At 39.3% G+C, this 57,671-nt stretch carries 57 protein-coding genes and 1 tRNA gene (2 of these 58 cut by a window edge); 28 read left to right on the top strand and 30 right to left on the bottom strand.

Features of this window, described 5'->3' with window-relative positions:
- The 11 genes from KV40_RS16200 to KV40_RS16150 all read right to left on the bottom strand — a co-directional run.
- Window positions 1–1,405, bottom strand: partial view of a hypothetical protein gene (locus KV40_RS16200; RefSeq protein WP_052055689.1) — the 5' portion only. 26 nt of this gene lie to the left of the window's left edge; 1,405 of the gene's 1,431 nt are visible here — the first part of the coding sequence; it begins with the start codon at window positions 1,403–1,405; its stop codon lies off the left edge, out of view.
- Window positions 1,406–1,580: 175 nt separating this feature from the next.
- Window positions 1,581–2,744 carry a glycosyltransferase family 4 protein gene (locus KV40_RS16195; protein WP_052055688.1) on the bottom strand — a complete coding sequence of 388 codons (1,164 nt, stop codon included), beginning with the start codon at window positions 2,742–2,744 and terminating at the stop codon, window positions 1,581–1,583.
- A 25-nt stretch (window positions 2,745–2,769) separates the two neighbouring features.
- The gene (locus tag KV40_RS16190) at window positions 2,770–3,648 is read right to left on the bottom strand and encodes a sulfotransferase domain-containing protein (RefSeq protein WP_036483570.1); all 879 of its coding nucleotides are present in this window, start codon (window positions 3,646–3,648) and stop codon (window positions 2,770–2,772) included.
- 61 nt (window positions 3,649–3,709) lie between these two features.
- On the bottom strand, window positions 3,710–4,567 hold the full coding sequence (locus tag KV40_RS16185; protein WP_036483567.1) for a sulfotransferase domain-containing protein: 858 nt from the start codon (window positions 4,565–4,567) through the stop codon (window positions 3,710–3,712).
- Between the two features lie 33 nt (window positions 4,568–4,600).
- The gene (locus KV40_RS16180) at window positions 4,601–5,641 is read right to left on the bottom strand and encodes a glycosyltransferase (protein WP_052055687.1); all 1,041 of its coding nucleotides are present in this window, start codon (window positions 5,639–5,641) and stop codon (window positions 4,601–4,603) included.
- Window positions 5,642–5,830: 189 nt separating this feature from the next.
- Window positions 5,831–6,883 (bottom strand): glycosyltransferase family 2 protein, encoded by a 1,053-nt coding sequence (locus KV40_RS16175; RefSeq protein WP_036483564.1) that lies wholly within the window; start codon window positions 6,881–6,883, stop codon window positions 5,831–5,833.
- A gap of 50 nt (window positions 6,884–6,933) precedes the next feature.
- The gene (locus KV40_RS16170; RefSeq protein ID WP_253274282.1) at window positions 6,934–8,253 is read right to left on the bottom strand and encodes a glycosyltransferase; all 1,320 of its coding nucleotides are present in this window, start codon (window positions 8,251–8,253) and stop codon (window positions 6,934–6,936) included.
- Between the two features lie 203 nt (window positions 8,254–8,456).
- Entirely contained in the window at window positions 8,457–10,307 is a 1,851-nt protein-coding gene (hepA, locus tag KV40_RS16165) for a heterocyst formation ABC transporter subunit HepA (protein ID WP_036483558.1), read from the bottom strand.
- Between the two features lie 21 nt (window positions 10,308–10,328).
- Window positions 10,329–11,270: a heterocyst development glycosyltransferase HepC gene (hepC, locus tag KV40_RS16160; RefSeq protein ID WP_036483556.1), complete on the bottom strand. Its 942-nt coding sequence runs from the start codon at window positions 11,268–11,270 to the stop codon at window positions 10,329–10,331.
- A gap of 23 nt (window positions 11,271–11,293) precedes the next feature.
- Entirely contained in the window at window positions 11,294–13,483 is a 2,190-nt protein-coding gene (locus KV40_RS16155) for a polysaccharide biosynthesis tyrosine autokinase (protein WP_036483553.1), read from the bottom strand.
- Window positions 13,483–14,634, bottom strand: coding sequence for a glycosyltransferase (locus tag KV40_RS16150; protein ID WP_036483550.1), 1,152 nt, complete (start codon window positions 14,632–14,634; stop codon window positions 13,483–13,485). Before KV40_RS16150 ends, KV40_RS16155 begins: the two co-directional genes overlap by 1 nt.
- Window positions 14,635–15,333: 699 nt before the next feature.
- Between KV40_RS16150 and KV40_RS16145 the strand changes: the two genes are divergently transcribed.
- The 7 genes from KV40_RS16145 (at window position 15,334) to KV40_RS16115 (ending at window position 22,471) form a co-directional block, all read left to right on the top strand.
- Window positions 15,334–16,692, top strand: a complete 1,359-nt coding sequence (locus KV40_RS16145; protein ID WP_036483547.1) for an ATP-binding protein — start codon at window positions 15,334–15,336, stop codon at window positions 16,690–16,692.
- Window positions 16,679–17,863, top strand: a complete 1,185-nt coding sequence (locus tag KV40_RS16140) for a glycosyltransferase family 4 protein (protein ID WP_253274280.1) — start codon at window positions 16,679–16,681, stop codon at window positions 17,861–17,863. The genes KV40_RS16145 and KV40_RS16140 overlap by 14 nt, the downstream gene beginning before the upstream one ends.
- 195 nt (window positions 17,864–18,058) lie before the next feature.
- A complete protein-coding gene (locus tag KV40_RS16135; RefSeq protein ID WP_036483544.1) occupies window positions 18,059–18,253 on the top strand; it encodes a hypothetical protein in 195 nt (64 codons plus the stop codon).
- A gap of 205 nt (window positions 18,254–18,458) precedes the next feature.
- A complete protein-coding gene (locus tag KV40_RS16130) occupies window positions 18,459–19,715 on the top strand; it encodes a phosphopantothenoylcysteine decarboxylase (RefSeq protein ID WP_036483542.1) in 1,257 nt (418 codons plus the stop codon).
- Between the two features lie 115 nt (window positions 19,716–19,830).
- A complete protein-coding gene (locus tag KV40_RS16125; RefSeq protein WP_036483540.1) occupies window positions 19,831–20,019 on the top strand; it encodes a DUF4089 domain-containing protein in 189 nt (62 codons plus the stop codon).
- Window positions 20,016–21,347: an AtzE family amidohydrolase gene (locus tag KV40_RS16120; protein WP_036483539.1), complete on the top strand. Its 1,332-nt coding sequence runs from the start codon at window positions 20,016–20,018 to the stop codon at window positions 21,345–21,347. Before KV40_RS16125 ends, KV40_RS16120 begins: the two co-directional genes overlap by 4 nt.
- Before the next feature lie 275 nt (window positions 21,348–21,622).
- A complete protein-coding gene (locus KV40_RS16115; RefSeq protein ID WP_036483537.1) occupies window positions 21,623–22,471 on the top strand; it encodes an MOSC domain-containing protein in 849 nt (282 codons plus the stop codon).
- Window positions 22,472–22,487: 16 nt separating this feature from the next.
- Here the strand turns inward: KV40_RS16115 and rpsF are convergent, their stop codons facing one another.
- Window positions 22,488–22,841, bottom strand: coding sequence for a 30S ribosomal protein S6 (gene rpsF / locus KV40_RS16110; RefSeq protein WP_036483536.1), 354 nt, complete (start codon window positions 22,839–22,841; stop codon window positions 22,488–22,490).
- Window positions 22,842–22,865: 24 nt separating this feature from the next.
- On the opposite strand from rpsF, the gene KV40_RS16105 reads away from it, so the two are divergent.
- On the top strand, window positions 22,866–23,075 hold the full coding sequence (locus tag KV40_RS16105) for a hypothetical protein (RefSeq protein ID WP_156114052.1): 210 nt from the start codon (window positions 22,866–22,868) through the stop codon (window positions 23,073–23,075).
- A gap of 350 nt (window positions 23,076–23,425) precedes the next feature.
- The gene (locus KV40_RS16100; RefSeq protein WP_036483881.1) at window positions 23,426–24,190 is read left to right on the top strand and encodes a fumarylacetoacetate hydrolase family protein; all 765 of its coding nucleotides are present in this window, start codon (window positions 23,426–23,428) and stop codon (window positions 24,188–24,190) included.
- A 20-nt stretch (window positions 24,191–24,210) separates the two neighbouring features.
- Here the strand turns inward: KV40_RS16100 and KV40_RS16095 are convergent, their stop codons facing one another.
- The 3 genes from KV40_RS16095 to KV40_RS16085 form a co-directional block, all read right to left on the bottom strand.
- Window positions 24,211–24,693 carry a Tic20 family protein gene (locus tag KV40_RS16095; protein ID WP_036483533.1) on the bottom strand — a complete coding sequence of 161 codons (483 nt, stop codon included), beginning with the start codon at window positions 24,691–24,693 and terminating at the stop codon, window positions 24,211–24,213.
- A gap of 83 nt (window positions 24,694–24,776) precedes the next feature.
- Window positions 24,777–24,974 carry a hypothetical protein gene (locus KV40_RS16090; RefSeq protein WP_036483531.1) on the bottom strand — a complete coding sequence of 66 codons (198 nt, stop codon included), beginning with the start codon at window positions 24,972–24,974 and terminating at the stop codon, window positions 24,777–24,779.
- A 352-nt stretch (window positions 24,975–25,326) separates the two neighbouring features.
- The gene (locus KV40_RS16085) at window positions 25,327–25,773 is read right to left on the bottom strand and encodes a bacterioferritin (protein ID WP_036483530.1); all 447 of its coding nucleotides are present in this window, start codon (window positions 25,771–25,773) and stop codon (window positions 25,327–25,329) included.
- A gap of 86 nt (window positions 25,774–25,859) precedes the next feature.
- Here KV40_RS16085 and glyA point away from each other — a divergent pair, with 86 nt between their 5' ends.
- The 3 genes from glyA to KV40_RS16070 are packed head-to-tail and all read left to right on the top strand — an operon-like array spanning window position 25,860 to window position 29,509.
- The gene (glyA, locus tag KV40_RS16080) at window positions 25,860–27,143 is read left to right on the top strand and encodes a serine hydroxymethyltransferase (protein WP_036483529.1); all 1,284 of its coding nucleotides are present in this window, start codon (window positions 25,860–25,862) and stop codon (window positions 27,141–27,143) included.
- A gap of 52 nt (window positions 27,144–27,195) precedes the next feature.
- Window positions 27,196–28,248 (top strand): glycosyltransferase family 4 protein, encoded by a 1,053-nt coding sequence (locus KV40_RS16075; protein ID WP_036483528.1) that lies wholly within the window; start codon window positions 27,196–27,198, stop codon window positions 28,246–28,248.
- 10 nt (window positions 28,249–28,258) lie between these two features.
- Window positions 28,259–29,509: a competence/damage-inducible protein A gene (locus KV40_RS16070; protein WP_036483527.1), complete on the top strand. Its 1,251-nt coding sequence runs from the start codon at window positions 28,259–28,261 to the stop codon at window positions 29,507–29,509.
- 66 nt (window positions 29,510–29,575) lie between these two features.
- Here KV40_RS16070 and KV40_RS16065 read toward each other — a convergent pair whose 3' ends face one another.
- The 4 genes from KV40_RS16065 to psbD form a co-directional block, all read right to left on the bottom strand.
- Window positions 29,576–29,788 carry a DUF2949 domain-containing protein gene (locus KV40_RS16065; protein ID WP_036483526.1) on the bottom strand — a complete coding sequence of 71 codons (213 nt, stop codon included), beginning with the start codon at window positions 29,786–29,788 and terminating at the stop codon, window positions 29,576–29,578.
- 365 nt (window positions 29,789–30,153) lie between these two features.
- Complete coding sequence (gene nblR / locus KV40_RS16060; RefSeq protein WP_036483524.1) at window positions 30,154–30,849, bottom strand: response regulator transcription factor NblR; 696 nt, start codon at window positions 30,847–30,849, stop codon at window positions 30,154–30,156.
- 46 nt (window positions 30,850–30,895) lie between these two features.
- Window positions 30,896–31,819 (bottom strand): NAD(+) kinase, encoded by a 924-nt coding sequence (locus tag KV40_RS16055; RefSeq protein ID WP_036483521.1) that lies wholly within the window; start codon window positions 31,817–31,819, stop codon window positions 30,896–30,898.
- Between the two features lie 251 nt (window positions 31,820–32,070).
- Window positions 32,071–33,129 carry a photosystem II D2 protein (photosystem q(a) protein) gene (gene psbD / locus KV40_RS16050; protein ID WP_036481215.1) on the bottom strand — a complete coding sequence of 353 codons (1,059 nt, stop codon included), beginning with the start codon at window positions 33,127–33,129 and terminating at the stop codon, window positions 32,071–32,073.
- 275 nt (window positions 33,130–33,404) lie between these two features.
- Here psbD and KV40_RS16045 point away from each other — a divergent pair, with 275 nt between their 5' ends.
- The 5 genes from KV40_RS16045 (at window position 33,405) to cysE (ending at window position 36,182) form a co-directional block, all read left to right on the top strand.
- Entirely contained in the window at window positions 33,405–33,674 is a 270-nt protein-coding gene (locus KV40_RS16045) for a hypothetical protein (RefSeq protein ID WP_036483518.1), read from the top strand.
- Window positions 33,671–34,366, top strand: a complete 696-nt coding sequence (locus KV40_RS16040; protein ID WP_036483515.1) for an energy-coupling factor ABC transporter ATP-binding protein — start codon at window positions 33,671–33,673, stop codon at window positions 34,364–34,366. Before KV40_RS16045 ends, KV40_RS16040 begins: the two co-directional genes overlap by 4 nt.
- Before the next feature lie 85 nt (window positions 34,367–34,451).
- Window positions 34,452–35,003, top strand: coding sequence for an NYN domain-containing protein (locus KV40_RS16035; RefSeq protein ID WP_036483513.1), 552 nt, complete (start codon window positions 34,452–34,454; stop codon window positions 35,001–35,003).
- 103 nt (window positions 35,004–35,106) lie between these two features.
- Window positions 35,107–35,179 (top strand) — tRNA-Glu (locus tag KV40_RS16030).
- Window positions 35,180–35,414: 235 nt separating this feature from the next.
- A complete protein-coding gene (gene cysE, locus KV40_RS16025) occupies window positions 35,415–36,182 on the top strand; it encodes a serine O-acetyltransferase (RefSeq protein WP_036483511.1) in 768 nt (255 codons plus the stop codon).
- Here cysE and KV40_RS16020 read toward each other — a convergent pair.
- Window positions 36,179–36,757 (bottom strand): Npun_F5749 family FMN-dependent PPOX-type flavoprotein, encoded by a 579-nt coding sequence (locus KV40_RS16020; RefSeq protein ID WP_036483508.1) that lies wholly within the window; start codon window positions 36,755–36,757, stop codon window positions 36,179–36,181. The genes cysE and KV40_RS16020 overlap by 4 nt on opposite strands.
- A gap of 23 nt (window positions 36,758–36,780) precedes the next feature.
- Here KV40_RS16020 and KV40_RS16015 point away from each other — a divergent pair, with 23 nt between their 5' ends.
- Complete coding sequence (locus tag KV40_RS16015) at window positions 36,781–37,236, top strand: SRPBCC family protein (RefSeq protein WP_036483505.1); 456 nt, start codon at window positions 36,781–36,783, stop codon at window positions 37,234–37,236.
- A gap of 43 nt (window positions 37,237–37,279) precedes the next feature.
- On the opposite strand, the gene KV40_RS16010 is transcribed toward KV40_RS16015, so the two are convergent.
- Window positions 37,280–38,971 carry a M3 family oligoendopeptidase gene (locus KV40_RS16010; protein ID WP_052055686.1) on the bottom strand — a complete coding sequence of 564 codons (1,692 nt, stop codon included), beginning with the start codon at window positions 38,969–38,971 and terminating at the stop codon, window positions 37,280–37,282.
- A 262-nt stretch (window positions 38,972–39,233) separates the two neighbouring features.
- On the opposite strand from KV40_RS16010, the gene KV40_RS35775 reads away from it, so the two are divergent.
- Entirely contained in the window at window positions 39,234–39,386 is a 153-nt protein-coding gene (locus KV40_RS35775) for a hypothetical protein (RefSeq protein WP_172657298.1), read from the top strand.
- Between the two features lie 77 nt (window positions 39,387–39,463).
- Here KV40_RS35775 and KV40_RS16005 read toward each other — a convergent pair whose 3' ends face one another.
- Window positions 39,464–39,874, bottom strand: a complete 411-nt coding sequence (locus KV40_RS16005; RefSeq protein ID WP_036483502.1) for a nuclear transport factor 2 family protein — start codon at window positions 39,872–39,874, stop codon at window positions 39,464–39,466.
- A gap of 97 nt (window positions 39,875–39,971) precedes the next feature.
- Window positions 39,972–41,540 (bottom strand): sodium:proton antiporter, encoded by a 1,569-nt coding sequence (locus KV40_RS16000; RefSeq protein ID WP_036483879.1) that lies wholly within the window; start codon window positions 41,538–41,540, stop codon window positions 39,972–39,974.
- A 581-nt stretch (window positions 41,541–42,121) separates the two neighbouring features.
- On the opposite strand from KV40_RS16000, the gene KV40_RS15995 reads away from it, so the two are divergent.
- Entirely contained in the window at window positions 42,122–44,344 is a 2,223-nt protein-coding gene (locus KV40_RS15995) for a glycosyltransferase (RefSeq protein ID WP_081942873.1), read from the top strand.
- Between the two features lie 20 nt (window positions 44,345–44,364).
- Window positions 44,365–45,012, top strand: coding sequence for a DNA-3-methyladenine glycosylase (locus tag KV40_RS15990; protein ID WP_253274279.1), 648 nt, complete (start codon window positions 44,365–44,367; stop codon window positions 45,010–45,012).
- Between the two features lie 88 nt (window positions 45,013–45,100).
- Here KV40_RS15990 and KV40_RS32220 read toward each other — a convergent pair whose 3' ends face one another.
- The gene (locus KV40_RS32220; protein WP_052055685.1) at window positions 45,101–45,616 is read right to left on the bottom strand and encodes a DUF6658 family protein; all 516 of its coding nucleotides are present in this window, start codon (window positions 45,614–45,616) and stop codon (window positions 45,101–45,103) included.
- Between the two features lie 354 nt (window positions 45,617–45,970).
- Between KV40_RS32220 and KV40_RS15980 the strand changes: the two genes are divergently transcribed.
- From KV40_RS15980 to KV40_RS15965, 5 genes are all read left to right on the top strand, one after another.
- Entirely contained in the window at window positions 45,971–46,819 is an 849-nt protein-coding gene (locus KV40_RS15980; RefSeq protein WP_036483500.1) for a M48 family metalloprotease, read from the top strand.
- Window positions 46,820–46,833: 14 nt separating this feature from the next.
- Window positions 46,834–47,376 carry a DUF456 domain-containing protein gene (locus KV40_RS15975; RefSeq protein ID WP_036483868.1) on the top strand — a complete coding sequence of 181 codons (543 nt, stop codon included), beginning with the start codon at window positions 46,834–46,836 and terminating at the stop codon, window positions 47,374–47,376.
- Entirely contained in the window at window positions 47,373–47,549 is a 177-nt protein-coding gene (locus KV40_RS34985; RefSeq protein ID WP_156114051.1) for a hypothetical protein, read from the top strand. The genes KV40_RS15975 and KV40_RS34985 overlap by 4 nt, the downstream gene beginning before the upstream one ends.
- Before the next feature lie 128 nt (window positions 47,550–47,677).
- The gene (locus KV40_RS15970) at window positions 47,678–48,412 is read left to right on the top strand and encodes a TIGR04283 family arsenosugar biosynthesis glycosyltransferase (RefSeq protein ID WP_036483499.1); all 735 of its coding nucleotides are present in this window, start codon (window positions 47,678–47,680) and stop codon (window positions 48,410–48,412) included.
- A 412-nt stretch (window positions 48,413–48,824) separates the two neighbouring features.
- A complete protein-coding gene (locus KV40_RS15965; RefSeq protein WP_036483497.1) occupies window positions 48,825–49,037 on the top strand; it encodes a hypothetical protein in 213 nt (70 codons plus the stop codon).
- A 38-nt stretch (window positions 49,038–49,075) separates the two neighbouring features.
- On the opposite strand, the gene KV40_RS15960 is transcribed toward KV40_RS15965, so the two are convergent.
- The 5 genes from KV40_RS15960 to KV40_RS15940 all read right to left on the bottom strand — a co-directional run bounded on the left by KV40_RS15960 (window position 49,076) and on the right by KV40_RS15940 (window position 55,122).
- Complete coding sequence (locus KV40_RS15960; RefSeq protein ID WP_036483494.1) at window positions 49,076–51,331, bottom strand: glycosyltransferase; 2,256 nt, start codon at window positions 51,329–51,331, stop codon at window positions 49,076–49,078.
- Window positions 51,332–52,034: 703 nt separating this feature from the next.
- Window positions 52,035–52,547 carry a hypothetical protein gene (locus KV40_RS36245; protein ID WP_036483492.1) on the bottom strand — a complete coding sequence of 171 codons (513 nt, stop codon included), beginning with the start codon at window positions 52,545–52,547 and terminating at the stop codon, window positions 52,035–52,037.
- 253 nt (window positions 52,548–52,800) lie between these two features.
- Window positions 52,801–54,075: a glycosyltransferase gene (locus tag KV40_RS15950; protein ID WP_036483489.1), complete on the bottom strand. Its 1,275-nt coding sequence runs from the start codon at window positions 54,073–54,075 to the stop codon at window positions 52,801–52,803.
- Window positions 54,076–54,481: 406 nt separating this feature from the next.
- On the bottom strand, window positions 54,482–54,748 hold the full coding sequence (locus tag KV40_RS15945; protein WP_036483487.1) for a hypothetical protein: 267 nt from the start codon (window positions 54,746–54,748) through the stop codon (window positions 54,482–54,484).
- Window positions 54,749–54,921: 173 nt separating this feature from the next.
- Window positions 54,922–55,122 (bottom strand): NblA/ycf18 family protein, encoded by a 201-nt coding sequence (locus KV40_RS15940; RefSeq protein WP_036483485.1) that lies wholly within the window; start codon window positions 55,120–55,122, stop codon window positions 54,922–54,924.
- Window positions 55,123–55,543: 421 nt separating this feature from the next.
- Between KV40_RS15940 and KV40_RS15935 the strand changes: the two genes are divergently transcribed.
- Both KV40_RS15935 and KV40_RS15930 read left to right on the top strand, forming a co-directional pair.
- A complete protein-coding gene (locus KV40_RS15935; protein WP_036483484.1) occupies window positions 55,544–55,888 on the top strand; it encodes a hypothetical protein in 345 nt (114 codons plus the stop codon).
- A gap of 176 nt (window positions 55,889–56,064) precedes the next feature.
- Window positions 56,065–57,162, top strand: a complete 1,098-nt coding sequence (locus tag KV40_RS15930) for a YcjF family protein (RefSeq protein ID WP_253274278.1) — start codon at window positions 56,065–56,067, stop codon at window positions 57,160–57,162.
- Window positions 57,163–57,296: 134 nt separating this feature from the next.
- Here the strand turns inward: KV40_RS15930 and glgA are convergent, their stop codons facing one another.
- Window positions 57,297–57,671: the 3' portion of a glycogen synthase GlgA gene (glgA, locus tag KV40_RS15925; protein WP_036483482.1), read on the bottom strand. 1,101 nt of this gene lie beyond the right edge of the window; only the last 375 of its 1,476 coding nucleotides appear in the window; the start codon falls outside the window, past its right edge; its stop codon occupies window positions 57,297–57,299.

Below are 57,671 nucleotides of genomic sequence, written 5' to 3'. Positions count from 1 at the left end.
CCGATTTTAATTGAAATAAATAATATTTCTGGCTCGCCAAACTAATGCCGATAAAACTCCAGAAAAACAAGCCTACTGCCGAAGTAAAAATAAAATTAAAGCCTATTTGAGCCAAAATTCCCAGGCTTATCGCTCTAGAGGCAATACCAAAAGAGTCGGCTTTGTTGTTTGGCTCGTAAAATAATTTGATTAGTAATAAACCGATTCCGCAAATTAGAGGAATAACTCCTAACCAACCAAAAATAAACAGCGTTGGTAAAATAGCACCGTCTTTCTCTCCAAAACCAGGTAAATCTATTTTGTATCCCAACCCTTTGCCAACTACTTCGGTAATTGCCGAATTAAATAAATCTTGATAGGCAGATAATCTGGTATTCAAACTGCTGTCGCCTTCGGCATCAGTTAGAGTTGTCAAACGCGAGACAATAGTATCGGAAAAAGGTTCGATATTAATCAAGGGAAGTACTACTAGCAAAATTAAAGTAATACCAATAATTATTTTAATTTGTTTGCTAGATTTAGCAGAAGATATAGTTACTAAAAGTCCTAGCAGCCAACCCATCCAGGCGGCTCTAGCTCTCGACAATAAAAGTGTCAGGTAGCCTAGAGCGTTAGCTGGTAAAAACCAAAGGTTGGCTTTAGTACCGATTAAAAGTAGCGTCCCTGCCATCATTGCTGTAGCAAAAGCTTGAGGAGAACCCATCGAACTCATAACTCTAATGCCAAACGGCTCTGCTATACCAAAAGATTGAACTTCGGCTTGCTCGAACCAAAATTGCTCCCAGGGAGGAGCAATAAAAAATTGGATTATTCCATACAGTCCCATAGCAATTACCCCCCACAAAAAGCTTTGCTTGATGACGCTGCGATATTGAGGGTAATGTTTCCAATTTACGTATAAATAAAATCCAAAACTAACGGGACAAAACCAATCTAAAAAATTAACTATCGCTGTATCTAATGGTTGTTGGATAATGCCGATTAGAAAACCATAAACTATAGCACCGAAACAAATGATAAACGGTAAATTTTGCCTGTAGTTACGTATTTTGGGCAATTCTCGAACTAACGTATAGCAAGAAACCAGAGTGACTAAAGTAGCAGCAAAATCCCAAGGACCTGGTGTTAAATAGCCGCTTTGGTAGTCAATTAGGCGACGAATCAACGAACCAAAAAATGCTATCCAAAAAGTAAAGCCAATATACAGGGCTGGGGCGCGAAAATAGAGAAAAGTGGCGACAGCCAGAGAACCGAGGGGAAATAGCAAAATCAGCAATTTGCCCAAGCCAGCTAGCAGCAACAGAGATAAAAAAACCGTAAAGCCGATAATTACTTTCCAGCCTAGTGACTCTCCTGAAGATAGGCTGGATTTTTTTTTCCGTTGCTTACTAATCAAACGTGGCATAAGGACAATAAATAAGTTTGAACGAAAGATTTAACAAGCTGCTAGTACCGTTAAAGTCAAAAGTCAAAAGGCAAAAGGCAAAAGGCAAAAGGCAAAAGGCAAAAGGTTTTCAAGTTTTTTGAACAGTTACTTTACTTACGCCATAGTCTGCTAGCCAACTGACTCTTGAAGTTTATCAACGATTGACCTCCTGATTTTGCTTTGCTTGTAGCTGCTGTTGATATACAGACAAACTTTGTCTGGCAATATGATTCCAGCTATATTGTTGGGCGGTTGCATGGGCGTTCTGCCGCAAGCTTTCTAAAAAGTTGCGATCGCCGATCGCTCGCTCTATGGCTCGCTCTAAGCTGGCGCGATCGCGCAAAGGTACGACAATGGCATCGTAACCATCTCTGACTGTTTCTAAGGCTGCTGGATGAGCCGTAGTTATGGGTGCCAAACCACACGCCATCGCTTCAATTAAAGACAGAGAAAAACCCTCAGAAAGGGTGGGAAACAGTTTGATTTGATGTCCTCGCAGTAGAGAGGGTAGAGCTTCATGACTGTAACGAGGTATTACCGTAATGCGATCGCGCACCGCAGGATCGAAGTCGGCATAAACAGGCTCGACTCCAGGGCATTCCCGACACTCCGTACCGAGAAAAGTCATCTTGACGTGGGGATATTTTAGCAGAATGCTGTTAATTGCTGGCGAACCATATTCAATTCCTTTTCGGGGAATATAAGTACCTATTTGCGCGATTTGTATGGTGTCATTTTGATTTTTAGATAGAGGTTCGAGAGGCAAGTTGAGAAAAGTTTCGGGAATTCCATTAGCTACCACACGAATATTTTGAGTTTTAAGTCCTAAATTATTAACGACGTATTCTCGCTCTTGCTGATTGAGTAAATAGACTAAATCGGCACGCTTTAAAGAGGTGGCTATTTCTGAAAGGTAAATACTGCCACGATATAAAGGATATTTCCAACTCAAGCGGCTTTTTCCCATGCGGGCATCTTGAAGAAGCTGTTCGTGTAGTAAGTGTTCTAACCCATGACTTCTCGTAACCAATAGCGGACGATTGCTGCTGAACTTTTGCCCGACTTTTACCCAAAACCAGATATCCCCCGTAGAAGCATCGACTACATCTAAACCAGTTATTGATGCAATACGGTTGGCGACAAATTCGGGAAACAAAACTCTTTTGACCAGACGATGCATTTTCTTAGGCAGATCGTTCATAGAAAAGTAATGTACTTCATGACCCAGCTTTTGGTATTCTTTTCCTAGTTTGACGATACTTCCCGCAGCCCCAGAGTTGGGTTCAAATTTTTCATGAATGGTCAGTAAAATTTTCATGACCTAAGATTATAATTATTAGTCACTATTTTTCTAATGCGGGTGTTTTGAGATTTAAACCCCACCGAGAAATATCGAATCCATAAGTTTGGTTGAGGCTTCTTAAATCTGCTGCTAATTCTCGCACAATATAGTCTTTTTGTTCTTGAGAAAGAGTGAAGTTGTTATGAGTTTTTCCGCCTAACAAATTATGAAGAGGCTGTTTATAACTAGAGGGAATTTGCCTGAGCAGACGATGAATTTTGGCTTTCATCGGTATATTTAGACCATACCAATTAACTCTAATTTTTTTGTTGCCACCGTCATTATAAATACTATTTAAATTTTGAAATTGATAATCTGAATCTATCTCTAAAAACTGACAGACTTTTTGCATTAAATTTAGAGGATTCTGTTTGAGGTCGTCAAAATTTAACAGTAAAATATTCTCACTAGAAAATCTTTGGTAATATTCTGCTATTTGCTTGGCATATTTAGAAGTATCTAGTATTTCTTTATCGAGTGCCTGCGTGGTGCGATCGGGATTTTTTTTGGTTTTATAGGCTATGCCATGAGCATAATGTGATTCTATTCTATCTATAGGATTTCTAAGAATATAAATAAACTTAAACTTAGCCCTATCTTTATATTTAGCTATATTCTCGGCAGAATTCATCACGTCGGTCAAACTAGTTCTGGTATAGTTTACCGATGCTTCTACTGCTATTTTGTGTGTATCCGATCGCCAATTCCACAAACTTTGATAATAGTCAAATCCTTTATTGAAATTACTTTGATAGGCAAAAAAATTTGGTTCTTTATAATTACAGGGAGCTGCTTGAGGGTGCTGTGCCAAATAATTAAATAGACTGGTAGTACCACCCTTCATCGTACCTATAATTAAAGCGAAATTATCGACTGTCATTTTTTAAATACGCTATTATATAAAGTTTTTGCATTACTAAAGTTAAATTAAACGTTTAAAATTATAGATTCCATTGAGAAATATCAAAACCATATTGCGATCGCAGCTGTTCTAAATCCGTTTGTAGTTCGCTTAAAACTAATTTTTTTTGTTCTGGTGATAATTTTATAGGTTCGCTTACTTGACGACCAAAACAACTGCGAAATATTTTTTTGGTTTTTATAGGAATTGAATCGCTAATCGCTCTTACATAGTCAGTTCTCCTGATTTTATACCAGCCTGGTAATTTTATGGTCGTTCTTGTCTTACCACGATTGTGAACTGTGTTTAACTCTTCAAAGTCATAATTATCATCTATTTCTAAAAATTGACAGATTTTTTTCAAAATTGATTCTGGCTGTTGTTTTAAATCTACAAAATCTAAGAGCAGAATGCTTTCACTAGAAAATCTTTGATAATATTCCTCGATCTGCATGGCATATTTTGTAGTTTCTAATACTTCGCGATTAACTTCTTCAGTGGGATCGTGTTTGGTTTCACCATATCCCCAGGCACGACCGTGAGTATAATGAGATTCAATTCTATCTATAGGATTTCTGAGAATATAAATAAATTTAAATTTAATTTTGTTGTTGATACTGTAGCGATAAATATTTTCTGCTGCCCTGACATAGTAAGGATGAGTCGCTCTGGTATAAGAAGTAGAAGCTTCCAAAGCAATTTTATGTACGGTAGGATCGTAATTCCACAAACTCTGATAGTAGTCGTAACCTAGAGCCAATTTAGCTTGCTCGGAAAAAAAACTTGGCTCTTTCTCTATACAGGGTGAAATCTGAGGATGCTTGGCTAAATAATTGAACAGACTTGTAGTCCCACCCTTCATAGTGCCTATAATTAAAGCGAAATTGTCTATCTGCATTGTATTATCAAAATTTTGTAGCGATCGCTAAAATTAATAATTTAATTTTCTAAGATTTATCCAATTTTTTTTTGCTGTATGCAAACCATAATCTTTTTCTTTATGGTGGCGAATAAAATTTAAATGTTTTATATATTTATAAACTATACCTGCTGGTATAAATCCTAAAAATTTATGGAGAATTTTGTATATCTTGGCACCGCTTTTAAGCATCGAACTATCGGGATTAAAATCAGGATTGAGAGCAATAGTCTTTTGCAACAGCATGCGATACTGCTTGCGATCGAGATAAATACAGCCAAACAACGCTACTCTAAAACAGGCTTGTGCTAGAGCTTTTTTATATTTCTCTGTTAGTTTATCGAGTTTTATTAGTTTTTTTTCTGCTTTTTTGATTACCATTAAACGATGATTCCAGAGTTTAGTCTTGTCGGCAGAAATCTTAGAATCGCTGTGATAGTATCTATATACTGTGTAGCAGTCGGGCTGATAGCTAAATTTAACTTCATTTATTGCTAGATTTAGAAAAAAATCTATGTCTTGAGCTGCTTGAAGATTTTCATCCCATCCTTCGCTATTAGTTATTACCTGTCGCTCGATCAATGGACTTGCTGTTTGAATAAAATACTCAAAAGAGAGTAGAAACTCGAGAATATTATCGTGAGACCTGCATATTTGCAGTTCGCTAAAAGAACTAGTTCCATCAGCGGCACAATACTCGCAGATGACATTACCATATACCAGATCTGCATCCGTATTTTCTAAAAAGCGAATCTGCTTTTCAATTTTCTCGGGTAATAGATAATCATCAGCATCTAAATACTGAATATATTTGCCCTTTGACAAAGCAAAGCCTCGATTTCTAGCATAGTTGGCACCTCTATTGCGTCCATTCTCCCAAATAACTTTATCTCCATAGCTTTTGATAATTTCTAAAGAATTATCGGTAGAACCATCGTCAATAACAATAATTTCTATATTTGGATAAGTTTGATTTAAGCAACTATCGATTGCCGCTCTAATCCATTTACTTTTGTTATAACAAGGTATAAGTACCGATACTAATTGGTTCATGTTGTTCTGTTTGTATAATTACCAAATTCGTCATCGACTTTTTGGTTATTAATTTTACTTTTTAGACAATCATAAACAGCGGTTAGATAAACCTGTTTTGGTTGTTGTCTGTCAGCAAACTTAAATTCATTGCTTCTGTTCCCCAAAGATAACTGCTATTTTTGATTGCATAAAGTTAAAGTTCTAATTTTAAACTCGTTCGAGAGTTTTTGGAGTTTGTCGTGCTGCAAATGCCAACTTCTGGCGATGATTCAGTTGTTGGCGAGCGTGACGATAGGTAAGATAGGGATTTAAAATATTTTTGTCTAATAATCTGAAAATTTTACCCAAATATTTGGGATTTAAACCCAGGCTCAAACGACGGCTGAGAGGAGAAATAATTTGTTCTCTTCGCCGCCATCCTAGCTTTTTGTATTTGGATTTGAAATAACCATCTGTTTCTAAGTCCCATTTTTGTCGTAAATGTTCCAAACTATTGACTGTCCAGGCGTTACTCCAACGAAGCATAAAATAATGAATGTCGCTTAATTCCAAACTGCCTTGAACGTAAGTCATTATCGAGTCTGGTTCAAAATAAACGGTTTCTCCTGCTGCAGTTACTAACATACAAAAATCGAGATGTTCTTTAGTATTAAGCATAGCTTCATCAAAAGTACCAATTTGCTCGAAAATTTTAGTACGCACTAACATACAGTGAAATTCCGTAAGTTCGGTAGGCATCCGCTTCAGTTGTGGTCTAACTTCAGCAACTTTTTGACCTTGTTTGTACATTTTTTCACGGATATGCTGTTTGCCGTTTACATCAGTGACAATATGAGATTCGCCTCCAGCAAAATGAACTATTTCATGTAGCGGTTTATTTTGACACATTAAAGGTCCGACAACTGCGGCTCCTGTTTCTTCAGCACAGTTGACCAGTGGCTGTAGCCAATTCGGGGTTAAAATTACGTCATTATCTATAAAAACTACGTACTTTGTTTTTACGTAGCTCAAACCTAAGTTTCGTGCCTTGTTGGGAGCGAGATAGCAGTCGGTTCGCACTAATTGAAAGTTTTTAACTCGTGCTTGAGTCTGAAGATAGTTGGCAACTTTGGTTGGTGAATTACCATCTACGTAGACTAGATCGAAGGGAATTTTGGTATGCTCGTAAATGCTTTCTAAAGAGTCTTGGGTACAGCTAAAACGTTCGCGAGGAACTACAACGATAGTTACTTGGGGTTGATTTTCTAAAGATATAGACATAGTTTTCTAGTTATTAGTTTGTCGGCTGTTAATGTTTAATCAAACTGAGGTTATGCTGTTATCAAATGTTCGAGCTTGGACTGAGACTTTTTCAATGCCAATTGCTCATAGATTTTTACTAGCTCGTCGTTAAGCTTTTCAATGTCATATTTTGCTTCGACACGGGCGCGACCAGCTTTTCCCATTGACAACCATTCTTGGGGATGTTCGATCGAATACTCAATTTTTTCCATTAGTGCCTCTACATCTCGTTCGGGAACCAGAAAACCAGATACGCCATGCTCTACAAGTTCGGGAATGCCGCCATGTTCGGTACTGACTACTGGTAATCCTATTGCCATTGCCTCTTTTAAAGTATTAACTGGAGCATCACTATCGCCGCTGTTCGCCCTGACACAGGGAGCGAGAAACAAATCGGATTTGGCGAGCAGCGCAATAATTTCCTCTTGATGTTTGGCTCCCAACAATTTTACAATGTGTCCAACTTGAAGTTCTTCAATTAACCTTTGTAAAGACTTTCGTAAAGGACCGTCGCCAACAATCTTGTATTCGAGGTTGTGGTAGGTTGCTGCCAGTTTAGCTACAGCTTTAATGCCATATTCAATGCCTTTTTTTTCTACCAAACGCCCCACTGTAATCAAACGAATTTTACCATCAGAAGCTATACGAGAAGGTCTATAGGCAAATTTCTGGCAGTCTATTCCCGAACCGTGAACGATAATTTTTTGGGGGTTACAGCCCAACTCGATCGCCCGTTGTTTAAAAAACTCGCAGTTAGCCATAAAAAAATCTCCTTCAACAAACAAACGGTCGTAAATTTGGCTGCCTTGTTGTTCGATTAGAGAACTGACATCAAAACCCCGAAAGGTAGTTACCAAAGTTCCTTGAAGTAAACCACAGTCGCGGTAGATTAGAGCTAGACTACCTAAAAGACCAAACTGACAATGTATTATATCGTATTGGCGATCGCTAAGTAGCCCAATTGCTTGATAAAACAAGCGTAGAGAATAAGCAGCTCTACCATATTTAAAAAAGTTAAGAGTGGGCAGACAAGTCCAGGAACCTCGGTAAAAATAAACAAAAAATAATCCTATTGCTTTCAAAATTCGCCAGAGATAGTTGACTGGCAATGAAGGTGAATAATGGGTCTGCTCCAACAAACGATACTTTTTTATAATGGGATGAATGCGCTCTAAGTCGTCTTCTCGATGAAAAATACCGATAGGATGGATGTGAACTTCGTGACCCCGCTCGATCGCACCGACAATTTGATTGACTATAAAAGTCTGAGATAGAACGGGAAAAGATTCGACAATATAGGCAATTTTCATAGATTGGTGTAATTTAGGATGAAAGTGCCACGAGGACATTCATTTAGGTTTTAACTAAAGTTGCACTGCTTAAAATAAAACTCAAATATGACCAAAAAGTGACGGGTTTCGAGCCAAGAAAATCTAACTAAAATAACGTAATGGCTCGCTTATAACTTTCATTTGCTATATTGCCGATCGGTTGTAGGCAGATTAGTTCGCTTGTTACTACCGCTTTGACTAATTAATTCTATAATCCTGGCTTAGGTTAGTTCGTGCTGCATCTGATGATACTTCCACAGTTTGCCTCGCTGCTGCAACAACTCTTCATAGGTACCTTGCTCGACAATATGACCTTGTTCGAGTACGACTACTTTGTCTGCTTTGACAATAGTAGAGAGTCGATGAGCGATGGCAATAACGGTTCGATCTTGAGAAAGTTTTTCTAAAGATTCTTGAATTAGCCTTTCGGTGACGGAGTCTAAAGCACTAGTTGCCTCGTCGAGAATTAAAATTTCGGGATCGCGTAATAAAGCACGAGCAATGGCAAGGCGCTGCCTTTGTCCTCCCGATAACCGCACGCCGCGATCTCCTAGTATGGTATTGAATCCTTCAGGTAGTGACTGAATAAATGACCAGGCATTAGACTGTTTTGCTGCTTGAATAATTTTGAGTTCGTCAATATCTTCTAACCCATAGGCAATGTTGTATCTTACTGTGTTGTTAAAAATAAAGGTTTCTTGGCTGACTACTGCCATGCGGCGACGCAAAGAATTGATTTCTAACCGACGCAGATTTACACCATCAATCAGTATTTCGCCGCTAGTGGGATCGTAAAATCTGGGAATTAAATCTGCTAAAGTACTCTTACCAGCACCAGAAGACCCTACTAAAGCAGTAGTTTTTCCCTTTTCAATAGACAGGGTGATATTTTTAAGCACTAAATCTTCTTCTGGTTGGTAACTAAAATCGACAGAAATAAAGTCGATACCTTGTTTTAAACCAGAAAACTGGATTTTTCCATCTTGCAGATAAGGTTTGTCGTCGGTTCTCAGCAGTTGTTTGAGGTGTTCGATGGTGCCTCGAAAACGATTGAGATTTTCTCTCTTAGCATTTATTTGAGATACCAAAGGCATCATCCGAAACAAAACAAACATAAACGTTAGTAGCGAAGCCGCTTTAAATTCGCCTCCAACAATAAATAAATTGAATGCCACGATAACCATAATAATCAAAATCGTGCTGGCTACCCCTTCTGCTATTGGCTGTACCGATGACGAGATCCCAGCAACTTTGTCTTCAGCTTCAATAATGTTTCTACTGGCTCGCACAAATCTTCTTCGTTCGTAATCTTGAGTTGCCGAAGCTTTAACAGTACGAATGCCGTTAATAAATTCAATCGCAACTGAGGTTAGTTTGCCGTTAGCTTGGGGAACGGCAAAACTAGCTTCGCGTACTCTGGCAATTAGCTTGGACAAACCTACAGACAACAAAAAATAAAACATTAAAGCGGTTATTGTCAGTTGCCAGGAAATCCAAAACATAGATACTACGTAAGCTAGCATCGTCGAGCTACGAGTAATCAACATTGAATAGATCTCGATCGCTTGTTTTAGCTGATTGATTTCATTAGTGATGCTATTGATTAATTCTCCCGAACGACTGCTGGAATAATAGCTCAGGCTCAAACTTTGAAACTGGTCGAAAAGACGCTGGCGAATGCGATCGCATAAATTAGATTGAGAAAGCCTGAGATTATAAGTTCCAAAATATAGGAGTGCAGATCTAAACCATACTGTTACCAGGATCAGTGCCGACAGACGATAAATTCGCGCTGCTGCGGTTGCTTCAGTTGCCAAAATCCGAACGTCAAACCATTCGATCCCCGTTTGAATTGGGGGTTCGTTGGGATTGGTCAATCCCTGTAAGAAAGAGGCAATTAAACCTACCGTACCTCCTTCAAAAATTGCTGCTAGCAAAGTACAGGTCAACGCCAGAATAGCAATTTTCCGAAAATGTTTGAGTTCGCGGACAATTATATAGTTATCTCGCCAAAATTCAGTGGCTTTTACTAAATTACGTAATAACAAGGGAAATTTCAAGCTTCTTTGCATCCTCATACAGTACGATCCCAATTAATAAGCACCAAAACCAGAAAAAACTCTAGGTACGGTTAGCAATAATATTTTTAAATCTCTTTTTAAAGTCCAGCTTTGCAAATACTCTAAATCGCATTTGGTGACGGCTTCCAATTCTAGTAAATTAGAGCGGCTTTCTACTTGCCATGCTCCCGTAATTCCTGGCAGTACATTGAGTCTCTCTTTTTTCGTTTCTCCCAGACGTAAAGCATCATATAGTGCCCAGGGACGAGGTCCTACCAAACTAAGTTCCCCTTTAAGTACGTTTAATAGTTGGGGCAGTTCATCGAGACTATATTTACGCAGAACCCGACCGACGGTGGTAACGCGGGGATCGTCTTCTCGCTTGTGCAATCCTTGCTGCGCGCTCATAATTTGATGGTGCTGTCGTTCGGCATCGATTACCATCGTGCGAAACTTATAAATTTGAAACAGTTTGCCCCTTCTACCTACTCGCCACTGACGAAAGAAAATAGGTCCTGGGGAAGAAATGGCGATCGCTGCGGCAACTGCTAGCAGAATGGGACTGAGTATTAGTAATAAAACTGCCGCGCCACACCAGTCCATCATTCTTTTAAATCGCCAATAAACGCTTTTTTGATTTTGAAGAATTTTAGGACAGGAGGGTATACGTAAAAAAATCTGTTTCTTAGTAGCCAGACAAGCATCAGCCCAAATTTTAATGCCCATCTCACCTAGTTTGGAATCAACACAAACTCGATCTATAGGCGAGCGTTTCAGACACTCTTTTAACCACTGTTGGCGTTTTAGAGCGGGCAAAGTGAAGCGATGGCGACTTTTGCTGGTTATTTTTTCGACCCACAGCTTTTTCTTGCGCCATTTCAGGCTACAGGGTGGCAAATCACCGTTAGTTTCCTGGCTGGGAGCTAGGTCGAGATTTAATACTTTAGAGGTGGTTAGCAAAATATTGTCAGTCACGATCGATTTTCTCCACAAATTATTTAAACTGTTTCGGGAAATAAATAGCGTTTTTTGTTTTTATACTGTTTGACTACCTCTTTTGAATCATTAGCAATTACGCCAATGACGTTTAATTTATCGAGCAAACCAACCGCCTGCAATAATTCCGAAGCTTTTACCTGATTGAGACGAGTCATCAAGATCGTTCCATCACAGCAGGAGGCTACTTTAATTGCATCGGCCATACCTATAGCTGGCGGTGTATCGATCAAAATTAAGTCGTAAATCTCTTCATAGTTGCGAATTAACTGTTTAAATTTAGAGGAGTTTAATAATTTAACTGGGTCGGAACTTATCGCTCCCGAAGTCAATACATCTATTCTTTCGTCTGCTAGAGTTACTTGGTTTATATTAGGAACTATTGTCTGTCCGATTAAAAAATCAGATAGCCCACTTTGATTATCGAGGCGAAACTTTTGGTGTATGGTCGGGCAGCGTAGGTCGCCGTCGATAATTAAAACTCGATTGTGATGGCGAGCGACGCTCATAGCCAAACCGACAACTAAAGTAGATTTGCCTTCTCCTTCTGAAGGACTGGTTACGGCTATAGATTTATACGAGGAATCGTAGCCAATTAATTGAATATTTTCGTAAATCAAATCGAGAGATTCGCGAAATGGGGGCCAATGAATAATCTCATCAAATTCGACCGAGCGAGAGAGCAAAAACGGTAGTTTGACTGTAAACGGATCGTCTGCTGGCGGTAACAAGCTGGGAGCAGTACCTAAAATAGGCAAATCGATTCGCTCTTGAAGTTGTTCGTAACTGTAAATGCGATCGTCTAAAGCTTCTCTAAAGAATGCCGCAACTCCTCCTAAAAAAGTAGCTACAATACCGCAAATAAGAATTTTTTGTGTGGTACTCGGTCCTGTCTCCTCTCCTAATCTTGGTGGCTCGACTATTTGCCAGTTAAAGCCTCCGCGGTCGATCTCTATGCCTAATTCCTGTTTGGCTGTAAGCAGTCTTTGTAGAGTATCTCTTTTGGTTTGCAGATCTTGGGCTAAGTTAGCATATTGAGCGATTATATCGGGGAACTGGTTGAGTTGTTGTCTGAGCTTTTGCTCGGTTTTAGCCAGAGCGCGATCGCGCTCTGACAACGCTGCTAAATCGGCTTTAGCTTGAGTTAGGGTTTGAATTAATTCCGTGTCGGAATCGACTGTTTGTTGCTGGGGTAAGATTGCTGGCAACGAGCCTGGAGTAGCCGTTCCCAAAATTCTTTCGGCTTCCTGTCTTAGTTGAGTCTGGGTGCTATCTCGGCGCTCGATTAATTCTCGAACGATGGGATTATCTTCGGTAAACCTATTTCTTTCTGCTGCTAATTGGGTTTCAATTTCCTGCAGGCGATCGAACAACAGTTGGTATGTAGAAGACTGGCTGAGGCGAGAGGCGGTATCGGCGTTATTGGCAGACAAACCAAATACACCCTGTAGCTGGTCTACACGTCCTTTTGTAGCTTGGTACTCCGCACTAATCGACGCTCTTTGCTGTTCGATATTGTTAAGCATCTCTGCCATAGTTGTGGCTTCTTTGTCTGGAGCGATCAAATTGTAGCGAGTTCGTAACTGCTTTAATTCAGCTTCAGCCCGATCGATAGTCTCTCGCGCTTCGGGAATTTGTTTGTCGATAAAACTCAAGCCTTCTTGCAAACGCTTATCTTGCTGGGCTAAATTGTAATCGAGATATACTTCCTTTAGCGCTTCTAATACTCTTTGAGTTTTTTCTGGATCTTCATCCGAATAGGCGACTTCAAAAATTTTGGTTTCGGTATCTTCTCCTTCGTCTTCTTTCTCGACAAGCCGATCTAGAAGCAGAGATTTCTTAATGGTTTCTACGTCTATATCTGGATATGTAGCATGTAGTTTTTCTACTGCCTGCTGAATCAATTCCGAGCTACGCATCAAATTTAACTGGGTAGCATAGTCAATCTGAATATCAGAATCGGCAAAAGTTTGCTCGGCATCTCTGGTATTGCTGTTGCCCTGGTAGTTGGGTTCGACCAAAAGCTGCATGTAGCTTTCGTAACTTGGTGCTTTACTTAAAGTTAGAGGGATTGCTACTGCCAAGACTGTGCCAAAAACTCCAGCAAACCAATATCGCCGTCGCCAGAGGATTTGTAACAGTTTTCCATAGCCTAAATCTCCTCGCTCTTCTTCCCAGTTAACTCGCTCCATTAATTTACCTCCACCAAAGCGCGATCGCTTTCTAAATCCAAGTTTAGTTCTATACTATCGATTACAGATTTACCGCAAAATTCTTCTATTGTTTGTCTGACTTGTTTGAAAAAAACTGCTTCGGAAAAATTATTGACGGCATGAGCGCGAATTTGATGATAATCCCACTGTTGTTGTTCTGCCATAAACAAGGCTGTTTGAAGTGCTTCGGGAGATTGCGGTTTAAATAAAATTCCCGTTTCTTTATGTACCTGGGTATCGAGAACTCCTCCCGCACCGTAAGCTACTACTGGCGTACCGCTGGCATTTGATTCAATCGGAACTAAGCCATAATCTTCCAGGGCAGTAATTACCACAGCTTTGGCTTTTGCCATCAAATGCGTGCGCCATTCGTCGTTCACAAAGCCGAGAAATTTTATATTGTCGAGAGCTTTGGCTTCAAGGCGTTTGCGCTCTGGACCATCACCAATAATTACCAAAGGTAGCCCCAACCAGTTAAAGGCTTCAATGGCGATATCCAAACGCTTGTAACTTATCATTCTGGAGGAAATAAGATAAAAGTCTTCCTTGCAGTCAGAAAAAATGAATTTTTTGGTATCTATAGGATAGTTGATTACCAGCGATTTTCGTGAATAGACTTTTTCTATGCGTTTGGCTACTGTTGAAGAATTTGCTATATACAAATCTGGTTCTTGAGAATAGATTAAATCTGCCTGACGCAAGGATTGTAATACGGGTTCGAGCGCTTTAGAATACTTTTTCAGTCCTCCATACTCCTCTAAATAGGTACGTGTGTCCCACAAAAAGCGAGTTATGTTATGACAAAAACAGATGTGCATCGCTCCCGGTTTTTTTCTAACTGCTTTAGCAAAGCTAGAGGTACTGCTAATGATTAAGTCGTAGTCTTGCAAATCTAAAAAGCGAAATGCAGGATAAAACAAAGGAGCAAATAGCCGAAAGCGTTTTCTAGTACCTGGAACTTGCTGTAAAAAAGTTGTATTGATTTGGCGATCGCCTAAGTCTACAGTTTTCGACGCATGATATACGGAAGTGTAAATATCTGCCCGATCGAAATATTTACACAGTAATTCAAATACCCTCTCTGCACCGCCTCTCTGAGTTAGATAATCATGTACTAAAGCTACTTTCATCTATAAATCTCGACTTAAAATTTCGTATTAGTAACACAATTTAAAAGCAAGTCGAGTCCTCCACGCAGTTGATAAAATTAACAAAATATCTTCTCTCAAACCAAAGTTTTAGAGCGGTTTAATCGTTGTAGACCAAATTTTACTCAGTATCATAGTTAACTAGTGCCTTAATGGCAAGTAAATTTACCGATCGACTCTCGGTAAATATATCTAACAAAACTTTAAAACAGCAGTATTTATAAGTAACTATAAAGTAACTTTTTAGTCATTGCCTATAGGCAAGCAGTTTGTAGTTTTTTTGAAATAAATAATATATGTAGTAATAGCTTCAATAATCATGGCAAACACCTGCTATAATAAGCGGTCGATCTCAATCGACGCGATCGCTTTTAATTTAATGATGTGTAAATCTGATTAAAATATAATACTTAAATAAATATACTTGAAGAGTATAAAGAGTATAAGTATACCTAAGATATATTTACGTACTCGTATTTTTATTTAGTATTGTTTAATAACTCTTGAGTAACTTAAAAAAAATTAAATGTATTACAGTTTCGTAGTAAAATTTTTAACCTGTGTACTAAGAGTCATCAATCAATCGACCATCACTGCTAGCCAGTCAATCGATATAGTTACAACAATTAGCAATTATTGTAAACCAAGCAATGTTTGATATCTTGTTTATTTTTACCAAAAATGATTGACAATTACTACGATTTCGATCGCGCGATTTCAATAATCGACGAAGTTATTAAACCCTCATATTTAAATAAAATACAAGAGATCATACTCAGACAGGTTTGGGAAGGTAAAACATATTCTGAAATTGCTACCAACTTCAATTATGAAATGGAGTATGTCAAAACTAAAGGGTATGAACTGTGGAAATTGCTTTCTAAGTCATTTGGTACGCAGATAAGCAAGAGTAATTTCGTGCCGTTTATGAGAAACCAACTTAACACTAGAACTGAAAGTAGGCTATTGCACGTTCAAAGCTTTGAAACAGTAGTTTGGAACACTATAGTGTTAAGTGATAAGCAACTACATTGGACGACTGCTCCTGACGTATCTAATTTTAGAGGTAGAGAATTAGAATTAGTTCGTTTGAATACATGGAGTCAAAATCCCAACTGTCGCTGCATTGTAGTTTCGGGAATGCTTGGGTGTGGTAAAACGAGTTTAGTCACCAAGTTTGCCAAACAGGTAAGCGATCGCTTCGAGTATATTATCTGGTTCTCGCTTACGGATGCGCCTTCAGTAAAATTTTTATTGGCTAACTATTTACATATTTTCGATCCCTCCTCAAATAAAGAGACAGATATCAATTCCGATAGCCTGCACAATTTACTGGCAAAACTTATTTATTATTTACGTCAACACAAATGCTTGTTGGTTTTAGATGAGCTACAGGCGATTTTAAAGGCAGGTGATTATACTGCTTCTTATCGTCAGGGTTATGAAGAATACGGACAGTTACTTCGTTGTCTACTCTCTACTCAGCATCAAAGCCTGTTAATTGCTACTAGCTGTATTAAACCGAAAATATTAGACTACTATTCTACCGATCGCGTCTTTTTTCTCAATCTTAAAGGACTTCAACAATCGAGCATCGTTAAAGTATTTAGTAAAAGACTGACGGCAAACTTGTCAGAAACAGAATGGCAAAACTTAAGTCAATACTGTCAATATAATCCACAAATATTAAATATTGTTGTTGGCAGTATGAAAAATTTGATGAAAGAAGATATTGCCTTGGTGTTGAGGGATATTTTTCGCCTAAAAGAAATAGAAGAGTTGTTAGATCGAGAATTAAATTATCTATCTCTCTTAGAAAAAGAAATAGTATATTTACTTGCTATAAGCTGTTGTGGTAGCACATTTAAGACTTTAGAGCGAATTATTTCTAACTCACAATCTCACTCTCAAAGACTAGAAAGCCTAAATTCTCTTAAAGAACGCCATCTAGTGCTACAGAAAGACAACTTGTATGTTTTGCAGCCTCTAATTAAAGACTATGCCAGACGAAAATTAATTAATTTGGGTGTTAAAAACTAATTTTGGCGATCGCACAATTAATATGCACCAACGAAAAATTCTGTTTATCGATCATACGGCTGTTTTGGGTGGAGCGGAACTCAGTCTACTGGACTTGGCAACTGCCTATCGGCAAAGAAGTCAAGTCATATTATTTGCCGACGGAGTTTTGCGATCGCGTCTCGAAAGTGCGGGAGTAAAAGTAAAAGTTATTGAGGTTTCCGAAAAAGTCTTAGAACTTCGCGCTTCTGGAGGTTTAAAAGCACTAAAAACCATACCAGAACTATGGTCATTAGCAGGTAAAGTAGCAGTAGAGGCAAAAGAATTCGATTTTATTTTTGCTAATTCTCAAAAAGCATTTATTGTTGCAGCACTAGCAACCTTAAGAAATAGCCCGCCCGTAGTTTGGTATTTACACGATATCTTAACAGCCAAACACTTTAGCGCGATTAATCGCCGCATTGCAGTTAGTTTGGCAAATAGATTTGCAGCCAAAGTATTGGTCAATTCTCAAGCTACAGGTAAAGCTTTTGTAGCTGCTGGGGGCAAACAAGATTTGACTAGCGTGGTTTACAACGGTTTTAACTCCGAACCATTCGATTGCGTTACCGATGGAGAAGCTCGGCAGTTGCGCGAAACTTTAGAAGTTGCCGATGCGCCGTTGGTAGGATTATTCAGCCGTCTGTCTTATTGGAAGGGACAGCACATTTTACTTTTGGCGATGAAAGAATTACCTGCACTTCATGCTCTGTTTGTGGGAGATGTATTGTTTGGTGAAGAAGAATACGTTAGTTACATAAAAAATTTAGCCAGCGAACCAGAACTCAAACATCGGGTTCATTGGTTGGGATTTCGCGATGACATACCTACCTTAATGAAAGCTTGCGATGCGATCGTTCATACTTCTACCGAACCCGAACCTTTTGGCAGGGTGATAGTCGAGGGGCAGCTAGCCCAACGTCCTACAATTGCTTCTGCTGCTGGAGGAGCCTTAGAGTTAATCGAAGATGGGGTTAGTGGCTTGTTATTTCCTCCTGGTGATGCGATCGCACTTAGCAAAGAGATACAAAAAGTAATTAGCGATCGTACTCTAGTCGATAAGTTAGCCGAACGGGGATACCACAGTGCTAAAGCTAATTTCAATTTGGCAGCAATTTTAGATAGCTTTGAGCAAGGAATATCAGAGATTTAGACGTTTCACAGGTAGAAGCAAGGCAATGCCTTGCCCGTACAGGTGTAAATAGCGTTACCCTGCAAACTCTAATTTGTATAGCCGAGCAAATTTAAATAAAACTAGACAGAATAAGTTTGTTAGTTTAGATGAAGCTTATGGGTATTTTAAAATAGTCTCGTACATGAAAACACTAGGTTTGCAGGAGGGTAGAAGATGTCTAATAATAATTTAAAACAAGCTATAGGATTTTTCACAGCAGCAATTGACGCAGTTTTAATATATAACTACAGTCAAGATTTGTCAGATATAAAGTTATTTATTTTAAGATTACTCTTAACAATATTTATTAGTGCAGGTGTCTGGTTGATAATATGTTTTGTAATAGATAAAGTTAGCGTAAACGAATAAAGTAGATTGATAAAATATTAGATATTTCTCGATAAATCTTATAAAGATCGCAAAGCTACAAATATGTTTTTATTTAAAATACCAACGTAGTTTAAATCTTTTTAAAGACGACCGTATATTTTGACTTAAAATGAAATTAATCGAGATTTGAGCCTAAATAAAAAATAGAATATTAGCTCGATCGCTTGTTTCAATTAATCGATCTATGACCGATTGGGAATTCAAACCACCAGCAGAATCAGACTTAGGCGATCGCGAAGTTGTTTTAGAATCAACTCATCTACAGAATCAACGCATTGCTTTACTGGTTACTGGCAGTATCGCCGCGCTCAAAGCACCTCTAATTGCTCGTACTCTGCGCCGTCGGGGTGCTGATGTGGTGGCTTTTGCTTCCCTTGAAGCTTTACGATACACGACTATCGATGCTCTGGAATGGAGTACCACCAATCGGGTTATTACCAACTTAACTGCTGCTGCCGAGCATCTCAGTGACGATCGCCCTTTTGCTGCTTATATCGTCGCTCCTGCAACTTACAATACAATTAACAAAATCCGCTATGGCATCGCCGATGGTGTAATTACTTCAGCAATAGCCTCGGCAATTGGCAGAATGGAGCGAGGTAAAACAGAGGTTTTAATTGCCCCTACCATGCACGGCAGTCTGCATAACTCTATTTTGACCGAATCGCTACAGCAGTTAGACACCATGGGGGTAAAAATAATACCACCTCGCGCAGCATACGGTAAAAATAACTTGCCTTCAGAAATGGCAATCGCCTCAGCAGTCTGTCGCGCCGTCAGTAAATCAAGTCTGAGAGATATTCCTATTTTAGTTACGGGAGGAGCAACCCCAGTACCTATCGACAATATACGCCTGCTTACCAATCGTTTTACAGGTAGACTAGCTGCTTATCTGACTGAAGAATTGTATTTGAGAAGAGCAAAGGTAAGCTTGATTCATGGACGGAGTAATTATACCCCTCCTGATTATCTTCCTTATTGTGTGGTTGATACTTACGATGAATACAAAACAAGAGTAATCGAAGAATTACAACAGCATCAGTGTAAAATAGCAATTTTTTCTGCTGCCGTTGCCGATTATCGCTCGGATAGCGTATTTCCTGGCAAAATTCCTAGTGGTAGCAAGCAAACTATTAATTTAGTACCGACTGCAAAAGTTATTAGCGAAGTTAGAACGCGATTTCCCAGTTTGTATATGGTGACGTTTAAGTATCAGGAAAATGTTTCGCACCAAGAATTGATTGCTATTGCCAATGCTAGATTGCAACAAGGCTATCAAATGGTGGTAGCCAATCGCGGAGAAGAAATAAGAGAGCGAGGAGAACAGGTAGCATATCTGGTAACTAAAGACAAAAAACCACAAAAAGCTGTAGGCAAAAAACAAATTGCCATAGCGATCGCCGATTGTTTAGAGACTATCGATCTGTCAGTATTAAATTGATGGGTTTAGACAAGCAGGGGTGCAGGGGGCAAGGGAGCAGGGGGCAAGGGAGCAGGGGGCAAAGTTAAGTGATTTTTTGTCCCTCATTAGTTAATAGACAAAACGCTATAACAAGATGACTGAAGCTAAACCCAACTATACGGAATACGTCAAACAAACAGCGGAATTGATGGGATTAAAACTAACTCCAGAATATTTGTCTGGGGTAGTAGATAACTTCACTCGCCTGAGCGAAGTTGCGGCTTTGGTAATGGAGTTCGATTTGCCCGAAGATATAGAACCCGCACCTACTTTTGAGCCATGAACCAGTATCGAGATGCGATCGCTCTATCTAGGGCAATTACTGACAGAGAAATTACCGTTAGTGAAACTATTGAGAAAACGTTACAGCAGATTCAACTACACAACCCCAAACTAAACTGTTTTACTACGGTTCTGGCAGAAAGCGCGATCGCGCAGGCGGAAAAAATCGATACGGCAATCGCCAGAGGTGAAAATCCAGGAATATTAGCGGGTGTTCCTTTTGCCGTTAAAAACTTGTTTGATATTGAGGGAATAACTACTCTGGCTGGTTCTAAGATCGAGCGCGAACATCCACCTGCTACCGCAGACGCTACAGTTATTGCCAGACTAAAACAGGCAGGTGCGATTTTAGTCGGGGCATTGAACATGGATGAATATGCCTATGGTTTTGTAACCGAAAACAGTCACTATGGCGCAACTCGCAACCCTCACGACTTGAGTCGGATTGCTGGCGGTTCTTCTGGTGGTTCGGCGGCGGCAGTAGCGGCAAAATTAGTGCCTCTAAGCCTGGGTTCGGATACTAACGGCTCGGTTCGAGTTCCTGCGGCTTTGTGTGGCGTATACGGCTTAAAACCTACTTACGGTTGTCTTTCTCGTCAGGGAATGCAGTTATTTTCCAGCAGTTTGGACTGTGTAGGAGCTTTTGCCAATTCGGTTCGGGATTTAGCCGTAGTTTTCGATATTTTGCACAATAATAACGCTCGATTATGCCTACCAGAACTAGATCGGGGAATTGCAGGATTGAAAATTGCGATTGCCGATGGTTACTTTCAACAGGGTGCCGAACCAGAAGCACTGGAAGCAGTGGAACGAGTTGCCCGACAGCTTGACGTTACCCAAAGAATTACTATACCCGAATGCGATCGCGCCAAAGCCGCAGCCTATATTATTACGGCGGTAGAGGGAGCAAATTTACACCTTAATAACTTGCAAACTCGTCCTCAAGACTTCGACCCTGCTACACGCGATCGCTTTTTGGCAGGAGCATTAATTCCTGGTTCCTGGTACGTACGGGCGCAACAATTTCGCCGTTGGTATCGCCAGCAACTGCAACAAATATTTACAGAAGTAGATTTGCTTCTCGCTCCCACTACACCCTGCACCGCTACACCGCTAGGAAAAGAAACAACGATAATTAATGGCGAAGAGATTTTAATCCGCCCCAATCTAGGTCGTTTTACTCAACCTTTTTCTTTTATCGGTCTTCCCGTACTCTCAATTCCCATTAAGCCAAATGACTCTTTACCTATAGGAGTTCAAATAATTGCCGCTCCTAATCGTGAATCGTTAATTCTACGTTTGGCTAATGCTTTTGGGCTTCAATCGTGAAATCTATTCACAAAAAAAAGTGGACGAATCAAAAATTTTGCCTTAAAAAACAGAGAGTAAGTAGCTCAAATTGATAAACAAAGTGCAATGACAACTTTGGCTTAATTTGCTGTTTTTTATGGTTAAGATCGTTTGCCAAATTATTACTGGCAGTTATTTCATAAGTCGCCTACAACATAGCTATCTATTTTGGCGATTTCGATCGCGAATTGAAATGAAATTAAACGCCTACGATAGGCTGCACATCTGTTCTTTTGCCAGTTTTACTCAAGCTTATGATAGTCTCAGAACTTTATATTTATCCGATTAAATCTTGTCAGGGGATTAAGTTAGAACGAGCAAAAGTAATGCCTAAAGGCTTTTTTGGCGATCGGGAAATGATGTTAGTTACTAAAAGTGGTAAATTTATTACCCAAAGACAATATCCTCGTTTAGCTAAGGTTCGGGTAAAGATAGATAACGAAAAAATAGTTTTATCAGTAGAAGATGAAACTATTCCACCTTTTAGTTTTACCCCTACCCTCACTGAAAATGAAGTAATCGTAGAAATGTGGGGCGAACAAATTGAAGCGAGCGACCAGGGTGATGCAGTAGCACAATGGTTTCATCGCGCTTTAGAATTAGAAGCTAGTAAAGAATGCCGTTTAGTCAGACAGTCTTTACATCATATTCGCCCTGTAGAACCAAAACACTTTACAGGTAAAGAACAGGTAAGTTTGGCTGATTCTTATCCCTATTTATTAACTACCACTGCTTCTCTTAAAGAATTAAATCAGCGCATTGTCGAAATTCATCAACAGCAAAAACAAGCGGTTCCTATGAATCGCTTTCGACCTAATATAGTTTTGAGTACCGCAGAACCCTTTATAGAAGATAGTTGGAAACTAATTCAAATTGGAGAAGTAAAATTTGCCGTAATCAAACCCTGTAGTCGCTGCATCATCACTACAATCGACCAAGAGCGGGGAGAAAAACATTCTCTTAAAGAACCTTTGCGAACTCTAGGTTCTTTCCGTCAATTTAGCGAACAGGGAGTCATGTTTGGTGAATACATGATTCCCTGCAACACGGGTATAGTCCAAATTGGCGATCGCCTAAAAATTTTAGAGGTTCGAGGTAAGTAATGGCTTTAGTTTAGTTTTAAACCGATACTTCTGTTTCTTCAGCTACGGGTTCGGATTCTGCTTCTGTAGCTTCAACTACGGATGCTGGTTTTAACTTGAGGGACAAATAGCGAATCACATCATCGCTCAAACGCATCATTCTCTCTAAAGTAGCAATTTGAGAGCCATCTGCCTGAAAGTTTTTTATAACGTAAATCCCATCTAAATATTTACCGATAGGATATGCCAATCTTCTTTTGCCTTTAATGTCGATCTCAATACTCTCAGCACCATTTTCGCTTAAAAAGCTTTGATACTTATTAGTTGTCTCGCCTACCTGCTCTTCAGAAAGGTCGGGACGCAAAATATACATTATTTCGTAATTATTCATCTAGTCAATCTCCTTATGGACAGTATGGCTTCTCGGCAAACAGGTCTGAGGGATTGGAAGCTAGTTTTAGTTGCCAACGAAAAACATCGTAATGTGGTTCTGCTCGATTCTAAAAATCCCAAAAGCAATCTAGATCGCAGTTACGCCCTAATTTTGCCAAGAAGCAAGGATTTATTATTCTATCTTAAATTTTCTCTTAAAAAAAAGAAATATTTCTTGCCAGGAAAAATTTGACATTTGGTAAGTTCGAACTTATCGTCCCGTAATTGAGTTTAAGACCAAATCCGATTTACAAAAAATACTTATTACCCTCACATAACCTATAAGTTAAGTGTTGCATTCAAACAGGATTTGGAATAAGTCCTTTTCCTTTTGGAGAAATTGTAATTGGGAGAGGTTCAATTCAATCCCATTCTAATTACTAGAGCCTAGAGCCTAAAGCCTAAGAATTTTCTAAAGCTGTAAATAAATTAAAATTTAATGATATATATGGACAAACCAAGTTAGATTAGCGCAGTCTATACAAATAGCAAGCCAGGCTACGTATATTATTATTGTTTTGTTATCTAATTCTTTATTTATTTATGCCACTACGTTACGTACGAATTAAAACTAAGCGCGAGCAAGTTTACTATGGTTTACTCCAGGCAAATCGTAGCATGGTGGTATTAGATGCACCTCCTTGGTTGGGAGGACAACAAACTGATATCGAACTAGAGCCTGAAAGCTATCAAATATTAGCTCCTTGCGCTCCTTCCAAAATTGTAGCGGTAGGTAAGAATTATCTCAATCACGCTCGCGAAATGGGTACTCCCGTTCCCCAGGAACCGTTACTGTTTCTCAAACCGCCTACGACAATTATTGCCAGCGATCGTCAAATTGTTTATCCTCCTCAATCAGAGCGAGTTGACTATGAAGGAGAGTTAGCCTTGGTTATTGGCGAACGCTGTCGAAAACTAAGCGCAGAACAGGCAGCTAAAGCTATTTGGGGTTATACCATTGCTAATGACGTAACGGCTAGAGATTTACAGAAAAAAGACGGACAGTGGACTAGAGCCAAAGGATTTGATACTTTTTGTCCTTTGGGACCTTGGATCGTCCGAGAATTGAGTAGTGAGAGTAAACTACAAACCTTTTTAAACGATAAACTCTGTCAAACAGCATTGATTACAGAGATGGTTTTTTCTCCTGCCGCGATCGTGGCTTATATCTCCCAAGTCATGACTTTAAACCCTGGCGATGTAATTTTGACTGGTACGCCAGAGGGAATAGGCTCGATGCAGCCAGGAGATATAGTTCGAGTAGAAATAGAAGGAATTGGTAGTTTATCTAATCAAGTAACGGGATAATAAAAACAGGTCGTTAGGGCTTATGGTACCTGAGAATAGACGGCATCAGAAATAGTAGGAATTTCTGCGTAAAGACCTAAAACAGACTGAACTATACCATAAATGCAGGCAGCAGCACCAAAGATAAACACAATGCTGCTGAGTATACCTAAAACTAAACCTAAAGAACCGAAAAGAGTGCTAAAAATAATTCCCAATAGTGCTAGAGCGATATCAATTAAAATCGCCTGCATAGTATTAAACCGAATAAAATGGCTAATTTTTTCATTTCTTACTACCGCTAAAAGCAAGACAAAGAAAATAATCAGACTCATAAAAGGGTTGATGCTGTAAATTATCGCTAACGGAGTAAGTATAGTCTGTAGCAAGCCAAACAAAGGCGACAATAAGGGAAACTGAGCTTGGATATATCCGCTAAAACGTAAAGATTCAAATAGCGGTATTAGATATACAAGTGCTGCAAACAAACGATCTTTGGTATCTGTCGAACCGCGCCAGGGCATATTTCTACCTCTTGTTATTACGAGCTATAAAATTGAATATAGCGCAGTCCAATAATAATTTAAGTAACAACAAATTGTTGCGTTCACTCAATATGAGTTACCCGAAATCCCATTTGACATTGATAAATAGCTGCTTGTTTATCCGTCGCTTTTTGTATTGCTTGACCACAGCCTAGTTGCCCTTGGTGCCATCGCGGTAAACCGCTACGATCTGCCATCAAACAAGTTTGACAAACTCGTTCTAAAGAAACTATTTGTTCTTCTGCAATCATTACAAACATAATTACATTGTTGAGGCTATTAGACTTTAATATTATTATTTTAGTTTTTGACTACTGCAATCTGTAGTTTTTGCCACATACCTTAATAGTTCAAAAGTTTTAACGGTTTGTTGCAATTTGAAAAAGTATTCAACAATGAACAAGAAACATTGTCCATAGAACACTACAAACGATAAATCTTTAATAATTGCTCATTGACGAGCGACCCACAGCCCTCGCAGAGGGCAAGCGCGCTGACGCGCTTGGCAGCTTTGCTGCCGTTCGGCGTAAGGCGCAAGCGTCCGACTTAAACTTTCGAGATTTCCTCGAAAGTCGCGGACTTGGGAACGCGCGAGTTTGCTCATTGATAAAACTATGTAGAAACTTTATAGTCACGTAACATTTTTCTCAACTCTAGCCCGTGCATTTCTTCACTACTAATCATAGTTCGGCTATATTCTTCTAAATAGATACTGGCATTTTCGACAACTGTTAATAGCTCTTTGTAAAGGCTTAAAGCTTTTTGTTCGTGTTCCCAGCTTTCTTTTAGAATATCTTCGATCGCATGGTGATAACTTTCTTTCACTGGAGCGATCTTTAGACTGGGATGACCTCCTTCTAAACCAGTAATTATTTCCCCTGCCTGTTGAGCGTGAGTTAGAGATTCGGCTGCTTGTCCTTTAAAAAAATCTACTAGGGGAATGCGGTTTGGTCCTGTTACCATTAGCGAGTAGTGTGTGTAGCGTACTACTCCAGCTAATTCGTACTCCATAATTGTATTGAGAATTTTGATTGCAGTTTCGAGATCGAGTTCTTTCATCCTTTGCGCTCGTTTACAGATTTGGTTATTAGTTATTGAGTATATTAAAATTACCAGTCTTTATTATTAATCACAAGGATTATTCAGTGACCAAAACTAATTTAGATTTTCTCGCGCAAACCGATCCCGAAATTACCGAAATTATCGATCTAGAAGTCAAACGCCAGCGATCGCACCTGGAGCTAATTGCTAGCGAAAACTTTACTTCCCCTGCGGTACTTGCCGCTCAAGGTTCGGTATTGACCAATAAATATGCCGAAGGATTGCCAGGAAAACGCTACTATGGCGGTTGTGAAATCATCGATCGCGCCGAACAATTAGCTATAGATAGAGCCAAACAACTGTTTGGTGCCGAGATGGCTAACGTTCAACCCCATTCAGGCGCACAGGCTAACTTTGCGGTCTTTCTGGCTCTTTTAGAACCTGGAGACAAGATTATGGGTATGGACTTGTCTCACGGCGGACATCTAACTCATGGTTCTCCCGTCAACGTTTCTGGTAAATGGTTTGAAGTGGTTCACTACGGAGTCAATAAAGAAACCGAACGTCTCGACTTCGATGCCATCCGCGATTTAGCCATCAAAGAACGTCCCAAACTAATTATCTGCGGCTATTCGGCATATTCTCGAACTATTGAATTTGATGAGTTTCGGGCGATCGCCGATGAAGTGGGAGCCTATTTACTGGCAGATATTGCCCATATTGCAGGATTGGTAGCAACGGGACACCATCCCAACCCCATTCCCTACTGCGATGTCGTTACTACTACCACTCATAAAACTCTGCGCGGTCCTAGAGGCGGTTTGATTTTAACTCGCGACCCAGAACTAGGTAAAAAACTCAACAAAGCCGTTTTTCCTGGCAATCAGGGAGGACCTTTAGAACACGCCATTGCCGCTAAAGCCGTGGCATTTGGCGAAGCTTTAAAACCCGAATTTAAAGAATATTCGGCTCAGGTAATTGCTAACGCCCAAGCGATGGCACAAACTTTGAGCGATCGCGACTTCAAATTGGTATCTGGGGGAACCGACAACCACTTAATTCTCGTCGATCTGCGCTGTATTGGCATGACGGGCAAACGAGGCGATCGCCTCATGAGCGAAATTAACATTACCGCCAACAAAAATACCGTACCTTTCGATACAGAATCTCCTTTTGTCACTAGCGGTTTGCGTTTGGGTTCTCCAGCAATGACTACTAGAGGTATGGGGGAGACAGAATTCAATGAGATTGCTAACATTGTTGCAGACAAATTGCTCGCTCCTGAAGACGAAGCAGTTCAACAGAATTGTTTGCGTCGTGTAGCGGCTTTGTGCGATCGTTTTCCTCTCTATCCTTATTTACAAATTCCCGTACCAGCGAGAATTTAATTTAAGAGGTTGGGGAACCCAATGTACTAATTTGAGAACCTACGAAACTTAGATGCCTGCGGAACTATTTCATCTAATTGCCTTTCTAATTTCTGTTACCGTCGTGCTGTGGACAATTCCCGATGTTAAGAATCTCGGTCTTAAATTAGGTATGGTAGATCGACCTAACGCCCGCAAAATTCACAAAGATCCAGTCGTTCGTGTCGGTGGAATCTCAATATTTATCGGCACGATTACCGCATTGTTAATTGTCTGGCGATTGGGCGGCTTTGCTTCTGTTTCTATGGGTAGAGAAGGTGAAATTTGGGCGGTAATTATGGGCAGTATTTTTTATTTTGCCATTGGTTTTGCAGACGATTTATTTAATTTAACTCCAATTTCACGCTTGCTAATGCAGGTAATAGTAGCTGCCGTTTGCTGGTTAATGGGGGTCAGAATTGATTTTCTTTCTGTTCCTTTTGATGGCTTGATTCAAGTTGGTTGGCTGAGTCTGCCCGTTACCGTTATCTGGCTGGTGGGAATGGCTAATGCCATCAATTGGATTGACGGGGTCGATGGTTTAGCAGCAGGGGTTTCGGGAATTGCTGCCGTAGTTATGTTAGTAGTTACTCTATTTATGCACCAATCAGCCGCTGCTTTAATCGCTGCGGCATTGGCTGGTGGTGCTTTGGGATTTCTACGATATAATTTTAATCCCGCTCAAATTTTTATGGGAGATGGGGGAGCCTATTTTATGGGCTTTACCCTGGCAGCAGTGGGAGCGATCGGTTTGGTTAAAACTACCGCAATTACTGCCGTACTGTTACCATATCTAATTTTGGCAGTACCAATACTAGATATGTCAGCGGTAATTTTATCTCGCATCAGTAAAGGAAAATCTCCTTTCATTGCCGATAAAAGCCATCTCCATCACTGGCTACTCAAAGCGGGAATTTCTCAAAGACAAACTGTGCTGTTTATTTACGCTCTAACTCTATGGGTGGGCAGTTTGGCAATGGGCTTTTCTAATATTCCTAGCGGTTGGGGATATGCTATCGGTGCGACTATGTTGCTTGTCTATATCGGTTGGCAGGTGTGGCGCAGCACTAAAAAACAAAACAATTAGCATTTTGGTAATGAGTGCAGAGATTATTTGTGTAGGTACAGAGCTATTGTTGGGCGATATTCTTAATACTAACTGTCAGTATTTGGCATTAGAGTTAGCTAGTCTGGGTATTCCTCACTATTATCAAACCGTAGTCGGAGATAATGTATCGCGCTTGCGAAAGGTCATTGAAACTGCTACTCAACGCGCTTCAATTTTAATTTTTACTGGCGGATTGGGTCCTACTCCTGACGACTTGACAACAGCCACGATTGCTGCTGTATTTGACGCTAAATTAGTAGAAAATGCAGTAATAGTTGCCGACATCGAGAAAAAGTTTGCTCAAATCGGGCGTAAAATGTCCCCCAGCAATCGCAAACAAGCATTAGTTCCCGTTGGTGCCAAAACGCTGCCCAATCCTACAGGAACTGCCCCAGGTATTATTTGGCAACCTCAATCCAATTTAACTATTTTGACTTTTCCAGGAGTACCTTCGGAAATGCGACGTATGTGGCAGGAAACTGCCGTTCCGTTTCTCAAAAGTCAAGGCTGGGGAAAAAATACTATTTATAGCCAGATGCTGCGTTTTCGCGGTATTGGTGAATCGGCTCTCGCCGAAAAAGTCGCTTATTTATTTGAGTCGGATAATCCAACTGTAGCTCCTTATGCTGGTAAAGGTGAGGTACGCTTGCGAATTTCAGCCAAAGCCCAAACCGAAGCTGAAGCGATCGCGCTAATCGAACCTGTAGCAGCTCAAGTTCGAGAAATTGCTGGAGCAGATTATTTTGGCAGCGATGAAGATACTTTGGCTTCGGTAGTAGGCAAACTGTTGTCTGAAGCAGGACAGACTATTAGCGTTGCCGAATCTTGTACTGGCGGAGGTTTGGGAGAAATGATTACTGCTACACCCGGAAGTTCGAATTATTTTTTGGGGGGAATTATTGCCTACGCCAATGAAGTAAAAGTTAATCTATTGAAGGTCAATACCAAAGATTTGAACCAAAAAGGGGCGGTTAGTGCCACTGTTGCCGAGCAAATGGCTTTGGGAGTCAAACAAACTTTATCTTCTGATTGGGGAATTAGTATTACGGGGGTAGCTGGTCCTGGAGGCGGTACGGAAAACAAACCTGTAGGGTTGGTATATATTGGCTTTGCTACTCCAGAAGGCAAAGTAGAAAGTATCGAACACCGTTTTGGCGATCGCCGAAGTCGTGACTTAGTGCGTCATTTTAGTGCTTGTAATGCTTTAGATTATTTGCGCCGTCGACTTTTAAGGGTTTGATTTTTGTTCGTGTCTTACTTGAACGATTTTTAGTTTGGCAATTGGCAGCAACTACTTTTGTTTTAACTAATAGCTAATATCTGTTTTAGTTTTACCTTCTAACCAATCATAGATTCGATCTAGTTCTTCTAATGTTACTAAACCATACTGCCACAAAATCATGGGTATAGGAGCATGGTTTTGTTCTACAGTACGCTGCACGACTTCAATAGAATCTATTGGTATGGCTAATTCTTCTGTCAAAAACTTAATAAATTTGGCATATATAGTAGGTTTCATTTTAATAGATATTTTTAATTTGTAATATGTTATGTTTATTAAAGGAAGGAATTGTTACCCAGCTACTAAAGCTAGATTTGAAACTGCCATATAAATACAGTATTGACAATTGTTAGAAAAAAATTGGAAATTGTCAGTGTTTGAGATCACAAAAGTTCTCATTTGTCACTATTTATATTACATTTTTATTTCAAACAGTGTCTAGCCCCAATATGATTCTTTACAATGACATAAATTCCTCAGTAAATCTACGTAATTTAGCTAAGTATAAAAAACATAATACTTTTTAATCGAATTGCGACTCTGTCACCTGATAGAATCTACTATAAAAAAACTAAAATTTCCAACTGCTATTTGACTATTTATTATGGTTCTCTAAGTACGTAGCCAACTCCTCTAACAGTTTGAATCAATCGCTTTTGCTCTTTAGTTTCAATTTTGAGCCTTAAATAGCGGATATAAACTTCAATTACGTTTGATTCGCCTTGATAGTCATAGCCCCATACATTTTCAATAATTTCATCCCTTGACAGTACTTTACCTGGATTAGACATTAAATATTTAAGTAGCTCAAACTCTTTCATGGTTAGATCGATAGCCGAACCATTTCTAATTGCTTGCCTGGTACTCAAATCCAAAACTAGCTTACCAAAACGCAACTGTTCTTTAACCTCTGTTGCAGGCTGTAAATAAAGATAAACCAACTCTAATAATGCTTCTTTTTTATAAGGCTTTAACAAATAATCGTCTGCACCTGCCTCCAAACAGGCTACTCGTTCTTCTATTGTCTCTCGCTCGATTAGCATTAGTATGGGAATGCGAGTACCCGAACTTCTTAACTGATGGCAAAAATTCAGCCCAGACTTACCAGTCCAAGATTTGTCTAAAACTACCATAGCTGGATTTAGCTCGCTCAATTGTTGCCAGCCTTTTTCTACTCTTTCAATTGCCGTAGAATAACCCGCCGCCTGCAAATCCATACTTGCCTGACGAGCAAACATACTATCTGTTAGCAATAAAATAGCTGCATTAGTATCGGTTGCCATCTCACTAGTAACCATATAGGGTTTTTTCTACTCTTAATGTTTTGCTCTGACTAATTATTAACTAAGGAAGTTCCACGGAAGTTGGTTTGGCTATATGAGGCAAACCCCAACCCAATTTTTCCCTAAGAATTCGGAAAAATTCTTGCGGTTGCAGGCGAATAAAGCGAGCTTTGTAGATTGACTTTTCAATATTGATGCGGTCATCGGGCAAAATGTAACAACCTCCATTGCCATCTACTACCATTACCATACGGTAGGAGGTAGCCGGGAATACATTAACAGGTTCGCGATCGCTAAATACTAAAGTACGAGATGCCAGAGAATGAGGGCAAATTGGTGCTAGCTGTAACACGGGAACTTCTGGCGTTACCACAGGACCACCCGCGCTAAGAGAGTAAGCTGTAGACCCTGTAGGAGTAGAAATAATAACTCCATCGGCAGCAATATCTACAGGAGCGTGGCTGCCAATTTGAATCTCAAAATGACACATGCTGGTCAAAGGTTCGCGGTGTAAGACCATTTCATTCAAGCTCAAAGCTTCCCACAATAAAGCTTGGTTACGAAATACTTTTACCGCGAGCATAGACCGCTCTTCAATTTCATAGTCCCGTTCGAGCAGTTTTTCTAACGCCTGAGGTAGATGATTGAGGTAAGTCTCGGTAAGAAATCCCATGTGTCCCGTGTTGACGGTCAATAAAGGAATTCCACAGGGAGCGAGTTGCCGAAATGCAGATAAAACTGTTCCGTCACCGCCTAAGACAATAGCAAATTCCAAATCGTGGTCGAAGTTGGACGGAGTCAATTGCTCGATTCGAGTATGGCAAACTGGACTGCCAGGCGTAGAGTACTCTAGTATACCTCCCGCTCCTGTAGCCATAAATGTTTCCCAACCGCAATCGACTAATTTAGCTTGAATTTCTGTGGCAACTTTGCAAGCTATAGGCTTGATATCATTATAAATAATGCCGGCTTTTGGCTTTGGCACAACTAACTGTTTATCCTGTTTTAAAAGCGGTCTATAATATGTTTTGGTTTCATCTTACCAAAACTAGAGGTCTTCAAGTATTCAACTATTTTTGAATTTTTTGTTAGCAATCGACTATCAATCTATTTTTTCTGTTATAAATCGAGATCTTAGTGTTTACCATTCTGATTTTAATTGAAAAATAAGCCCCTCTTCCTGAGAAGAGAGGCAACAGCCTTGTTAGGCTATATTTTCAAACCAAATTTCAAATTTTAGAGAGCGTTACCACGTGGTAGTACCTCCTCTGGGAATTCAAATCTTTGATGTGGTTGGTCTTGTTTTGCCATCCATGCTCTTAGACCTTCATTGAGCAGAATGTTTTTCGTATAGAAAGTTTCAAATTCTGGGTCTTCTGCCGCTCTCAACTCTTGAGAGACAAAGTCATAGGCTCTGAGGTTGAGGGCGATGCCGATGATGCCGATACTCGCCATCCATAGTCCCGTTACCGGTACGAACAGCATGAAGAAGTGTAGCCAGCGTTTGTTGGAAAAGGCAATGCCAAATATCTGCGACCAGAATCTGTTTGCCGTTACCATACTGTAGGTTTCTTCTGACTGAGTCGGCTCGAAGGCTCTAAAGGTGTTAGAACCGTCTCCATCTTCAAACAGGGTGTTTTCCACTGTCGCTCCGTGGATCGCACAGAGTAAGGCTCCTCCCAACACTCCTGCTACTCCCATCATGTGGAATGGGTTGAGGGTGAAGTTGTGGAATCCTTGTACGAACAGAATAAAGCGGAAGATTCCTGCTACTCCAAAGCTGGGTGCGAAGAACCAGCTCGATTGTCCTAATGGATAGAGTAAGAAGACCGAGACGAATACGGCGATTGGGGCGCTAAAGGCGATGGCGTTGTAGGGTCTGATTCCTACTAAGCGCGAAATTTCAAACTGACGCAGCATAAAGCCTATCAGTGCGAAGGCTCCATGTAGTGCCACAAATGTCCACAAGCCGCCGACTTGACACCAACGGGCAAAGCTCCAGTTGGCTTCAGGTCCCCATAAGAATAATAGGGAGTGTCCCATGCTGTCTGCCGGAGTGGATACGGCTACGGTTAAAAAGTTACAGCCTTCGAGGTAGGAACTGGCTAGACCGTGAGTGTACCAGGAGGTCACGAAAGTGGTTCCTGTCAGCCAGCCGCCTAATGCCATGTAGGCGCAGGGAAATAATAGAATTCCCGACCACCCGACGAAGACGAAGCGATCGCGCTTGAGCCAGTCGTCGATGATGTCAAACCATCCTCGCGACGCTGGGGCGCGTCCTACTGCTATTGTCATATTTTTAATTCTCCGAATATAGTAGCTAAAGTGTTTAAAATTATTACAGCCTTACTACTCATCTTTGGTAGCAAATTGTTCGGTAATTTGTATAGTAAGGTAATTGTGAGAAAAATTTACTTTTCTTTATATTTATATACTATAAGAAATTTTTAATAATTTCCAGAGTAAATCTTAAAACTTACTAAAGTTTTTCTATCACTCTTGGGTAGAAAGGTTGGGATTTTAGCAAAACTGAAAGATAATTTAACTATTGAAATCGATCTGGAGAATTTATGTTTAGTATTGACGTTATTTTGCAAGATATTCCCTTACCTGTTTCGGTACAGCGTAAAGAAGCCGACGCAGCAGAAAGTTTATATCAAGCTCTTCTAGAAGCAATGCGTTCGGAGGATGCAAAATTATTCGAGCTTACCTGTGAGAAAGAAGAAGACAAAAAAGTTACCATCAAAACCAATCGTATTTGTGCGGTAAGCGTCAATAAAAAGTCAGGCAGCATGGCTGAAGGACGAGTACCTGGTTTCTTTGCTGCAATTCAGGAATGAACCAATCGACGACCTCAAAACTGGATGAGTCGCTGGCTATTGATGTAAGAGAATTATGCTTTAGCTGGGCGGCTAACGCTCCTGTCCTTAACTCTTGCTCTCTACAAGTTCCTGAAGGACAATTCTGGATGTTGTTAGGCAACAATGGTAGTGGCAAATCTACCTTACTGAGATTGATAGGTAGCCTTTTGAATGCCGACTCGGGAACGATCGCCGTTCGTTCTCCAGTAGGTTTTGTCTTTCAAAATCCCGATCATCAATTGGTAATGCCTACGGTAGGTGCAGATATTGCTTTTGGTTTGGTCAAAGAAAATTTGTCCCTGACTCTCGTACGAGAGCGTGTAAAAGAAGCTTTAAGTGCTGTTAATTTAGTAGGACTAGAACGCCGACCCATCTACGCTTTGAGCGGCGGTCAGAAACAGCGCATTGCCATTGCAGGAGAGATCGCTCGTCACTGCGAGGTTATTTTGTTTGACGAACCCACTGCTTTATTAGATCCAGATACCCAGCTAGAACTAGTCAAACAAGTAAAGGGTTTGGTGCGAGAACGCAATTTAACTGCTCTATGGGTAACTCATCGCTTAGAAGAATTAGATTATTGTGATGGTGCATTTCTATTAGAGGGGGGCAAAGTTGCCGCTAAAGGAGAACCCCAAATACTCAAACAGCAGCTAACGAACAAAAATAAATAAGTGCTTAATTTAAATTTTTGTTAAGAATTTTGCTTAAAATGGTAAAAATAAATAAATTGCCCCCGTTCGAGAACAAATTCCTAAAATGCTTTCCTCCCCTTATCAGGCACTACTACTGGTAGATGGCTATAACATTATCGGTCATTGGTCAGACTTAAAAAAAAGCCGCGATCGCGACGGTCTAGAAGTAGCCCGCGATCGCCTAATCGAACATTTAATTAATTATGCTGCGGTAGTTACTTACCGCACTAAAATAGTTTTTGACGCACACTATCAAAAGAACCCTCGCACGAGTGAAGAATATAGTTCTTTGTTGTCGGTTCATTATACGGGCTATGCCGAGACAGCCGATACATATATAGAAAAGTTTTGTGCTGCTTTTCAAAGAAATAAGTACCAACAACCATGTTCGCGTTTGATTGTGGCAACGAGCGATCGCGCCCAGCAGTTAACCGTAGTCGGTTATGGTGCTGAATGGCGCTCGGCAAGAGTGTTAGCAGGAGAAGTAGCGGCAGCAGCTTACCAAACCAAGAAAAGAAAACAAACCTCAAAAAAATCTTCGCGGCGTTTTTTGTTCAATACCTTAGATCCGATCGCGCAACAGCGTCTCAAACAGTGGCAACGGGGAATTTACTAAACTAGGTTGAAAATATTTTGCTCGAAAAAGTATTGACAGACGCTTAAATAATAGATATATTTAAAAACGTTGCTGGTTTTTTTGACCAACTACAACTTTACTAGCCCCCATCGTCTAGTGGCCTAGGACACCTCCCTTTCACGGAGGCGACAGGGATTCAAATTCCCTTGGGGGTATTTTTATTTTTTAAGTTTAATATAAAAATATATACTGTAGACCGAGCAATGGAGTTTTTTACATTCCATTGCCTGATTATTTATCGATATTATTGGCTTGAAAATGGCAGCTATCGATAGACTAAAGAAAGAGAAAGACCGACAGTAGCAGTGTGGATTTCACTTCATAAGTTAGATTTCTGAAATTGCTAGAGAACGATAAAATAAGAATCGTTGAATCTTTAGATAATACTCCATGTTCTCTCAGGCGATCGCAGACTTTCGTATTGTTTTCAAACGCGACCCAGCAGCACGTAACTGGCTAGAAGTTTTAGTCTGCTATCCAGGTTTGCACGCTTTGTTTTTGCATCGTTTTGCTCACTGGTTGTACTGCATTGGCATCCCTTTTTTCCCACGATTTATTTCGCATCTGGCTCGCTTCCTTACGGGTATTGAAATTCATCCAGGGGCGCAAATAGGTGAAGGAGTATTTATCGATCACGGCATGGGTGTAGTAATTGGCGAAACGGCAATTGTGGGAGACTACACCATAATCTATCAGGGAGTTACCCTTGGTGGAACGGGAAAAGAGTCGGGCAAACGTCATCCAACTCTGGGCGAAAATGTCGTAGTTGGTGGAGGAGCTAAAGTTTTAGGCAATATTCAAATAGGTAACGACGTTCGTATTGGGGCGGGGTCTGTGGTTTTAAAAGACGTACCCTCTAACTGCACCGTAGTCGGTATTCCTGGCAGAGTGATCTATCGTTCTGGAGTCAAAGTCGATCCTCTAGAACACGGTAATTTACCCGATTCTGAAGCAGCAGTTATCCGCAGTTTGGTAGACCGCATCGAGTCGTTAGAAGCAGAAGTACGGCAACTGAGAAAATCTCAATCGCATCAGAGTTTGGTTACGGCAGCTAAATCGCAACTAGAGGAAAATGAATTAGAACCTTGTTATCAATCGAATAATAGCTGTCTGCTTAGAGATAAAGAAATTAAAGAATTTTTAGGCGAATGGGACTAGGGATTTACCGCTCGAATCGACCAACTTCCGTCGTGCAAATAATATAAGGTACGGCTTTGAGGTTCGCCACGTAGTTCTAAGTGGTCTACTTTAGTAGGAATTAATAACAGCAAACAAAAATTATTTAAAGGTATATTCTCGTCGGGAACATCTACGGTAAAAGCTTCTTTGTCTGCCCTCTGTTTCTCTGGATGAGGCCAGGAAAACTGCGATCGCGCCGCTTCAGATAAATTATGCCAGGTTGTCTGACGCGCTGTCTGTAACTCTTTATCGGTAGATTCGGCAGTCACTAGATTCAAACTACCCGTAAGACGAAACTGCTCGCGAGTTTTGGTAAAGTACCAGCAGCCTTCGCTATGGGGCAAATGTTGAATATCTCTAATTTTTTTACTACGAGAGTCTACAACAATTTTGAGGTCGTTGGTGTTGTCTAAAAAACCTCGAAATACTACCGTGCGATTGGCAGGATAGCCTTCAGGAGTAATGGTTGCTAGCTGTAGGTAACGACAATGAGGTTGGGAACGATTGCGATGGAGTGCGCGAGCCAGAAGCGATCGCCAAGGAGTAAGAGACATTTATGAGAGTATAATTAACTTTTATGCTGCATTTTGAATATTCTAGTGCGATCGACGCACCTATAGAAGCCGTATGGCAATTTCACGAACGTCAAGATATTCTCGATATTTTGACTCCGCCTTGGCAACCAGTTACAGTAGTACGTCATGAAGGAGGATTGAACGTTGGCGCAATAAGCGAATTTCGTTTAAATCTCGGCTTTGTTCCTATTAAATGGGTCGCCAAACATACAGAATGTCAACCCAATTGTTTATTCACCGATATCCAAATTGAAGGTCCGATGCAGTCTTGGCAACATCGCCACCAGTTTACCTCTGAAGGCGATAAAACTATATTGACCGACGCGATCGCTTATGAAATACCTGGAGGCTGGCTAGCGGAGTTACTATTAGGCTGGTGGGTAGATTCACGACTCAAGGAAATGTTTCGCTATCGCCATGAGGTGACCAAAAAAGAATGCGAAATTGTATCGTCATAGTTAAGGTTGGCATTTAATTTGAATTGCTTTTAAAAGTTGTTGTCTATAAATCTAAAACCTGACGCGATCGCTCGACGACTTTAGCTAGACAACCAGATTGAAAGGGCGAGACTAAATTTGCCGATTTAACTAAGGTTTGAAAGGGTGCTTTGCCACCGCGCTGACAGAGAGCGATGTATTCTTCTAAAGTAGCTTCATAGTCTGATTCGGCTTTAACCCAGAACTGCATAGCGCAACACAAAGCCAAAGTATAGTCAATGTAGTAAAAGGGATAGCAATAGATGTGTTGCTTGGCTTGCCAAAGTCCGCCTTGTTTGGGATGAGCTAGATCGCCGTATTCGCGCCAGGGTAAGTAACGCGCTTCTAATTCTTGCCACATTTGATTTCTCTCTTTTGGCGTGGCTTCTGAGTTAGCGTAAACCAAATGTTGAAAATGATCCACCGCGCAACCATAAGGCAAAAAGAGAATTGAATCGGTTAAATGACTTTGACAGAAACGTTCTGCATCGCCATCGAAAAACTTAGCCATTTGCGATCGCGTTAGAAATTCTAAACTCATCGAGTGAATTTCACTAGTTTCTGAAGTCGCCCACAGATAATCTATTAACGGTAAGTGGCGACTCTGCCAGTATTGAAAAGCATGACCCATTTCGTGGGTAAATACTTCTACGTCCCCTTTAGTACCGTTAAAATTGGCAAAAATATAGGGGACGCTATAGCGATCGAAACTAGTACAAAAACCACCACCAGTTTTCCCAGGTCGAGCTTTAAGATCGAGCAGGTTGGCATCTACCATCGTGTTAAAGAAATTTCCTAACTCTGGGTGCATTTCCTCAAACATCTGTCGTGCTTGTCCTAACATCCAGTCATGTTCTCCATGAGGTTGGGGATTTCCCTGCAAATCGAAAACAGACTCATCCCAGAAATAAGCTTTATCTATACCAAGCGTTTCTGTTTTTTGATCGATAATTTTACTAGCTAGAGGCACTACTTCTCTAACAACTTCATCGCGGTAGTTTTTAACCTCGACTTCTGTATAGTCAACGCGCTGCATCTGCTTGTAGCCCAAACCAATATAGTTGTCATAGCCGAGTTTGCGTGCCATTTGGTGACGTAATTTAACCAAGCGATCGTAAGTACTGTCAAATTTAGCCTGATGCTGGTTAAAAAACTGCCAACGTGCTTGTTCTGCTAAATAACGAGTGTGGCGATCGCGATCCTCGGTATATTTAGTAATTTCAGACAAATTGAGAGTTTTCCCTGCAAACTCAATTTCTGCTGAAGCTAAAAGTTCTACATACTGACTAACTAACTTGGCTTCTTCAACTAAATCTGCTTCGATCGCTGGTTCAAAAGTAGTAATGTCGGCTTCCCACAAACTAAAAGCGTGTTTGCCACAAATAGCTTCCAATTCAGCGCGATGTTCGCTGTTCAGTAACTTTCGCTTCATCTCAACTGCTAAAGCAGTTAACTTTGGTTGAAGTTCGTCACTATATTCCTGTGCTTCTTTATAAGCTAGATTGCGAGTATCCTGATTGAAATGCAAAGCAGTCAAGGCACTCCAACTGTCGAGATAACGGCGTAAGCTATCCCATTGTTGCAAAGCACGTTCTCTTTCAAGGCGATTTTGCGATCGCTCTAAGGCAGTATGAATAGATGTATACTCTGCTTTGACTTTTTCTATAGTAGGTGTTTCTAATTTAATGTCTGCAAAGTTGACTGTAGTTTGATTCACGATCTGCGAAGTAATAAAGCTGTAAAAAAAATTTTAGCGAATTTTCTGTTTTAGTTGGTAACTCTGCTCGTTCGAGCGTTTTCAGACAAAATTTACATTAAGTCCCAGCAAAAGTTAATAAAAATTGTTTAACTTTTAATACATAAAATTGAGAAAATTTTAATTATATAAAAAAAATACAGTAAAAATTTTATTTATTATTTCTTGTATTTTACAGTTAGAGTATATAAGTTTGTCTTCTCTATTTTTTGAGGTAAAAACTATGAAAAGCATGGTTTGGCATCCTGAAGAAAAAGACCAAAAAGTGAATCAGTATTTAGAGCAAACTAATCACGCTCCCTATCAATCAATTGTCTTATTGTTATTAGCAGGAGTTTGCTTATTTACTTTTATAGCTTTATTTGCTCTAGTTTAATTAATTGTTTGAGTTGCCGAATAAGTAGTTATTACTATTTTAAAAAAGTGCAATCGAAAAACTACAACCTCGGTAACTCATTTCGCTCTATTACTTTGATAAATAACACCAAGATATTCACGATATCCACAAATGCGATCGCCTCTGACATCAAAAGAAATGGCGACTTGATTTTGATATGGTTCTCCAAACATCAAACCAGAAGAGCGGACTTCAAAAACTACTGTCGTTTCATTGCTAGTAATTCGTTCTAAAGTTAAAAACAAGCCATTTGAAAAAACTTTCTCCGATACATAGTAAAAAAATTGAGCGGCTTTTTCTCTTCCTACATTTTTTCCTTTAAACGGTTCGATCGGAAAAGAAAAGGTAAAGTCGTCACTCAACATAGCTAAAAAATCCGTCCACGAACCAGTTGCCAAACCATGACTAAAATAGTTATATGCTTTCTGAGCAGTAGCAATTAATTCAGAATTATCAGAATCGGTCATAGAAACAATACATATTTATTGAAATTACCAAACGTGCCAAAGCGATCGCCTGCTAAAACAATAATACAGTCGTATCGCTTTAAACTTTGTTTTGCCTTTAAGTATCTCCAGCTTTGGCAATTATTTCTTGCAGAACTGGAGAAAGATTGCTGTTTAATTTACCAGCGCGAATAAACTCAGCATAAGTATCGGCTTCTATATCTAATAGTTGTTCCTGTAACTGCTCGATACTAAGCGATCGCAAATTATTATTTTCCTTTTGCATTTGCTCGATTTTGCTTTCAATATTTTGTAGTTGTCCCTTAACTAATCCTTGTTGATAGCGATAGTATTCGGGATCGATACCGTCTGCAAGGTCGTTACTGGCTAAATAATCGAGAACTCTACCTAAAGCAACTTTTCTAGCTAATAATTCTGAATATTCTTGACGTAAAGGTTGATCTCCTACCAAATTTAAAGCACCTAAAAGCCATTGAGTAGTTAAGCCTTGAACTAATAGAGTAAATAAAACTACGCCAAAAACGGTGTCGATAATTTCTTCTCTGCCGCTCAAAACAACAGGAACGCTAAGGGCAACCGCAATAGATACCGAACCCCTCAAACCACCCCACCAAAGCACAGTTTGTTCGCGCCAGTTAATTTTGGTTTTGGCGAATAAATTACTCAAGCTACCCAAACCAAAAATGACGATAATTCTGGTCAATAAAACCGCAGCGATCGCCACGATAATTAGATCTACATTATCTTTTAAACGGGTAAAATTTATCTGGTCGCCGATCAACAAAAAGACAATTGAGTTGACAAAGAAAGCTAAAAAGTCCCAAAATTCCGAAACTAATAGCCGCGTCCGTGGGTTCATACCGATACGCGAACCAAAGTTACCCAAAATCACTCCAACTGTAACTACGCCAATAACTCCAGAACCGCCAAGTTCTTCGGTAATGAGATAAGTTCCATAAGCAGAAACCAAGGTTAAAGATTGTTCTACTAGCGGTAGATCGAACCTTTGAGTGAGATAGGAAATTCCAAAGCCAATAATACTACCAATTCCCAAGCCGATGCCGACAAAGGTAAGAAAGCGAACGATGGTGGTAGAGAGAGCAAACTCGCTGTTACCTAAAGGAATATCTACCAATAACAAAAAAGCGACTACTGCCACACCATCGTTAAATAAACTTTCTCCTTCCATCACAATAGTCAGGCGTTTGCTAGCACCCAATTCTCGAAACAATGCCACTACCGAAACGGGATCGGTTGCTGCCAAGCTAGCACCCACTAATAAAGCAGTAGGTAAAGTTAAATCGGTCAAGGTACTAAGAGCATAAGCTACACCCAACACGGAAATTACCACACCGACAATAGCAAATAAACTAACAGGCAATAAACTATTTTTAAGACTGCGCCAGCGAATATTCCAGGCTGCTTCAAACAACAAAGGAGGTAGAAAAATTTCTAGAATTAGTTCTGGAGAAAGATTGACCAGACGAATATCGACAAAAGCCAAAGCTAGTCCGACAATTACTAACAACAGAGTATAGGGAATCTGCCTAAACCAGCTGAAAATCCGAGAAATTGTAGCTACAGACAGTGATACGGATAAAACAATCAGAAATTGCTCTAAATTCCCTTTAATGGAAGCCTCAGATATACTTGGGTCAACACTCATCAAGATTTCCATACAATCATTAAACATAATATCGCTCGCACAATTTTATCCTTCATCCGCTTAGAGCGATCGGTGAACGCGCTCTAATTTTAGTAATATAGTTTATTGCCAAAAAAGTTTTGAAGTTGCGTTGCTACTCTATATAATTACTAAAGCAAATTTGTAGCAGTGCGATCGTTTTGTTATTTAACTGCAAAAAAAAGTTAAAAAGTCGATAATTCATTATTAGTCAAATTAATCAACTTGATAAATCAGGTTGATTAAATGCAGTTACAAACATAGTTGAAGTTTTAGTGTGCATCAATTGCCATAATTACTGTTATCTAAAATACATTTTTTACAGAAAAAAGGCAGCCGTATAATAGCGTAAAGCTTAAGAAATTCAAGGCGATTGCACTGTGTAAAAATAAGTAAGTCGAACAGAGCATCTCGCTTTTGGCTATCGCGCTATAAGGCTGCTTAAAATACACATATTACTACTGCAATATTTAGCTAAAGATCTGGCAAAACATTAACTAGAAATTTACAAATGTTTTGCTAAAGTGTGCCTACCCGAATAAATACATCGATCTTTAGTTCATATGCAAACTATTAAACCAGTATCGAAACCTAGAGACAGAGTTTGGATTGACTGGCAGATATTATCAAATTTTAAGATTCGCATACCTACTTTGATAATACTAGGGATACTGAGTTTTTTTAGTAGTATCGCCATTTCCTGGTTTTTGGGAAATACCTACGTTACCGAATTATTTATACAATTACATTTAATACAAGAAAATCCTCCGAGTTGGCTGACACCACCCAAGTGGGGTAAGCAATACTATTTATTAATTCCAACATTAGTTTTATTTTTACTGGCACAGATAGTTATGAAACTATCTCCCAAGCCTAAAACTTGGTCGCGTCGCTTATTAGCTGGCGTTTTATTTATTTTAGTGGTTCGTTATTTACTTTGGCGATCGCTTACTACTCTCAATCTAACTAACCCTGCCGACGGAATTTTTAGCTTAACGCTCCTGTTTATGGAAATTGTTGCTATGGCATCGGCGACAATCCAGCTATTATTGATGTTTACCGTTAAAGATCGAAAGTCGGAAGCAAATTCTTATAGTAGAGCGGTTGTTGAAAAAAAATATAGTCCTAGCGTCGATATTTTAATACCTACATATAACGAACCAGACTTTATTCTCAAAAGAACTATTATAGGTTGTCAAGCTCTTAACTACGAGCATAAAAAAATTTATGTTTTAGATGACACAAGAAGACCGCAAATTAGAAAATTAGCTAAAGAATTGGGCTGTAAATACTTTACTAGACCTGATAATTCACACGCCAAAGCAGGTAATTTAAATCAGGCGATCGCACGTACTAACGGCGATCTGATTGTGGTTTTTGATGCAGATTTCGTGCCGACGACTAATTTTTTAGAACGAACTATTGGTTTTTTTGTCAATCCCAAAGTTGGTTTGGTTCAAACTCCCCAAAGTTTTTATAACAGCGATCCCATTGCCAAAAATTTGGGTTTAGAAGATGTTCTAACTACTGAAGAAGAACTTTTTTATCGACAAGCGCAGCCGATTAAAGATGGCGCGGGTAGTTTAGTCTGTGCTGGAACTTCTTTCGTAGTAAGACGCGAAGCACTACAAAAAATTGGTAACTTTTCTACAGATTCAATCTGCGAAGATTACTTCACGGGCATTCGTCTGTCTGCCAAAGGTTACGAACTGGTTTACTTAGATGAAAAACTAAGTGCTGGATTGGCTGCCGAAAGTCTTGCCGCTCATATCGATCAAAGATTGCGTTGGTCGCGAGGAACTTTACAGGCATTTTTTATCAAGTCCAATCCCTTAACTATTCCTGGTTTGAATTTATGGCAGAGATTGGGGCATTTAGAATTATTGTTTCACTGGTTTACCTGTATTCCCCGTCTCTTCTTTTTATTCGTTCCCATAATCTGCATTTTTGGTGGTCTAAATCCAGTTTTAGCCACTGCTGCTGAAGGACTTTATATGTTTGTTCCTTTATATGCAATGTTTATAACCTGTTTTGCCTGGTTGAACGAGCGATCGCGTTCGGCACTTCTGGCAGATCTTTACGCTATACTGCAAGCTTTTCCCGTAGCAATTTCAGTTATCAATGTAATGTTTAGCCCTTTTTCCCAAGGATTTAAAGTAACTCCAAAAGGACAGTCAAGAAATCGATTTCGCTTTAACTGGAGTTTAGCAGTACCTTTAATTGTCTTTTTGATAGCTACGATAATTAGTTTCTATGTCAGCATAACAAACATACCTTCTAGCGGGTTTAATATTGGTTTGTGGTGGAGCGTCTACAATCTTTTGACCATTAGCGTTGCCCTGATAACCCTATTGGATATACCGCAACCGAGTTTTTATGAATGGTTTTCCAATTGCCAACAGATAAAAATTACCAGTGGCAATTGCATCTATTATGGAGTTACGCAAAAAATATCTGAAGAAGGTATGGAGGTACTGCTAGATCCAGCAGTAAATCTCGATACGAAAATTACTGTAGAAATTTTAGGAGAGAATCTAACTCTATCGGGATCCGTTACTCGCAGCTATGTCGGAGAAAAAGGATATAGAGCGATTATAAAATTTTATAACCTAACTTTACCCCAACATAGAAGTCTGATAAATCTGCTTTATTGTCGCCCTGGACAATGGCAAAGACGCAATGCACCAGGAGAATTACAGTCAATAGCAATTCTCTGTAAAATGATGCTCAGACCATTAATATTTTTAAATCGCAAACGAGCCAGTCAATTAGTCAAGCAATACTAGACTGGTTCGAGAGATCTGATGTGACTGAGAATAACAAAAGCGAAATTACCAATAAGCTAGCAATCGTATCAAACTTGGACATAGGTTTGCAAGAACTAATTCAACGCGATCGCGATTTAGCTCAAATTGTCAACACGTTAGGTAAACCACCAAACTGGCAGAGACAGCCTGGCTTTGCCACTTTAATTCAAATTATTTTAGAACAGCAGGTTTCTCTAACTTCTGCCAAGGCAGCATACGATCGCCTTCGCGCTACAGTCGAACCTCTAACCCCAGAAAACTTTTTGACTTTAGATGCCCTTCAGCTTCGAGCAGTTGGTTTCAGTCGGCAAAAAAGTAATTACGCTCTTGAGTTAGCAAGTGCTATTGTTAGCGGTCGGTTAAATTTGAACGAACTTCAAAAATTAGATGATTGGTTAATTAGAAGCGAGTTGACGAAAATCAAAGGAATTGGCAACTGGACGGTAGATATGTATTTAATGATGGCTCTACAACGTCCCGACGTTTTTCCAGTAGGTGATTTGGCTGTAGCCGTCGCAGTACAGAGAATCAAAAACTTGGCTACTAGACCCAAACCAGTAGAATTGTTATCAATTGCTGAGGCTTGGCGACCCTGGAGAGCGATTGCCACTAAGATTTTATGGCACTACTATTTAAATAATAAATAGCTATAAGCCGTAAGCTTTAAGCTTTAAGCTATAAAAAACCCCCGACTTTCTATCGAGGGCATTTAAAAAAATTATTTCATTTTACTGTTTAGTTGAGATCGGGTAAAAAGTCCGAAGCATCTTCAAACATTTGCCCTGTTTTTTCTAAGAGTCGGGCATTTGGATCGGAGCGATCGAGATTGGGTTGTTGTTTGGGTGCGGGAATTTGCTTGGGATCTAATAACTCTTTTTTGCGTTCGGGACTGACAAAATCATCATTACTATATAAAGATTTAGAAGAAGTTGTATTGGGATACAATAAGCCTTCATCAGTTTTGTCGGGAATATCTGTGGCGATCGCAGTTTCTAGAGGCTGTAGCAAACTAGCGCGATCGTCTGTTTCTAATCTGGGATCGGTAGGAACTTTATACTGAGTATAGTCATCGCCACCACCTTTATGAGGGTTGTTTTGTCCGCCTAACTGAACTGGAGGATTTTCAGGACGCGCACCTAAATCATTACCGCTATTACAAGCTGTAGTAAATAATATAACTATTCCTAAGACGAAAGTGGTTAATAGTTTACTTAGGCGCAATTTTTTAGAAAAATTAGCTATTTTTTGCATGAGAAATCTATTTATGGTTTTAAATGCTGGAGTGACAGAAAGACAAACAGTCAAGTGTATACAAGTGTGCCTATTAAATAAAATTACTACTTGGCGATCGCTATAACGTATTTACTGGTAATTACCTCAGTCGCAATCGCAGCTAACTGCTATTTATAAGATCGTTCTTCAAACACTCACTCAATGTTTATCTTTGTCGATCGCCAAACTAATTGCTTCTAACAAAAGTCTCATTCTTGCCTTAGTCAAAAACTAAATTTTTCATTCTTCAGACAGAAACTAAAATTTTGCTTTAGCTATTGTGGTAATATCCTGTTAATACCTCTATGCTATAAATTGGGAGCAAATAATCGGGTGGGACGCTTACTAATTCGTTTGGGTATCGGATTGATTTTTGCTGTTTTTGGATTGTTTAGTTACTTTACCAACGTTACCGATAATCCTATTACTGGCGAAAAACAACGAATACAGCTTTCTCCCCAACAAGAAATAGTTATTGGCAAAGAATCTAGCGCCGAAATGGCACAGCAGTATGGAGGACTGGCTGTGGATAATATTTTGCAGCAATATATAGATAAGGTAGGTAATAGCGTAATTACTAGTTCTACTGCCAAATCCGCTCCCTATCCTTTTGAATTTCACCTTTTGCGCGATCGCCAAACTATCAATGCTTTCGCGCTTCCTGGAGGACAGATATTTATTACCCAGGCTTTATTAAGTCGCCTTAATTCTGAAGCTCAACTTGCAGGCGTTTTGGGTCATGAGGTAGGTCATGTAGTTGCCAGACACGGCGCAGAACATTTAGCCAGACAGCAGTTAGGAACGGTTTTAGTTAATGCTATAGGTATAGCAGCCAGTGAAGATCCCAGCGACGGCAGACAAGCAGCTATTATCGCCCAGGTAGTCAATCAAATGGTCAATCTAAAATACGATCGAGATGACGAACTTGAAAGCGATCGCCTGGGTTTACGCTTTATGACTGAGGCAGGATATAGTCCCCAGGGTTTATTAGAATTAATGGAAATTCTCAATTCTGCTAATGGTTCTGGCGGGCAACCTGAATTTCTCAGCACACATCCCAATCCTGATAACAGAGTAGAGCAACTGGTAGCGTTAATTAATGAGAATTATCCTCAAGGGATTCCCAAATCTTTAATCGAAGGAAGACAAAATTTTACTCAGTTGGTATCTCCCCGTCTTTAATGGATTATTTAAATATGGACTTAATTACTGTTTACTGGCTCGTGTTAGCGATGATGATTGTAGGAGTCATCGGTGCGATTATTCCTGGACTTCCAGGCAGCAGTATCATTCTGAGTGCAATTTTAATTTGGAGTGTCGCTACCAACTTTGCAGGTGTGGGCTGGCCCTTAATTTTAATTTTTATCGTCTTAATTTTGAGTGCGGTAGTAGAGTATCTGGCACTTTATTTTGGAGTTAAACGAGCGGGTGCGAGTAAATGGAGTCAGTTTGGTGCGATTGCTGGTATGGTTTTGGGCTTTTTTGGTTTTTTACCTGCCTTACCATTAGGAGGACCATTAATTGGAGTGCTGCTGGGTGCAATTTTAGGTGCATTTATTGGTGAATATCTCTATCGCAGTAACCTTGACGGTAACAACAGATTGAGACAAGCATTTAAAGCTAGTATGGGTGTAGTAGTCGCTTCAATTGTTGGCAACGTTATTGAGGCAATTTTAGCTGCATTAGCTGTAGTTATCTTTGTTCTTAGTACTTGGTCTTTAGTTCATCTGGGTCAATGATGAATTATTTACTAGCCTCAGCTTTCTTTTTACTAACTCCGATCGCTTTGATTGTTCATCTGGCAGCAAGCCAGGATCGACCTAATTCTTACCGCAATAAAATAGGCTATGTTTATGGAGGCATTTGGGCGATCGCACTACTCTATTTTTTTTGGCTGTTTATTAATTTATAGAACTAATAAATGTTACTGAAGACAGGTACGGCAGTAATAGCAATTGAGTAAAGATAATATAAGCATACATCACCTAACGCAGCAGGCATAAACCTCGATCGCCATGCTGTTTAATTATTATTTTGTCAATGTCTTCAGAAATTTCGATTATTATTCCGACTTTAAACGAAGAAAATTCTTTAAAAAGAACTTTAAATAATCTAACTCTGTTAGACCCCCCTCCCAAGGAAATTATAGTTGTAGACGGAGGTAGTCAAGATAATACGTTAAACATTGCTCGTCAAGCGGACGTTTCATTGTTAATTTCCAAACAAGCAGGTCGCTCGATACAAATGAACCTGGGTGCCAAAGCAGCCGCAGGAGATATTCTTTGTTTTCTTCATGCCGATACTTTAGTACCTGACGATTTAATGGTAGTAATCGAAAAAACGCTAAAAAACCCCGATCTTGCTGGAGGCGGTTTTATTTCGCTAATGAACGGGCAACAGCACACTCGCTGGGGAGTTTCTTTACACAATTACTTAAAAACTTACTACGCACCCTTAATATTTCGACCCCACTTGTTTTTTAAAGGTCTACGAATTTTGTTTGGCGACCAGGTAATATTTTGTCGTCGCAGTGATTTTTGGCATTGTGGTGGTTATGACGAAAAATTATCAATTATGGAAGATGCAGATATTTGCATCAAACTGTTGCCATACGGCAGAATTTGTTTGGTAAACCGTATCGTCCAATCTAGCGATCGCCGCGTAGCTAAATGGGGTTTTCTAAAAGCTAATATTATCTATCTCTTTATCGGTTGCTTATGGGGTGTTGGTGTTTCTGCAACCTATCTCAAACAATTTTACAATGAAATTCGCTGATTTTTCGTTTATCTAACATTCATGATGGTACGGAAAAACTATCAGAGTCACTCATTCCATCTTCACCCACGCTATTAGATAACTAAAATATTCTCATTTTTCTTACTCAATTCGCTCAAATTCGTTTTTTTTATTTGTCTTGAAGCATAAATTTCAACAAACAACCATATAAAAATAAAATAAACTTAAATTGTAACTTCAAATGCTAGAACGAGGGTTGACAAGTGGGAAAAAAGTTATAATATTTTAATGTTAAGCTAAATAATTCTTAATCTCACTGTCACAATTACTATAGCTAAAAGTAAAAAAACGAAAGTTTATTTGGGTAAATCCTAAAAATATTAGCAGTGAAAAAAAATATACTTAATGTTCGACTATCTAACAAAAGTATAGATGTAAAGAGGAACTAGTAATGTTAGCAATTTCTATAGTAACTTTATCAGTTGCAGCGATCTCTATATACCTTAGCTCTATTATTGAAGATGATGTTTTTAAAGCAGGAATGCGGTTTACGGCTTTGACCTTTAGTTTGATCACCTTGTTTTGCGCGCCCTGGATTTTAAAGCTAGGTTTGGTAATCATACCTTTAATTTTAGGTAGCTTTAATTCCTTGTCGTTAGAATAAATTAAGCTACAGCGAACCGCTAAAGATTATTGGTTTGGCTAAATTTGCGAGACATGAATACCGTTAATCTCTGGATTACGACCGAATAAAACTCTAGGGCGTAGTAAAATTCTAAGCAACAACCACAAAGAACGTAACTCGCCTGGTGTATTGCGTCGCTTCCACTGACCAGGACGACAAAATAGAATAGCGATTAGCTTCCTTTCCTCACTCACGCTCAGGTGCTCGAAAAGAATTTTGACATTTAAAAAATCTTGACCTAGAGCGACTGCCGTAATCACTCCTGTAATAGCAATTTTTTCTTCTAAAATTAATATATTTGCAGGTAAAGTTTCTCCTTTACTCAATTTTGTCAGACCCGACTGAGTTATAGAAATATCTGCACCTACTTCCGAGATTAAAGTAGTTACTCCCCAATATTCTTGTTTTCCCGTTGGCGTTTCCACTTCTAGTTTTACCGTTCGTCTCAACCTAAACCACTCATGTAAATCTGGTTTGGGTACATCTAGCAAAATTAATAAAGCTGCACCAATAGTAACTAGGTTATAAATACTCCAAATCCAGCCTAGATTTAAACCCCGCATTTGTTCTGTAAGCTGAAAAGAATTGTGTATTGCCGAAATTGCACAAGCATACAGATTTGACCAAAAACTAAGAGCATTAAAAATAAATAATATTATTAAAGGAAAAGCTAAATTCCAATTAAAAGAAAAGCGATCGCTTTTAGTGCCTTTAGGTGTGACTTTAAAGCCTTTAGAAAAAGGATTGAGCATAACTTTAACTACGGTAACAGCTAACGGAAAAGCTAAAACCAAACTATAAATACCCGATAATATTGCCGAACGCGATCGATAATTCAGCCATGAAAAAACGGTTATTTGAGTCAGATAGTAAGGTAAAAAGAAATACAAAAATTCGTCTGTTGTAGCTCGAATGGGAATTACATTTAAAAACGCATAAGCTAAAGGCATTAAAAGAAAAAATACGGTAGCGATACTGGTAAACCAGTGCAACAAACCTTCAAAATGAGCCAGTCTTTGCAAAGGATTTAATCCAGGAATAGTTAAAGGATTAGACTTAATAAAAAATGCCTGTAAAGTTCCCCTCGCCCAGCGCAATCTTTGCATAGCATGAGCGGAAATGTTTTCAGCAGCTAAACCCGCACTTAGTTTTTCATCCAGGTAAGCCAAGCGATAGCCTCTAGCCGATAATCTAATTCCCGTAAAGTAATCTTCACTTAAAGAGTCGGTAACAAAACCGCCAATAGACTCTAAAGCTTGACGACGCACCACAAAAGAAGTCCCCGCACAAACTACGCTCCCCGCACCATCTTTAATTGGTTGTAGTTGGCGATAAAATACCTCTTCTTCTGGAGTCAAAATATCTTCTAAACCTAAGTTGCGAGCAATGGGATCGGTATTATAAAAGCTTTGAGGAGTTTGCAGTAGAGCCAGCTTTTCATCTTGAAAAAAACCTAAAGTACGGTGTAGAAAATTTTGTGTTGGTACAAAATCCGCATCAAAAACAACTATAAACTCTCCTCTGGTTAGAGGCAGGGCATGATTGAGATTTCCCGCTTTAGCATGAGCGTTATTCGGACGAGTTATATATTGACAGCCCAAGTCTTTTGCCAGTCGGGCAACTTGAGGTCTTTGAGTATCGTCTAATAAATAAACTTTTTTACGCTCGTAATTTATAGCCTGACAGCCGATTACGGTACGCCGCAAAATAAATTCTGGCTCGTCATAAGTAGGAATTAAAATATCTACAGTGGGATTAAACGTACCATCTTTTACCTGCACCGATAAACGTTCGGCTTCTGGCTGACGATTTTTAAATCTAAGCATTAAAAATAACTGTAGGCTACTACTAAAAAGCATCAGCATTTCTAAAGCAAACAAAGTAATACTAAAAGTTCCGTCTATAGGATTACTTAAATTGAGAGTTGAAAGCGATCGCCACAATAAATAGCGAATAGTCAAACATAACAAAATTACAATTAATAATACTCTCGACCAAGTACGAGGTTTATCAGAAATTTTAGTAATTACAAAGACAGTTATAAATAAAATAATTGCAGGTGCAAGCAAGAATTTTCCCATTACCATAGGTGCTTCTACCCAAACGGGAGGCTGTTCTTGCAGCAAATTTAAATAAGCAAAAATATCGTCAATAGCTCCCAATCCAGCAGCCCAGAGTAAGGCTAGAATTGCAGCAATTAAAACAACTGCAATAGACAGAACAGTAGCCATTTTAGGCTGTATTGTTCTGGGCTTGGTTTCATTTACGGTCATATATTTTTGAAGATCGTTCTTTATTTATGTTTTTATTGTAATCTTAACGAGTAAACTAAGAACTGAGCGCAAAGTTGTTTGCTTTAAGTTAACCAACACAAAGGTAAAAAAAGAGTAAAGCTATTACTCTATCTTCATAAAAATTTGCTATCTAAAAGTTAAATATTTTTTAGTTTTAAAACCAATACGATTGGTTTTGGCATGGCGATCTTCTGACTACCGATCGAGTTTTTAGTATATTAATTATATCTAAGTGCGACCTGAAAAGCTGACTGCCTGACACAAGTATCTATAAAGTAGTGATATACAGTAACTAAAAAAAAGGAGAGAATTTATGGTTAGCTAAAAATAGATGTTTTTAAGCTTTGTATTCCATGTCTACCTCTACCACACCTCGCGCGTGTTTCAGGCGAAGAAACTTAGTCTGAGCCTTCGGCTTGCTGACGCAAACGACTTGCTCAGCAACCGCCAAGTTCGCTCGTCTTTATAATCAACTGTTCGGATTGCTAAGTCAACATAGTAACTAACGCGATCTACTATTATGCTCTTGGCTGACCGTGGTTTCGCTAATGCAGTCAGCTTTAATATTTACTACATAAATTGTTTGACAAAAAAAGACGCTCTAAAGCGAGCGTCCATCGAGCTTATATTGGTGTTAACAATTTACGGGTTTTGCTAATAACGATTTGCTTTTTATTAGTAGTTAAACAGTGCGATCGTGACGGGGATCGACATAGTCAGTTCTGGTAGTGGTAGTAGGTGTATGAACTACTTTTTTCTTACCGCCAGCCAAACCAAATAAACCAATCAAACCTAACAAACCAAGCCAGCCCCAGTTAGAACGTGCTTCAACTTCTTCAACAGCTGCTGATATTTCTGCTTGCGCGTCCTCAGCAGCGCGATTGATGTTTTGTTGGGCATCTCTAGCGGTATTTTCAATGTTTTGCTCGGCTTCATTATAGGTTCTTTGAGCTGCTTCGCCTGTGTTTTCTAATCCTTGTTCGGCTGCTTCGCCTGTGTTTTCTACGGAGTTACCCAAAGCACTGCCAGCATCTTGAAGATTTTCGCCAGCATTATCCAGATTTTGCTCGGCTTGGTTTAGATTGTTATCTACAGTTCCTTCTCTTTCTTGGCTATAAGCTGCTCCAGAAGACAATACCAAACTGGTAGCCAAAACTGTAGAACCCAAAATTTTAGATAAATTAAATAACTGCATATTAAAACTCCTGATTGCTTTTAATAAATAAACTAGTCTCATATGAAACACTTAGATTATTTGCCACAAATAAGTAAAATAGGTACGAGCAACAATTGCTTCTGTTTGCTGCACTTTACCTCACGAAACTTACCATATAGCATTCTTTTTTGAATTTCATATTAGTATTGGAAGCTAAAAAGAAAAAATGCGATAAACACTATGCATTTATCGCTGTTTTCTTTCTATATTATAACATAATACAAACGCGATGTCAACTGACTACATTACTAGTTAAAAACTCTTGATGTAATCTTCCCAATTCTTCTAAATAGAGTTCATCTAACTGCTTGGCTACTCCAGTCCAGCTAAACTGAGACTTAACTCTTTTCTTAGCAGCTTTACCCAGGCGATCGCGCTCCTGAGAATCGTCGAGAATACGAGAAATAGCATTAGCAAAAGCTTCTTCATTTTTTGGTGGTGCGAGAAAACCTGTTTCTCTATCGACTACAGTGTATTGCAATCCACCTACAGCAGAAGCTACTACAGGAGTACCAGCAGCCATTGCCTCGATCGCCACCAGACCAAAGGGTTCGTAATGACTGGGAACTACGCAAACGTCAGCTGCTGCGTAATATGATGCTAATGTTGAATGTTCTAGTTGACCGACGAAAGTAGTAACTGTTTCTAATTCTAGTTCTCTGACGATACCTTCAATTCTTTCTTTTTCTCTACCATCTTTTTGTCCTGAAGTGCTACCGCCTGCAATAATTAGTTTAAAGTTGGCGTACCTTTCTAGATCTAATTTACCGACAGCCCTGACTAAGGTTTCTATTCCTTTACGGGGATCGAAACGTCCTGCATAAAAAACAACTTTAGCATCAGAATCGATGTCTAATTTTTCTCTTGATTCATTACGAGACACCTTGCCAAAAATATCAATATCGGTACCGCAAGGAACAATATCAATATTACCTTTAGTCGAAACCAAAGTTTGCATGTGCTGTTTTTCTTGCGGTGATGTTGCCACCACAACATCAGAATTTTCTAAACACTTTTTCTCAATATTTAGGCGGGTACTAGCAATCATTGGAATTGTAGTGACTGATTTGTACTTGACCGCACCCAAAGAATGATAGGTGTGAAATGTTTTGACTTGCTGACGCTGCCTAATTTCTTTACCTACAGCAGCCGAAAGCCAGTAATTAGTGTGAATTATAGGATATATAGTTTTAGTTTCATGCTGAAAATCAAAAAAAGCACTAACGAAGTCTGAAACGTAGTTATAGATTTTTTGGCGTTCGATAAATTCAGCAGGACCAGCAGTCAAACGAATGGTGCGACAGTTAGAATTGTGTTCGACAATTTTTTCTTGTTGAGCATCGCTTCGACGAGTAAACATATCTACTTGCCATCCCAAACGCGACAAAGCTTCTCCTACTTGTCTTACGTATACGTTTTGTCCGCCAGCTTCTTCTTTGCCAACGTCAATAGCTGGATCTCCGTGAACGGAAATAAGAGCTATTTTGCCTCTTTTGTTAGGTAACATGGGTGTTTGTGTTGGTTGGTTGAATGAAATTAATAATTACAGTTCGAGCTAAAAAAAGCTTACTTATATTTACAGTAAAAGTAATCTTTCTGAAGAAATAAATCTTTTGGCGAAATCAAACTGTAAATTAATTTTAACCTGCGGTTTTTTTCAATCTAAAATGTTTTCTCTTGCTGAATGTATTACGAATTAGCTAACAATAGTTGTGAAACATAACAACTTACTAATGCCGAAACAAAAAGTACCACAGTTTTTGTTTGCAAGTAATACATTTTTATAGGTCTACAAACATCAACAATCTAGGCAAAAACCTTAATCTGAAAAGAACAAAGCCCCCAAGACTATATATCTTAAGTCTCTGGAGGCTTTAATAACAGTAGCGGAGCTTGTTAATAGTTATTTAGGTTTATCGCCACTGACGCTCACCATCTTCGTCGGTTCTAGCTTGGCGAATTACATCAGAAATTTCCTGTGCATCTTTAACATGATGCAATTCTTCTTTTTCTCCATCTTCGCCTTCGACTTCAAAGTAGGCAGGAGTTTCGACTTTACCTGCAATATCCCAGGTATCTACTGCCTTTTGCTCTGATTTTTCTTCTTTTGATTTAGAAGGATCTATAATATCGCCTTCATTGGCTGTAGATCTGGTTTTTTCGTTGTCGTGATTATTCATACCAAAATTGTTCTTTAATATTTTTTTCGTGTCATACTAAACCATAATCATTATTGTCGATAACCGATACACTTGTCATCGTTAATTAGTTGTAGGTCTGACAGAAAAATATCTTTCTGATGTGGTAGCAGTTCGTAGTTTGCTATTTGATCTGTCAAAAGCAAAATTTTCAGCTAGTAGCTAGATAAGTTTTGCTTCATTAACTCTCTGATAATATTATCTTTGACCATTAATAACTTGGAAGCTTCCATCAATAAAGACAGAGCCTGTTCGTGAGACATGAGCTGCGTAGACTGCTCGAATATTTTCATTTGAAACTGTTGTTCCAAACTTAGCTCGGTACTTTGTTTTAGGTTCAAAAAGTTGTTGTCCATAGGTTTTTCTCCACGCTCTCAATAGCTGAAATTATCTAGCTATAGTAGTTCACGAGGAATTTCGGAACTATGCCTAAGATAACTTTGGAATCTAAATAAAAACTTCTATCATAGGGAAGATAATTGTAAATTTATTTTACAAAGCCTTGTAAAAAAGCACTTTATCTACAGTTTGACAACCGTATTAAAAGGACAACACTATAGCCGAGGTTGGATGAAGTAGGTTTGTGTAAAAAGGTTTATATTATTTAACAATAGAAAATGACTGACTATAATCTACGATATAAGCGGAAAAACTAGCTGCATGGCACCGTAAATCCATAAAATACAAGCGAACGATTTAGTTCATAAGAAAGATGTCGTGGTATTTTAAGATTGCTAAGATTAAGTTTGTAATCGAAATATAACTGAGGTCAAAAAAATGAAATTGACTGGATTAAAAAAAATTTTTCAAACATCAGTACGTTTTATAGTAACTGCATTTATTTGTGGTTTACTGGTATTTTCTAGCGTTTTGCCTGCCCAAGCTGCAGCAGATAGTAATCCGAGAAAAGGAGAGGCTAATTTAAACTCGATTCAGAAAGAAACTGACGATGTTGCAAAATCAAATCCTCGTAACATGGAAGAAACTATGCAGAAAGCAAAAGAAGGTACGAACGAAGTACAGGGTGCTGCCGATACTGAAGAAATGGTGCAACCTGGGGAAACTGGTGCTGAAAGCGTAGAAGATAAAGCAAATAACTTTTTACAAAATTTGACTAAGTAAGATTGAGTAACAGATAAGTACAATAGTAAAAATTAAACGCCGATAATAAATAAAAAAAGCGATCGCGTTTTTAATTGCATCTAACGCAACTAATAAAATCTGTGTATTGTAAGATAAGGTGGGCTAAGCTCACCTTATTGTTTTGCTTATAAAACATTTTGGCTGAGGAGCGATAGATGACAGACAAAGAAACATCACCAGTTGATAGAGAAAAAAACCCTCTCGAACAAGTAATTGAAAATACCTGGAGTTTGGTTGAAGCAACTATGGAAGTGGCTGGTTCTATCGGCAATCTTACCGAACAGGCAGCGATAGAGTCTCAAAAGCTTTTAGAACACGCTACCGACCAGACAGGAAAAACCTTACAGGCAATAGCAGACAATCCTTTGCTCAAAGGAATCGATCGCACCTTTGGTTTGGACTGGCTGATGACTTTGCTGGGCAAGGTAGATACTAAAGAAGTAAAAGCTACAGTCGATAGTTTAAAAACTCGATATCCGCAAGAAACACCCAGCCAAATTGCCCATCGTTTAATCGTAGAAAAAACCTGGCAAGCAGGACGATTGGGACTAATAACTAATATTATTCCGCCCGTAGCTGCAATTTTACTCGGTGTAGAATTAATTGCCACTACTAAACTGCAATCAAAGATGGTCTATGAGATTGCTGCAGCTTACGGTTTGGATCTCGACGAACCCGCTAGAAGAGGTGAAGTTCTAGCAATTTTTGGCTTATCTTTGGGTGGTAATTTTTTAAAAACTGGTTTGAGTTTGGTAGAAATTATTCCAGGAATTGGTGCGGTTGTGGGAGCTTCTAGCGATGCAGCATTGCTCTATGTTTTAGGTAGAACCGCCTGTCGCTTTTACGAAGGTAAGTATCAGCCTTTTGGTGATAAAGGAACGACTAAAGCCTGGGAAGAGCAAACTAGCGCCGACTGGAATTCAGCGATCGCGCAGTCACAAATTATGGATGGTATTTTGGCTCACATGGTAAGAACTACATATCCAGATCGCTCTTGGTCGAATCTTCCTGAAATTAGCGAAACTATTACTCCTGCAATTCAAGAAATGGCAACGAATATACAAAATATCGAACCTTTTGAGTCTTTGCTTGCCAAACTTGCTCCCGACTTTGCTCCTGTAGTATTGAGCAGATGCTATGCGATCGCTCGCACCAACGGTGAAATTACTCCAGAAGAACAGGCAATTATTGATGCGATCGCACTTAAATTTGAACTCGACGTACGGCAGTTGACAGAGACTAATAGCGAGTAGCAGAAAAGGGGTAAAGGTAAAAAAGAAAGGAAGTCTCTAACTAGATCGTTTTTTTTCCTTACCCTTTCACCTTTTACCATGCAACTTCTAAAGCTTCAAGTCTAGGGTCTAAAATAACTTTCTACTTTTTTTCACTACTTATAACGAATAAAATCGTAAGCATTCTCATATTGTTTGACAGAATGTTGCCAAGAATAATCGTATTCCATACCTTGTTGCATTAGTTTTTCAAATTCTTTAGGATATCCGTAGTACAAACCGATCGCTCTTTCCATAGCTGATTCTAAAGCGTTGTAGTCGGTTTGATAAAAAACATAGCCGTTGCGTTTTTCAGGTGCGTGGTTTAAATCGTAATCGCGATCAAAAACCGTACTCAGTAAACCGCCTACTCCCCGAACGATAGGAATAGTGCCGTATTTTAAGCTAATTAATTGAGTCAGTCCACAAGGTTCAAATTTACTCGGAACCACCATCATATCTGCACCAGCATAAATTAGATGTGCTAGCTC

Source organism: Myxosarcina sp. GI1, from assembly GCF_000756305.1.
Lineage (GTDB): Bacteria > Cyanobacteriota > Cyanobacteriia > Cyanobacteriales > Xenococcaceae > Myxosarcina.
This window is presented reverse-complemented; position numbering and strand designations above follow the sequence as displayed.

What these genes read in the sequence shown, in the direction of transcription:
- KV40_RS16170 (WP_253274282.1), bottom strand. Translation starts at nt 8,253, where the DNA reads ATGTCCTCGTGGCACTTTCATCCTAAATTACACCAATCTATGAAAATT.
- KV40_RS16000 (WP_036483879.1), bottom strand. Translation starts at nt 41,540, where the DNA reads ATGAGTGTTGACCCAAGTATATCTGAGGCTTCCATTAAAGGGAATTTA.
- KV40_RS16150 (WP_036483550.1), bottom strand. Translation starts at nt 14,634, where the DNA reads ATGAAAGTAGCTTTAGTACATGATTATCTAACTCAGAGAGGCGGTGCA.
- KV40_RS16120 (WP_036483539.1), top strand. Translation starts at nt 20,016, where the DNA reads ATGAACCAGTATCGAGATGCGATCGCTCTATCTAGGGCAATTACTGAC.
- KV40_RS16040 (WP_036483515.1), top strand. Translation starts at nt 33,671, where the DNA reads ATGAACCAATCGACGACCTCAAAACTGGATGAGTCGCTGGCTATTGAT.
- KV40_RS15970 (WP_036483499.1), top strand. Translation starts at nt 47,678, where the DNA reads ATGTCTTCAGAAATTTCGATTATTATTCCGACTTTAAACGAAGAAAAT.
- KV40_RS15965 (WP_036483497.1), top strand. Translation starts at nt 48,825, where the DNA reads ATGTTAGCAATTTCTATAGTAACTTTATCAGTTGCAGCGATCTCTATA.
- KV40_RS16135 (WP_036483544.1), top strand. Translation starts at nt 18,059, where the DNA reads ATGTCTAATAATAATTTAAAACAAGCTATAGGATTTTTCACAGCAGCA.
- hepA (WP_036483558.1), bottom strand. Translation starts at nt 10,307, where the DNA reads ATGCAAAGAAGCTTGAAATTTCCCTTGTTATTACGTAATTTAGTAAAA.
- KV40_RS15950 (WP_036483489.1), bottom strand. Translation starts at nt 54,075, where the DNA reads ATGTTACCTAACAAAAGAGGCAAAATAGCTCTTATTTCCGTTCACGGA.
- psbD (WP_036481215.1), bottom strand. Translation starts at nt 33,129, where the DNA reads ATGACAATAGCAGTAGGACGCGCCCCAGCGTCGCGAGGATGGTTTGAC.
- KV40_RS16130 (WP_036483542.1), top strand. Translation starts at nt 18,459, where the DNA reads ATGACCGATTGGGAATTCAAACCACCAGCAGAATCAGACTTAGGCGAT.
- KV40_RS16145 (WP_036483547.1), top strand. Translation starts at nt 15,334, where the DNA reads ATGATTGACAATTACTACGATTTCGATCGCGCGATTTCAATAATCGAC.
- KV40_RS16190 (WP_036483570.1), bottom strand. Translation starts at nt 3,648, where the DNA reads ATGACAGTCGATAATTTCGCTTTAATTATAGGTACGATGAAGGGTGGT.
- KV40_RS16100 (WP_036483881.1), top strand. Translation starts at nt 23,426, where the DNA reads ATGCCACTACGTTACGTACGAATTAAAACTAAGCGCGAGCAAGTTTAC.
- KV40_RS15940 (WP_036483485.1), bottom strand. Translation starts at nt 55,122, where the DNA reads ATGGACAACAACTTTTTGAACCTAAAACAAAGTACCGAGCTAAGTTTG.
- KV40_RS16090 (WP_036483531.1), bottom strand. Translation starts at nt 24,974, where the DNA reads ATGTTTGTAATGATTGCAGAAGAACAAATAGTTTCTTTAGAACGAGTT.
- rpsF (WP_036483536.1), bottom strand. Translation starts at nt 22,841, where the DNA reads ATGAATAATTACGAAATAATGTATATTTTGCGTCCCGACCTTTCTGAA.
- KV40_RS16075 (WP_036483528.1), top strand. Translation starts at nt 27,196, where the DNA reads ATGCCTGCGGAACTATTTCATCTAATTGCCTTTCTAATTTCTGTTACC.
- KV40_RS16125 (WP_036483540.1), top strand. Translation starts at nt 19,831, where the DNA reads ATGACTGAAGCTAAACCCAACTATACGGAATACGTCAAACAAACAGCG.
- KV40_RS15935 (WP_036483484.1), top strand. Translation starts at nt 55,544, where the DNA reads ATGAAATTGACTGGATTAAAAAAAATTTTTCAAACATCAGTACGTTTT.
- KV40_RS15995 (WP_081942873.1), top strand. Translation starts at nt 42,122, where the DNA reads ATGCAAACTATTAAACCAGTATCGAAACCTAGAGACAGAGTTTGGATT.
- KV40_RS15930 (WP_253274278.1), top strand. Translation starts at nt 56,065, where the DNA reads ATGACAGACAAAGAAACATCACCAGTTGATAGAGAAAAAAACCCTCTC.
- KV40_RS16015 (WP_036483505.1), top strand. Translation starts at nt 36,781, where the DNA reads ATGCTGCATTTTGAATATTCTAGTGCGATCGACGCACCTATAGAAGCC.
- KV40_RS16035 (WP_036483513.1), top strand. Translation starts at nt 34,452, where the DNA reads ATGCTTTCCTCCCCTTATCAGGCACTACTACTGGTAGATGGCTATAAC.
- KV40_RS32220 (WP_052055685.1), bottom strand. Translation starts at nt 45,616, where the DNA reads ATGCAAAAAATAGCTAATTTTTCTAAAAAATTGCGCCTAAGTAAACTA.
- KV40_RS36245 (WP_036483492.1), bottom strand. Translation starts at nt 52,547, where the DNA reads ATGCAGTTATTTAATTTATCTAAAATTTTGGGTTCTACAGTTTTGGCT.
- KV40_RS16185 (WP_036483567.1), bottom strand. Translation starts at nt 4,567, where the DNA reads ATGCAGATAGACAATTTCGCTTTAATTATAGGCACTATGAAGGGTGGG.
- KV40_RS16020 (WP_036483508.1), bottom strand. Translation starts at nt 36,757, where the DNA reads ATGTCTCTTACTCCTTGGCGATCGCTTCTGGCTCGCGCACTCCATCGC.
- cysE (WP_036483511.1), top strand. Translation starts at nt 35,415, where the DNA reads ATGTTCTCTCAGGCGATCGCAGACTTTCGTATTGTTTTCAAACGCGAC.
- KV40_RS35775 (WP_172657298.1), top strand. Translation starts at nt 39,234, where the DNA reads ATGAAAAGCATGGTTTGGCATCCTGAAGAAAAAGACCAAAAAGTGAAT.
- KV40_RS34985 (WP_156114051.1), top strand. Translation starts at nt 47,373, where the DNA reads ATGATGAATTATTTACTAGCCTCAGCTTTCTTTTTACTAACTCCGATC.
- KV40_RS16155 (WP_036483553.1), bottom strand. Translation starts at nt 13,483, where the DNA reads ATGGAGCGAGTTAACTGGGAAGAAGAGCGAGGAGATTTAGGCTATGGA.
- KV40_RS16175 (WP_036483564.1), bottom strand. Translation starts at nt 6,883, where the DNA reads ATGTCTATATCTTTAGAAAATCAACCCCAAGTAACTATCGTTGTAGTT.
- KV40_RS16180 (WP_052055687.1), bottom strand. Translation starts at nt 5,641, where the DNA reads ATGAACCAATTAGTATCGGTACTTATACCTTGTTATAACAAAAGTAAA.
- KV40_RS16045 (WP_036483518.1), top strand. Translation starts at nt 33,405, where the DNA reads ATGTTTAGTATTGACGTTATTTTGCAAGATATTCCCTTACCTGTTTCG.
- KV40_RS15945 (WP_036483487.1), bottom strand. Translation starts at nt 54,748, where the DNA reads ATGAATAATCACGACAACGAAAAAACCAGATCTACAGCCAATGAAGGC.
- KV40_RS16005 (WP_036483502.1), bottom strand. Translation starts at nt 39,874, where the DNA reads ATGACCGATTCTGATAATTCTGAATTAATTGCTACTGCTCAGAAAGCA.
- KV40_RS16105 (WP_156114052.1), top strand. Translation starts at nt 22,866, where the DNA reads ATGGCTTCTCGGCAAACAGGTCTGAGGGATTGGAAGCTAGTTTTAGTT.
- KV40_RS15960 (WP_036483494.1), bottom strand. Translation starts at nt 51,331, where the DNA reads ATGACCGTAAATGAAACCAAGCCCAGAACAATACAGCCTAAAATGGCT.
- KV40_RS16115 (WP_036483537.1), top strand. Translation starts at nt 21,623, where the DNA reads ATGATAGTCTCAGAACTTTATATTTATCCGATTAAATCTTGTCAGGGG.
- KV40_RS16095 (WP_036483533.1), bottom strand. Translation starts at nt 24,693, where the DNA reads ATGCCCTGGCGCGGTTCGACAGATACCAAAGATCGTTTGTTTGCAGCA.
- KV40_RS16065 (WP_036483526.1), bottom strand. Translation starts at nt 29,788, where the DNA reads ATGAAACCTACTATATATGCCAAATTTATTAAGTTTTTGACAGAAGAA.
- KV40_RS16085 (WP_036483530.1), bottom strand. Translation starts at nt 25,773, where the DNA reads ATGAAAGAACTCGATCTCGAAACTGCAATCAAAATTCTCAATACAATT.
- KV40_RS16195 (WP_052055688.1), bottom strand. Translation starts at nt 2,744, where the DNA reads ATGAAAATTTTACTGACCATTCATGAAAAATTTGAACCCAACTCTGGG.
- nblR (WP_036483524.1), bottom strand. Translation starts at nt 30,849, where the DNA reads ATGGTTACTAGTGAGATGGCAACCGATACTAATGCAGCTATTTTATTG.
- KV40_RS16070 (WP_036483527.1), top strand. Translation starts at nt 28,259, where the DNA reads ATGAGTGCAGAGATTATTTGTGTAGGTACAGAGCTATTGTTGGGCGAT.
- KV40_RS15975 (WP_036483868.1), top strand. Translation starts at nt 46,834, where the DNA reads ATGGACTTAATTACTGTTTACTGGCTCGTGTTAGCGATGATGATTGTA.